Here is a 56,511-nt window from a genome sequence, read left to right as displayed (position 1 = left end):
GTGAAGCCGGGGGTGAAGAAGGACATGGGGGGTGCAGACGCATGGCCCGCCATCCGCGACAAATTAATGGCCGCCCAAATCTTGGTGTTGGCCACCCCAATTTGGGTGGGACATCCATCCAGTCTGGCCCAGCGGGTGTTGGAACGGCTGGATGCGGAACTTTCTGAAACTGACAGCCAAGGGCGGCCCATTCTGTTTGACAAGGTCGCAATGGTGGCCGTGGTCGGCAACGAGGACGGTGCCCACCATGTCATCGCCGATCTATCCCAAGGGCTCGTCGAAGTGGGATACTCCATCCCGGCCCAGGGGTCCACCTATTGGGTGGGTGAAGCCATGCATAGCATCGATTATCAAGACCTCGAAGCGGTCCCTGAAGTGACAGCCAACGCCACGCGGATCTCCACCCGAAATTCTGTGCATCTGGCTGCGTTGCTTCGAGAACGGCCCTATCCGGCTGGATAATTCGCCACAGTAGGCGGACATCCTGTACCGGCTTGGCCATCAGTTTGGCCCAGCCTGATTGGCCCACTGTCGGCAGCATCCATTGACAAGTTTCGCTGCCGGGATCAGTGCACCATCGGCTGCCTATGAGGTGCGTCGAATCCCCGTCGCCGACTGCAACGAACTCGTCAGGATACTCAGGCACGGAGATATCGCCCGGAACTATCAAGCCGAAACGATCGGGGCTTAATAGGTATATCTGCTACGAATGATTCCTGTACATAAGGGTGAGGCGGGGAGAATCCCACCTGAACCTGTTGTTCGTTCATTGCGCTCCCCAAACGGTCACCACCGCAGATTCAAACGACGTGGAACCTGATCCTGCGCTCAACGACGGATGTGGCTAGGACTGGGCCGACGAGGGAGGAGCCGCTCCCCAAGGACCCGCCACGTGGTCACAGTGAGCTAGTGGCTTTGCCGGCGGACATCGTTCCCTGATTTCTGATGCCCTCGAATCGTCGGCGCAACCAAACCCCCAAGTGTGCCACTGCGTGCTACCCGACGGGCGAGCTCGCCGAACCGGGCCAAGGCACATTGGCGACATCGCCATAGCCATCGTCCTCTCCAAAGCCGATGCTGGGGGCCGCGCTGCTGGAAAAAAGTACCGCCAAAGCGTCCCGTCCACCGATCGCGTAATGGGCCCGTTGCTGTTGAGCCCCGGATCCTCGGACCTGCAACTGCAGCAGCAGGGAGGAGACCGCGGCGAGGTCTTCACTGGCGGCCAGAGCGGGCGTGATTGTCTCCAAGAGGCACGCGACTGCCTCGGACGCGGGAACCAACCTCTGATGAAGGGGATGAACCAGTTGGCCACTCATTCCGTATCGGGCGCCGTGCCAGAGGGCAGCATCCATAAATTCGCTGGTCGGTTCCGGTTGCGAACAGGGGGCAAAGTCTAAGCATGTTGCGACTAGGCCCCTGCACAACAGCGCTAGGAGGATTGAGGACCAGGGCTGTAGCTGCGCGTCAGCTACCCGGATCTCAAGGGTTGGCTGGTGTTCGGACAATCTGGCATACCAAGCAATGGAGCCGCTGTCCGGAGTGCCACCAATGCCTATGAGGGCGTTGACGCGGTTGCGGTAGTCCTGGGCGTCGGTGAAATGCGGCGGGCATCCCGCCGTGGTCCAGCGGCGGGATTGAATGGCCCGCCAACTGGCAAAGCCGGTGTCCACGCCACACCAGAACGGTGAATTTGCTGAGATGGCCATCAGGGTGGGCAGCCAGCGGCGAATGCTGTTGAGGCAGCGCAGTCCGCTTTCCGGGTCCGGGATGCCCACGTGGACGTGCAGGCCGTTGATTTCATGTTCCTGGCTTAGAGCAGCCACCACCGTAGCAATTTCTTCATAACGGCTGTCCTCGGTCATTATCGGTGCCGAGGATTTCTGGTAAGGCGTCCCTGTGCCGGCCACCACCACCCCATGTTCGGCTGCAACGCTCAGCAGCGCAGTGCGGAATGTTGACAGTGAATCCACTGCCACTTCCCGGGAGTCAAAAATAGGTGATGCGAACTCAATTTGTGATTGAAAGAATTCGTGCTGAACCTCAGTGATTTTATACCCCGTGGCCAATAGTTCTCTCTGGATGGCGGGGGCCACATGGGCTGGCGAAAGAGTGTCGGGATCTAGGAAGACAAACTCCTCTTCGATGCCAAAGGTCAACATGTCGGTCTCCATTTCAGCCAGGGATGCGGGATGGACATTTACAATCGAGAGCGCAATCGTGGTTGCCGGCATCATGCTACCGGCAACATTGTCCCGCGCATAGGAATTCTTAAGTGCAGTGCCCGCGTACTGGCGCGGATTTAGCACCATCAGCTGCTTGCGGGGGTCTTGACCATGCTTCGCTACGAGGTCAGAGTTGGTGTTGTTGCATCAATCACCCAAATCAGTGGGAGGAATCATGACTGAATCCAGTTTGCCCGTACCGCCGCCAGTTCCCGGAACGCCGTCGGTTGAGCCGTCCTCATATGATGAGCCAACACAGCCACGCAAACCGTTGCCACCCAAACCCGATCAGCACGGGCCCGAACTTGTCTCTCCCACGGGCACCCCCACGGGGGAGACGGAAAACTCGCGTAGCCAGAGCGGTGACTACCTCACCACGGCACAAGGCACCAGACTGCAGGACACGGATCATTCCCTCAAAGCCGGGCGTCGAGGCCCGACCCTGCTCCAAGATCATCATTTACGCGAAAAGATCACCCACTTCGACCATGAACGCATCCCGGAGCGGGTGGTACATGCCCGGGGTGCTGGGGCTCATGGTGTTTTCCAGTCCTACGGCACAGGTGCCGGACTCACACGTGCTGGGTTCTTGGCTCCGGAAGTGGAAACCCCTGTCTTTGTGCGTTTTTCGACCGTTGTGGGGTCCCGGGGATCGGCAGATGCTGTACGGGATACTCGTGGTTTCGCGGTGAAGTTCTATACCGATGAGGGCACCTTCGACCTCGTGGGAAACAACATTCCGGTCTTCTTCATCCAAGATGCCATCAAATTCCCTGACGTGGTCCATGCTGCCAAGCCGCATCCTGACCGGGAGATCCCGCAGGCGCAAAGTGCCCACGACACTTTCTGGGACTTCGTTTCTTTACACACCGAAGCACAGGCTCACACCCTGTGGTTTATGGCCGACCGTGGCATTCCTCGGTCGTTCCGAATGATGGAAGGCTTCGGTGTTCACACGTTCCGCATGGTCAACGCTGAAGGCACGACGGCGCTGGTCAAGTTCCATTGGAAGCCCGCCTTGGGTGTGCATTCACTGGTGTGGGAGGAAGCACAGATTCTCAATGGCATTGATCCCGATTTCCACCGCCGCGATCTCGCCGACGCCATCGAATCCGGCCACTACCCTTCGTGGAAACTGGGCGTGCAAGTCTTCCCTGACACAGAGGATGAGATGTTTGCAGGGATTGATTTGCTGGACCCCACAAAATTTGTTCCTGAGGAACTCGCGCCAGTGCAAATGCTGGGCCGTATGACCTTGAATGCGAACCCGAAAAACTATTTCGCGGAAGTCGAACAAGTGGCGTTCCACCCTGGGCATCTAGTGCCGGGCATTGACGTTAGCAACGACCCCCTGCTGCAAGGGCGACTGTTTTCGTACCTAGACACCCAGATCAGTCGACTCGGAGGACCTAACTTCGGCCAGCTACCTATCAACCGCCCCCATGCACCTGTCAATGACATGCTCCGGGACGGCATGCACCAAAGCGCCGATCATGCTGGGGTGGCCCCTTACAAACCCAACTCTCTGGATGGTGGCTGTCCCTTCCATGCAGGCGCGGACGCCGGTGCCTTCATCGACATTCCGCAGGCGGTGCAGCAGGGCCTAAAGGAACGCGCCGACCCGGCAACCTTCCATGACCATTTTTCCCAAGCAACGCTGTTCTACCGCAGCCTTACCGCAGTGGAACAGGACCACGTGGCGCAGGCTTACGCCTTCGAGCTGGGCAAGTGCTACGAACAAACCATCCGGGAACGGCAACTTGCTGCTCTGGCAAACATTGACGCTGATTTGTGCCGTCAGGTTGCCGTGGAACTGGGGCTGCCCGCCCCTGAAGCATCAAAGCCGGCTACGGAGCAAACCCCAAGCCCGGCCGTGTCGCAGCTGGGTCAGAAGTGGCCGATTGCATCGCGAGTCATTGGCATTGTGACCGACGCCGGAAGTGATGCCGACCAGGTACTCCAAGCACGAGATGCCCTCACTGAAGCTGGGATGCTGGCGTTGATCATAGCCCCAGTAGCCGGCAAGCTCCTTGACACGGGGGAGCCCGTGCAGCGTAGCTACGCCACTGCCCGCTCCGTGGAATACGACGCCGTCGTTCTCGCCACCGGAGAAATGACTGGATTAGACCCCCGGGTCGTGATGTTGGCAGCAGAAGCATACCGGCACGGCAAAGCGATCGGCGGATGGGGCAGTGCGGGGGAAGTATTGGCCGCCGCCGCTGTGGATGCGCAGGCAGCAGGGATAGTTCATGGATACCCGGGGGAAGTGGTGGAGGGCCTAGCTCAGCTACTTACAGAGCATCGCGTATGGGCAAGGTTCAGCCCGCAGCAACGGGGAGAGGACTGAAGCGACAGAGATACTGCAGACCGTTGGCCGACACACAACGAGAAAGAGAGCAATGAAGGAACAGCTACACAGAGTCGAGCCAGGAACGGGCGGGATAACCCGCAAAGGGGCCGGTCGGGGTTTCTCGTATGTGTCGGCCAACGGTCGCAGAATCACTTCCGATAAACTACTCAAACGCATAGCAGACCTAGCCGTTCCACCGGCATGGCAGCATGTCTGGATTGCCTCGGATCCGCGAGCACATATTCAAGCCACCGGGGTGGACGCCGCCGGGCGCACCCAATACATTTACCACCCCCGGTGGCGCGAACTGCGAGATGACGAGAAATTCATCCGGTCTCTGGCTTTCGCCCAACGGCTCCCCAGCATGCGCAGGATAGTGACACGAGACCTCCAACAACTCAGCGATGCCAAGCGACGCACGCTCGCAGCATCCGTGCGCCTCATGGACCGTGCCGGATTGAGGGTGGGTGGAGCCGCCTATGCTGAGGAGAACGGTTCCTTCGGCGCCACCACCTTGCAACGACGCCACGTTCACATCCAAGATGGTGAGATCCGTTTAGTGTTCCGGGGCAAATCAGCGGGCGCGTGGGACGTGCATCTATCCGATACGTTGTTGGAGGACTACTTTTCCTCAGTGCCAGCGAACCCCCGCAAAGGACCAGCGTTGTGCTATATCGTCAAAAATGGGCGTCGTAAAATCTGTCAGTCCGTCTCCGATTCGGACGTCAACTCCTACCTCGGCACAGTAGTAGGCAGTGGCTTTACCGCCAAAGATTTTCGCACCTGGCAAGGAACCACGGTAGCCGCAATTTCTCTGGCTCGCTCCTATCGGCTGGGAGCCTCATCGCCCGATGCCGTCACCGCGGCCATCCAAGATGCCTCCGTGTGGCTGCACAACACCCCCACCATAGCCAAGGACTCATACGTGAATCCTCGGGTGGTGGCCCTTTTCGAACAGGGCAAAGTCGCTGCCCTGAACCGCCAGCGTGACAGCGCTGTACTTGAGTTGCTGACCTCCGGAACCAGAGCCCATAGGAAGTCCGCATCTCAGGGCAGCGTCACCACATGAAAGGGGAGCAGACAAGGCACCGACTCAGTCACGGCAGATAAGGTGGCCCGTTAAAGCAGCCAAACAGGGTCTCACACTGCGGATAGGCAGGGGATGCGAACATCCCGAATCTTTTTTGTTCGACAAGGGGCGCGTTCCTCCACTGCTGGCTGAACGCACCTCTTGGCCCGACAGTTTTTAGCCGGCGTCGAAGGACTTGCCGCCATCTTCCTGACCTGGCTCAGAGTCTGTTTTTTTGGCGTCGGTTCCCGTGCCATCGGGCAACTCCTCAGTGTTCCTACGCCCCGTAGGCTTTAGCGCTGAGGGCTCTTGGTCCGATGGCGTCGGCGCCTTCGGTTCGTTTGTTTCGTCATGTGTCTGCATAGCGTTCCTCCTCATTGTTGAATGTATTGCTTGGATCAATTGATGGCCCTGAAGTGGCGGGTCAGTCTCCGGGAAAGGCTCCCTGCGCAGCTTGTAACAGCGTTCCGAGCCTGCTCTGGTCTACCTTATCCAGTAACTCCCGGACGTCGTCAAAGACTTCCACTGCTCCCGCCTCGTACAATTCCGCTGCGCTGGTGCCGCCGCTGCACACCCCGATCATGGGTATACCCAGGGCTGCCGCGGCTTTGGCATCCCAGACTGCATCACCCACAAAAAGAGCATGGGTGGTGTCCACGCCTACTGATTTCAAAGCGGCGGCAAGGATGTCAGGAGATGGTTTGCCCCGCTCGGCGTCAGAAGAACTAGTGCTTGCAGCAATGGCGTGATCAGCGTCTAGGACCTTGCGCAGCACGTCCAGTTCAGTCTGCGCGGCGGATGATGCTAGGACCACCGCCGCTCCTGTCCGGGCACAATGCTCCAACAATGCTGCGGCAGACTCGAAAGGAAGCAAGGCCGGCCAATAGGTGGAGAAAATAGCGTCATGCGCGTCGATGAGCTTGTGGGTCTGTTTGGGGCTGATGTCATTGCCCAGAATGTGCCGGATTAGTTCTTCGCCACCCATTCCTATTGCCCTGTGCAGCGCGGCAGCAGGGGCAGTGAAGCTCTGTTGGCGCAAAGCCTGCCACCAAGACAGTGTGTGCAGGTAGTTGGAATCGATCAGGGTGCCGTCCACGTCGAATAGTATGGCATGGGAATATTCACTGGACATAGGGCTCTCCTTTCATTATTAGGTCTATTGTCGGCAGTGACGTGGCCTGCTCTGGTTCCGGCGCATTAGCTCGGCCAAGTTTGTCCAGAAAATCAACGAAGCCCCCACCGGTTCGGCTGTTGATCCGTCCGGAATTTTTGACGCGGGAAGTGTCGGTGGCGGCCACTATTTATCCCGAGGATCGGGACGCAGCCGCGAAGACCCGGTCTCATGTCCTTGGTCATTTCAGCCGCCCAGAGCGGCAAAAGTATCCGCTCTAAAGCCCCTAAGAGCCCCCTGGATGTGGGGATTATCCTCGTTTCTCTGATGGAGGTTGAGCCGGCGCAGCATCCGCACTGTACCAATAGGGGAGCTGCGCAGTTCAGCAGTGTCCACGACAACGTCAGCACCGCCTGCGGTAAGTTCAAATTGTCTCTTGAGCCAATGCTCCGGAACCTCCGTATCAGTGTCTGTGTTGGCAATCCAGAATTCTTTAGTCGGCCCTTGCCGTATCAACTCTGCTGGAATGACCGCGTTTCTAGAAGCTCCCACCCGTCCAACGGCCACACGGATCGTATTCATACCTGACCAGCGGTGCACCAGTTCCCGGGAGTTGTCCGTTGTGCTGTCCGAGGCAATGGCGATTAACACCGGAATATGCGGACCCAAATTCGCGAAGTACTGTGAGGCTGCTGTCAGGGCATCCAACATCATAGTGAGCAGCCTAGCTTCAACCCGAGCCGGGACGAGAACAGCAATTCGCCCTCTGGGTCCTCTCATCTCGGTGCCGTACTTCGGAAGAAATCAAGCATAGAGTCATCCTCAACGCAGGCACCTGCCCACACCGGCCGCTTCTCAGCACGCAGAATAAGAGGCATATCCGCACCGTTTAGTGGGCCGACCATTTCAGGCAGTGTCGCTGAGCTCACGTAATAGCCGGTCTCGGACAAAACGAACAGGTCGAATTTTCTTTCCGACCAATTCGCGGGAAGAACAGCGAAAATGCGTTGGCGGTTTGCCCATTTTTTGTGTGAACCGGCAGCGTACTTTTCTCAGCGGCCTGCGCCGTCGGCGTCCGCATCCGGTTCAGAAGAAAATGACTCCCTATCCTCGCGGGCGGGTTCCGTATTGCTGTCGTTGAGAGGGGCATCCGCTGATGGTAGGTCCAAGGACGACTCATCCCCAGGAGCAATGTGCGCTGCGCTGCCCTCTGCTCGGTCCAACTCCTCCCGGTACTGATCGTCAGTGCCCCCGAGTCGCCCAGCACCTGGTTCGCCATCACTTCCAGCCTCTTCATCCTCAAAGAAACTTTTATCGGGAGCACCCAAGCTCACATCATCGCTCAGTGCTTCCTCATCAGTTTCCTGGCCTTGAAGTGTGGGGTCAGGTGATCCAGGATTGGTGGCAGCGTCATCGGGCATTTCGTCTTCGGGGGTTGGAGAGCCGTACCCTCCTTGAGCCTGATCTGCGGGCTGCTGCCCTCTGAGGGTTTCTTCGCGTTTTTCGTTCTCTTCGATACTCACGATGTTCTCCTTCGTTGACGGATTCACTCATCAGGTCTCGCTGTTCTTACTGTAATCACAAGCCGCCGCTTGCGAAAGCCTGCCACGTTGGCAAGAGTGGGTAAGGAACGGGTTACGCCATTGCAAGACAGAGGAGACAACGGAATGAAAATTGTTATAAAAATTCTGAGCCTTGGGGCGAGTCTGGCGGCTGGGGCCGCCGCGCGTAAAGCATTGGCTGCAGGCTGGCGAAAAGGTACCGGCCATGAGCCACCCAAGGAGGCCGACGACCTTGGGAATCCATTGCCGGGTGTACTGGTTTTTGCGTTGGCCACAGCAGCTACGGGCGCTGTCATTCACGTCATCACTCAACGACTTGCACGCAAGGCAACACTGAAGCTGGAAACCAATCCAGCAGAGGTCTAATTCTCCCACTCATCAAAGCCCCTGGCATGGCAGGTAGGGAGTTCCTGCGGGCACTTCTACTCGCCCTGGGACCACATCACAAGTGTTGCTCCGAACGAAACACGCCCCTTTCAAAATGAAGGCCACAGACAACGTGAACCCCGTCTGAGCGACGTGCCCTGCAGATCAGTGTGCAGCATTGCGGCGGATGGCGAATGCAGTTGAAACGACGGTGCCAGGCGCATGGAAGCCACTTCAAGGCAGCCCTCAGCCGTTATCTGGCTCTCGTTTCACCTGCGCGGCTCGCAAACCACGGCCGCTGTAGCCCCTCACTAGGCAATGCCCCAAGCAATACGCAGCGGGTTCGAAGATAAAGATCCCGCACCGAGATTTTCCATCCAAGGATGCGGACGAAGTTTGGCCTTAGGCAACGGGATTGGTTCGTTACGGTGTGCTCTCAGAGTTTGAGGCTTATATTTCCAAATAATTGGCGGGCTAACTGCCCAACACCTTGCGTGGTGCGGATATGTTGGTGCTGTATTCGCGCTAGACGTCCATGAACGCGGTCAAAAGTACTCCCAATGATTTTATCCGTTCAGTGCATAGCCACGATGAGGGCCTTCAACCGGGGAAGTCCCGTTTACGTGAAGTTAGTACCGCGGAATGGCACGTGCGTTTCCGGCTTCCAAAAACCAGAAGCTCACAGGCGGTCCAGCCAAAACTGTCCACCGTTGAGTCGTGCTGGTGCGTACTCCGTGGCTGGCTGACATCCAAGTGGCTCCGGCTCTGCAGGGAGCTGCTAACAAAGTTGGTGGCTCTGGGACAGGCTTCCTCTGCAGCATAAAACAGCGCCGACTAAATCACCGGGGGTGCTGTAGGGAAAAACGGATCCGGATGACCGGGCGCGCTCGGCTCGGGAACGGGGAGCGGAGGCCCGTTGGGATCATCCGGCTGGGCTGGCTCTGTCGGATCAACAGGCGGTCCGGGGTTTGGGGAAGGATTGACAGGAAACGGTTCCGGAGCCTGCGGCTGCGGTTCACGGGGCTGGTGATCGTTCATGTGTGGCACCTCTTCTCAGTGGCTGCTGTTCGTGAGGAGACGGGCTGTCCCGACGCGAGTGCCGCACTTGTTGCCACAAGTGCAAACGTCATCTCATGCTACCGACGTTGCCGCGGCCCGTCCACGTCCTCGAGAGCCGCAATGGCCCCGAGCACATCCTGCGGACCTGCTGGAAGCAGCGCGGGATCTGGGAAGTCGAAGAAGAGTTCCCCCTTCGCAGCCACTCTTTGGTGAGGATCCTACAATGCCTAGCTGGCGGGCTTTAGGACTTATAGGCCCGGCCAGGAAGGCTTGAAAAGCACAACGCTATCTACTCCAATTGGTGTGCGGCAACTTAAAAGGACGTAGATATTTCCCGCTTGTCTGGTTAGAGTCGAAGTGGCGGATGAAACAGCCATCAGCCAACGAAGCGGCGAGGCGCTCAGTGCTGAGGAAGAGTCACTTGACCGGATTTTTCTGCAATATTTGCTAATGCGAAAGGGGAAGACCATTCAAGACTCACTTCACCACTCCCGGAGAGATCTTCAGCGGCATGAACGGTTTCCCTATGCTTGCGACAGGGCACCTGGGGACGCTAAGGAAAAGTCCGGCATGCGCAACGGGCTCCGTGATCCCTTCCATGGTCCCCCGAAACGTACCTGAGGATTTATAGTCCGAAATACCGTTTGGGCCTTGGCCCCGAAGCGGCTGAATGCGTGTCTGGAAGCAGCGCTACCGAATCACGAAAGGACAGAGATCATGCCTGAGAAGCAGAATCCCAGCCTGAAGGATCCAGAGATGTACGAGGCTTTGCGCGATGATGGAGCCTCCGAGCAAAAAGCAGCCAGAATCTCCAATGCTGCGGCCAAGAAGGGGCGATCTGCCGTGGGTCGCAAGGGCGGCAAGTCCAAAGACTATGAGGACTGGACTGTGCCCGAGCTCAAAGATAAGGCCAAAGAAATTGGACTGGGCGGATATTCAAAAAAACGTAAGTCGGAACTCATTGAAGCATTGCGTAATTCGTAGTTTCCGACAGGGGCCTGATACCCACCGGTGTCGGTGTAAGTGGAGTCCAGATCTTGACATCCGGGAGGCTGTCAATCGCCAATTCATTACTTAGGAGAAGAACGTGACTGAGAGCACCAACGAACCCGTGGAGATTTCCACCCGCATGCGTCCCGGGGAGTGGACGCCGGAATCCTTAGAGCAATTGGTGGGGTCGTACCAGCAGAAAATCAGAGACATGGGTGCCCCCACGGAGGAAATTGAGACTAAGGTCAAAACTCCCGAAGACGGATCAGCCCACGTGCATGTGAGTTGGCGCCATGCGGGCCTGCATACATTTGCAGATCTGGGTCAGAGCACCGTCGAGGAGTCGGAGTTATCGCGTGGCCATGGTGAATCTATTCCTGCTGGCGAGCCTACTGAAGACTCCCAGGGTCTCGGTGCTGTGTTCGGTGACGCTGAACGGTCGGCCATTGACGAGCCATCGACCGCACGGTCCCTGAAGGCCAAGGAAAATCAGCCCACAAATGACTACCGCGTCTTCACAGACGACGACGGGAAAACCATTGTCGAGGATGCCAGTCCCGCGAAGGAATAGATTCTCGGTATGAAAAAGAGAAAATCACAACAGGAGGAATGATGGGTATCGCAGATAAGTTCGACGCAGCCAAGGACAAAGCCACCGGAAAGATCAAGGAAACTGTAGGCAAGGCCACGGATGACAAGTCGCAAGTGGTCGAAGGCAAGTTGGAGCAGGCCAAGGGTACGGCCAAGGACAAGCTGGCCGACGCCAAGGCTCACCTCAAGGAGGACTCAAACGACGTTCACACTGATGACACCGAGGGCGGAGCATCCACCACTGGCGGGGCGTGACGGAAGCGCCACCACCAAGGAGGCAGCTGGTTGGCAGACTTGCTGTCCCCGCGGTGGGTTTTCGTAGCAGGCTTTCCCGCAACAGTGTTTGATTCGTGGTTATCGTCATCGTGGCAACACTGCCGATGCCTCCTGCGTAGGGGCACATAGCTTCCAATTTCATTTTTCAGTGCCGCCGCGGTGACCGGCCATGCTTTGGGCAGCTCCGAGGATCCCTCACGACAGGCCAGCGCCTTGCACATGGTCTAGCTCCCAATGCACGTCCTTGGCTGTTTTGTCGGGACGCCACCCACGCCAAGTTGCGTGACGCAGTTTGCCGTCAGCGGTGAGTTCGGCGTATTTGACCTCTCCGACCAGTTTGGGTGTTGTCCACACGACGTCGCGCCTGTCCGTGGCGGCGATGTTCTTAACAGGTGGAGTCTTGCGTTCACTGGTCTTCAGCAGGGTTGCAGCCTCCTGAAGTTCATGTTCGGAGAAACCGGTGCCCACCCTTCCCACATAGCGCAGCCCGCTCTCGTCATGCACGGCAAGTAGTAGTGAGCCGAGGGTTTTGCTGCGGGAGCCGGTACCCTTACGCCAGCCAATGACGATGACTTCCTGATGTTTTTCGTCCTTGATCTTCAGCCAGTCAGGGCTGCGCTTACCCGGTAGGTAGCGGCTGTCCATTTTCTTGGCGACCACACCCTCTAACTGGAATTCACGGCTTGTAATCAGCGCTTCTTCAAGAGTTCCCGGGAGGACAGGCGGCAGGTGGATGTGGCGGCCTTGGGCAACTGCTGCAAGGAGTGACTCGCGCCGTTGTGAATACGGCTTGTGCTGCAGTGGTTGCACGAGGCTCCCAGCACTTGTTTGCAGCGCATCAAAAAGCATCAGCTGGACGGGAACCGTTTTCATGGCCTTCGCAATATCCCGAGGCTTACTCAGCTTCATGCGTCTCTGTAGTAGGCCGAAATTGGGCCGACCGGACTTGTCCAAGGCGACAATTTCGCCGTCGAGCACGGACCCGTCAGCGGCCAAGGATGCAAGCTCCTGGAGTTCCGGGTATTGCTGAGTGACATCCCGGCCACTTCTGCTGGTGATATGCACTGTCCCACCAGCCACACCGGCCATGGCACGCATGCCATCCCACTTCATCTCGAATGACCATGATGTGGTGAAATCCACGCCGTCTGCTGTGGCCGCCGTCGCCAGCATGGGAGCGGGGAGGTCCAAGGCTTCCCCTGACCAAATTTTCGCCCTCCGCGTGTTCGTGACTAGCCTGTTACCCGCACTATCGGCACCGGGTGCGATGTCGGACTCACCCGCTTTTTTCTGTGTCTGACGACCGGTATCGGGCCGGACTTTCATGAGGTGGATCAGCCAATTCTTTGCCCCTCCCATGCCGGGGGTGTTGATGAGGGCGTAGCGGCGCGGGACTCCGCCCAAGCCGCCGTCGGGCCTGCCGTGGAGCAATGCAATGACTTCCGTTCCCTCTCGCCATTTCTCCAGCACGCATGTTCCGGCGTCCCAAATGGTGACAGTACCTGCTCCGTACTCGCCTTGAGGAATGGTGCCTTCGAAGGAACCATAGCCTAAGGGGTGGTCCTCCGTCATGACAGCCAGCCGGTTTTCAGTGTGTTTTAGGGGCGGGCCTTTGGGGACGGACCAGGACACCAGGACGCCGGAATGTTCCAGTCGGAAGTCCCAATGCAGTCGGGACGCGTGATGTTCCTGAATGACAAACGTGGGTTCGGAGGAAGCGGTGTCTTTCGCAGCTTCGAGGGGGACCGGCTCGGGGGTTTTGCCAGCGTCGCGCATGGACCGGTACTTCTGAAGCCGGTCGACTGCCTCTGGCCGTTCCTCGACTGGTTGCTGCAAGCCCAAATTACTGATGGGGTCGATTCCTTGTTTGACCCTCGCTACCACTTCATGGAGTTCGAGCTGGCGCAGTTCGGGGTCCGCAATCTCATCCCACGTTCGTGGGGCGGCAACGGTGGGCCTAGCCCTGCCGCGGAGTGAGTACGGGCAGATAGTGGTCTTGGATTCGCTATTTTGACTCCAGTCAATCAGTACCTTCCCGCTCCGCAATGACTTTTTCATGTCAGAGACGATCAGGTCCGGATGGTCCGATTCCAAAGATCTGGCAAGTTCGTGGGCGACTTCTGCAATGTCTGTGGAATCATGACTGCCGTCCAGAGGCGCATAAAGATGGATGCCTTTGGACCCGCTCGTGACTGGATAGGCCTCCAAGCCCATGGCAGTGAGCAGTTCACGGCACAGCTGCGCAGCCTCGGCACACTCCCTGAGGCCGGCACCATCCCCTGGATCCAAGTCCAGAACCAGCCGGTCGGGTCTTGCTGGCTTCCCGTCGGGACCAAACCTCCACTGCGGAACATGGATTTCCAGTGCGGCCACTTGGCCAAACCATGCCAAAACGGCGGCCTCGTTGACGAGCGGATAAGTATTGACATGGTCCTTGTGCATGAGGATTTGCCGCGGAACCCAGTCTGGCGCTGAGTTCTCAAGGTCTTTCCGAAAAAAGACTTTTCCAGGCTTCTCGGCCGTGCCCACTCCGTCCACCCAGCGTTTTCGTGTAGCGGGGCGCCTCGCCGCCTGTGGAATCAGGACATGGGCCACCTGGGCGTAGTAGTCCAGCACATCAGCCTTGGTGGTGCCGGAATCCGGGTAAAACACCTTGTCCAAGTTGCTGAGCTTTAAACGGCGGCCGGCAACATTCACGAGTTGATCTGCTGAACGGGACACGTTAGGCCTCCTTGGTGGACATAGTTCATTGTTGCCGTGTGGTGAATTCTTTGCCACCCCTGCCCGTGATCGAACCCCGGGCAACCGCCGTTCCGTACCACCGGCTATCCTCTGGAAATGACCCAACGATGGTGCTTAGCTGGATCCATGAGATCAATATGGGCTGGTTCGATTGCTTTTGGTTTAGTCAATGTGCCCGTCAAAGCGTATGGGGCCACCCAAGATCATGATGTGGATTTGCACCAAGTCCACGATGCCGACGGCGGCCGCATCCGCTACCAGCGACGTTGCGAGGTCTGTGGAAAGAAAATCAATTACGGGCATATCGAGAAGGCCTTTGACGACGGAGACCGGACAGTGGTGCTTAGTGAGGAAGACATTGAGTCTCTGCCAGCGGAAAAGAGCCGCGAAATTGACGTGGTGCAGTTCGTGCCCAACAACCAAATCGATCCCATCATGCTCGAACGCAGCTACTACCTGGAACCCGACTCAAAATCTCCCAAGGCCTACCGACTGCTGGTGAAGACCCTGGAAAATACGGAGCTGACGGCTGTGGTCAAATTCGCCCTTCGGCAGAAAACTCGGTTGGGAGTATTGCGGGTCAGCGGCAAGGTTCTGGTCCTACAGGGGATCCTCTGGGCTGACGAAGTGCGCGACACCAGTTTTCTTGACTCCTCGGGAACGGCCAAAATCAGTGCACAGGAACTGAAGATGTCTTCGGCTTTGGTTGATCAGTTCCGCGGAGACTTTAATCCAAGTGATTTTGCGGATGACTATCAACTAGAGTTGCGAAGCCTGATTGACGAGAAAATCAAGCACGGCGATTCCCTAGACACTGCAGCGACTTTTGGGGATGAAGAGGAAGCAGAAAAAGAAGGCAACTCCGGGGGCAACGTCATCGACCTGATGGAAGCGCTCAAACGCAGCGTGGACCAAAAAAGAGCCCGTGCAGCCACCCAGGGTGACAGCACAAAAAAGGGTGCGAGTGGAACATCCACTGCCAAGAAGTCCGCCACCAAAGCCAAGCCAACAGGAGCCGAAAAAATGACGGCCAAATCCTCCGCATCAAAGAAAACAGCTGCCAAGGGAAAATCAACGGCCAAGAAACCAGCAGCGAAGAAGACTGCCGTTACAGCTACACGCAAGGGAGCTTAACCCATGAGAAGATCGTCGGTCACACCAGCAGATGGGCCCGACGCCGCCCATCAACGCGGGCCCGGAGTCTCCGACGCCACGGTGGAGGCCCTCGGCAAACTCTCCGAAGCCCTCGAAGTGGTTGAGCACGCCAGAGGGCTTCTCTATGGGTTTCACCGGCTTACTGGAAAAGCCGATCTGGCACTGGGGGAGGCAGTGCAGATGTTGAGAGAGGCAGGCCATGTAGAACTGGGTGATGACATTGAGCGTCAAATAGTGGGCCGCAACATCTTCAGCGGCCGGTGGAGCTTCCAAGTGGTTGAGGACTACGACGACGGGTACTATGCCGAATTCAAGGCTGCCGAGAAGCGAGCCAGAGCTGAGCTGCTAGGAGGTAAGCGGCACGTGTATGAGGCGGAGATGAAAGAGGACCGCAGAACGCATGGTCAGGAACATCACGAGGCGAGGCCGGAACGTATGCAGAACTCTGAGACGGATCACCTCTCGGGACAAAGCTAGTCCGCGATGGAGTCGTCCTGACCGTCCAATCAGATAACTCTGGAAACTTAAAGACAGAGGCCGGTGAAGTCAATGAGGTGGTTGTGATTGGCACGGCACGGGCCTAGCCTTGAAACACAGGATGAAGCCGCAATTCACAGGCGTAACCGAGTAGTTGGCTGTGGGAGCTGTACCGAATGACAGGAGCGTGTCGCTATGGGAATCATTATTGGTCTGTTAGTCATCTGGCTTGTTGTGTCGGTGCTGGGGTTCGCCATCAAGGGCCTGTTCTGGTTAGCGATCATTGGCATTGTCCTATTTATTGCCACGGCCGCAATCGGCTGGGCCCGCAATAGAGGCTCCATCCGAAGCTGACCCAAGGACGGCAATGGAAGGAAATCTGCCGTGGCAAATGAAATTAACGGTAAGCGCATCGCGTTTTTGGTGGCCCCGAACGGGGTCGATCACCATGAGCTGGTCATTTTGTGGGAGGCGGTCAAGGACGCAGGAGGCAAACCAATGCTTCTATCCACTGCCGGAGGATCCATTATGACAGTTCGATCGGGTGAAAAAGCCGGGGAAATTTTCCTCGTGGATGGGCTGGTGGGCAGCCTGAAAGCGACTAATTTTTCCGCCTTGGTTTTGCCCGGAGGAGCAGATCATGTTCAGACTCTGCGTGGCAGCAGTGAAACGAACCGCATAATCACTGAATTTGTCTCGGCTGGCAAGCCTGTCGCCGCAATCTCCCAAGGCCCGGCGATCCTAATCAATGCTGGAGTTCTGGCAGGGAAGACGCTGACTGGATGGCCAGGAATGGCTGACGATGTCCTTGACGCCGGGGCTGAGTGGGCAGATAAAGACGTCCATTTTTGTGCCAACAACAACTGGATGCTCATTACCGGCCGATCGACGCAAGCGCTGCCGAAATTTACTGAAGCAATGGTGAGAGCCTTCATTTAGTCTGCAGCCGAGCACAGCAAGGCGACGCCGTGCCTTATCCGTGAGTACCTGCCCTAAGGCATCGGACTCACCACCCGCTAACCATTTCTAGACTCCACCGCAGACGAAATCAACGACCGTCCGCGACAATGTATCAGCAGCTGCCGTGGCCGATGACCAGCTGGTCCTTGCATCTTGCAAACATGACGTCGAACTCCCAAAGCTCATGAGCCAACTCGCTGAGGCGTGGGCCACCACGACCACCATGCAGCAAACCCAAAACGCGCTCATCGCCCAGGTAGAACCGCCGGTGGATGGCGCCGGGAAGAAGTAGCGCCGGCTTTGCGGGCGCATAGTGGAAAGTTTGCCAAAATGGCCGCACTCGAAAAGGGAGCTGAGGTGTCGGTACCACGGTTGCAACTACTACTGTCCTGCAGTGGTGGTTAGTTGGGCGGTCCTGTCCCCTTGTGCCAATCGAGTGCCAGGGTTAATCGTTTTCACTGGCCACGGCTGCATGCTCGCCGAAGGAGAGTGTTCCATAGGTCTAGGTTGCGATGGCCATGAGGGAACCAGCTTGGTCTAGCGCTTAGCAGATGGTGTGGTCCCTGCGGCTGCCACAGACGAGAATTCCTACGGTCGGGGCGTCGGCTTTTCTGCGGCGTTTGTCCTCGATTATCCGGAGGATTCCGTTATCCCGAGTCTCGGCAGGAATTCCCGTGAGGACGCGGATTTTGCTGGGTCTTACTCGGGATAACAATCCGGGACTACGCTGACTCACCCCTATCCGTTTTTCCTGGAGGTGAGGAAGAAGTGAAGATCCCCATTGATGAGTTGATCTCGAAAGCTGATACCGAGGTCCTCAAGCTCAATCACGCAGCGTCAACGCTGACGCAGTATCGGTGGGCATGGCACCGCTTTGCGGTGTTTTGCTCCGAACACGAAATCAGCGAATTCACTGACGAAACCTTGGCAGTCTACTTGCAGTTCTTGGCCACCGAACTGACCGAGGGCCGGTTCAAGGAGTGGAAATACAAGCTACTGCGCAAGACAGCCCTTGTGCTGTCAGAGGTCAACGAAACTGGCACGTACCAGTGGAGGCTATCCAGGCATGTCGGACCGAACGATGGGCTCAATGCCGTGTTTCGCCCGGTTCAAGAGCAGTTCGAGGCGTGGCTGGCCCTCCAAGGTCTGGCCCAAGCCACACAAGAGCTGCGTGCAAGCGTAGGACGCCGGACATTGGCGTCGTGGCAAGAGCAAGGAATCACGGATTTTCAGGCTTTCTCTGGTTCAGAGGTCGCTTCCGCCTTGCTTTCACTGGCAGAAAGCTATCAGCCATGCAGCATGGGGACTGTGCTCTCCGCCGTTCGGGTGATGTGCCGATTCCTCGAGGAATCCCAAGGATGCTCGGGTCTGGCCAGGGCGGTTCCGCGGATCTTTTCACGACACGTGAGGCATGTTTCCGTGCTGCCCGCTGAGAAGATCGAGCTGCTCATAAACTCGCCCTCCCCGGGTACGGTCACCGGAGTCCGGGACCGTGCAATGCTGCTCCTGGGAGCGCGTACCGGGTTGCGCCCCGTCGACATTATCGCCCTGCGCCTGCAGGATATCGACTGGCGACAAGGACAGATCACTTTGGCGCAGCATAAGACCGATGCAGTGCTGACCCTGCCGCTTTTAGCTGACGTCGGAGAGGCCATCGCCAACTACCTGCTTCACGACAGACCAGCCGGGGTGAACGATGAGCACGTTTTCCTTCGGACACAAGCCCCGTACGTTGGATTAGCGCCTTCAAATCGATTGCATCACATGGCGGCCGGTGCCTTTACCCGGACAGGAAATAATACCCAGCCCGGTACCGGACACGGTTTTCGGGTGCTCAGAGCATCCTTTGCGACCAGAATGCTCGAAGGCGATACCCCGTTGCCCATCATCTCCGGAGCGCTGGGCCACCGGAGTATTTCCTCAGCCAAGCACTATCTGGCTGCCGACGAGGAACGCATGCGGGCATGCTGTCTTGATTTCACAGGAATCGAGCCCAGAGGGACACGGTCATGAGCGGCTTTGTCAGTGGCTTGGCCCCGCATATCCGAGGCCTCCTGGAGCTTAAACATGCGATGGGGCTGCCGTATAAATCCTCGGAGCGTCATTTGTTGGCCTTCGACGCCATATGCGCTCAGCACTACCCCGGGCAGAGCAGTCTTTCACGGGAGATGGCCATGGAATGGGTCGTGAAACATCCAGCCGAGCATATCAACGGACAGCTCAAGAGGATCACCTCGATCAGGCAGCTCGCCAAGCACATGGCCTCGCTGGGAATCGAGGCCTATGTCATCCCGACGGGCATTCCCGGACGACGGATTCATTACAACCCGCATATTTTCTCCCACCGGGAGCTGCGTGCGCTCTTTGATGCTGCCGACACGATCAAAGAATCGCGGATTGGTGGGCAGCGGCACCTGAACATACCGGTGATGTTTCGGATGATCTATTGCCTAGGATTGCGCCCGGGCGAGGCGAGGAAACTGCACCGCAACGATGTCGACCTGGCCCGTGGCACGGTGCTAATCCGTGAGTCCAAGGGGCACAAGGATCGGATGGTGTTCATGTCAGCGGATCTGCAGGAGTACTGCCGCGCATACGATGCCGCCATCAATTCCTACTATCCGGATCGGATACCGTTCTTCCCCAACCGCCAGGGAAACATCTACACCAGCTCGGCACTGGACTATTGGTTCCATGAGCTGCTGGATGCCGCCGACTCGCTCATCGTGGCGAGTCCCGGTTCGCCGCCACGGCCCTATGACCTGCGGCATGCCCATGTGATCGAAGTGATCAATCGGTGGGTGCGCGCCGGGCGGAGCCCGGAAGTTCTGGTCGCTTATTTGAGCTTGCATCTGGGGCACAGCAACACGGAAGACACCTGGTATTACTTCCATTTGGCCGCCGATTTCCATCCCGAGCTGCGCGGCCTTGCGAATACAACCATTGAATCCCTGTTCCCGGAGGCACGCCATGAAATCCGATGAATTCTTCTCCCTGGTCCGGAGCTGGTTGACGATCTTTCTTCCGCGAGCTCGCAGACTCAGCCCCCACACGATTCGTTCCTACAAAACGGCCTTGAACACCTTCTTGGTGTTTCTGGGTGAAACCCGGTCGTTGAAGCTGGATCAGGTCGGCTTCGACGCGATCACCTACAGCAGCATGAACGCATTCCTCACGTGGCTCATGGATTCTCGGCATCTAGCCCCCTCCACAGCGAACCAGCGGCTGGCCGCCATCAAGTCCTTCCTCTCTTACTGCGCCGGAGAAGAGGCCGCACTCGTCGCGGTCTGGTTGGACGTCAAAAGAGTCCGCCCGGCACGGGCACCGGAGCATGCTCCGGATGCGTTGGGCATGGCCGCCGTTGAGGCGCTGATTCGCGCACCAGGACAACAAACCCGCCGAGGCCTGCGCGACACCACCATGATCCTGCTGCTCTTTGATGCCGCGGCACGCATCCAGGAGGTCCTGGACCTGACAGTTGCCGACGTGATCACTGCGGCCGGAGGAGGGCAAGTGACACTCACAGGAAAAGGGCGAAAGACACGCACACTGCCCATCATGGACAAGACCGGACGGCATCTGGAGCAGTACCGGGAACTGTTCCACCCCGGCGCCAGCGTTCCCGGGGCCCTGTTCTTCTACACGATCCGGGCTGGCCAGCACCAGCCGATGAGCCAAGACAACGTTTCCTACCTGCTCAACAAGCACGCGGATACCGCCCGGGAGAACTGTCCGGAAATTCCAGATCACATCCATGCCCATCAACTCCGGCACGCCCGTGCGATGCAAATGCTGCGGGCTGGCGTGCCACTGCCCCACATCAAGGAATTCCTGGGCCACGCGAACATCTCCACAACCGAAATCTACGCCTCGGCGGACAACAAGATGGTCCGCGAGGCCATCCAGAAAGCAGCCAGCACCACGCCCGACCTCGCCCCGATCTGGAAAGGAGACGATGACCTGATCCTCCGCCTCGCCGGACTCAAATAATTATCCCGAGGAATAACCACCCGGACCCTCGCCGGACAACGCCCGACCGGCAATACTCGGGATAACCGAATCCTCCGGATAATCGTGGCCGCAGCTTAGCTTTTGACATTGTTGGCGAAATCTCGGGTATTTTGAAGGGATTAAGCGGTGTCAGTTGATAGAGACGATGAGGCAAAGTGTCACAAATTACCAAGATTGTGGACGACGCCGTAGATGGTGACGTCCCGCTCTCAACCTTGCTGAGACGAATAAAAGTTGTGGCGTCCAGGATAGAAGCGCCGGAAGTAGTGAAGTGGGTAGACCTTGAAATTCTCGGCTACCCGCTTGATGCGGATCTTCCCTTGTACAGAAGCGGGAAAATGATGCCTGTCAAAAGCAATTGGAGCGGCGTAATGGGGCGTTCAATCAGTGACGCCCCGCTTTCGGCTATCGGTCTGCCTGAGGATTTTACCCGGGTCCATTTTTATGGGCTATTGCGTCAACCTGTGAGCGAACTTGAGATGTTCGCCAACTCCGACCGCGATCCTGTGTGGAATTGGGATCCGTGGGCCGTTGCCGCCTATCAGAACTATCTTGACACCGGTGTCGGTGGCACTGGCTTCGAGATGATGAACCTGATGTCAGCCCAGACGGTTTATCCACGCACTTTCATAGCCGGGGTGCTTGATGCGATCAGGAACGCGGTACTCGACCTAGCTCTAGGTCTTGAGTCAGTGGGTGATAATGTTGGTGAACCCAACGGCCCCACCATAGACGATAAGGCGGTTTCAAACGTGGTGAACAACTTCCACATTACAGTGAACGGCGATGGCGCTAACGTGGCTGCTGGCTCTGAGATCAGCCAGAAGAACAGTGTGGTCAAGAATGATCTCGAGTCACTACTGGCGGCGGGCCGTGGGCTGGGTATCAGTGAAGCAGAACTTGAAGCACTAAGGGAGGCGGTGGCCGCTGAGCCTGAACAGTCTGGCCCTAAAACTTTAGGGTTTATTGATCGGCTTAAAGGCAACGCTGTAACAATGGCCAACGGAGTTGCGTCGTCGATGATTGCAACGCAGTTCATGGCTATCCTTCTCGCATATTACGGCGTGTAGCTCTATAACGGTGCCCATGAAGCGGGCGGGCTTGGTCGTGGTGCCCCTCCGATAACTCGTTCTGATGTTTCGGCGATGTTGCCAATGACGGTCACTGTTGCGAACGTCGCCCACAAGGCTTCGACGGCTGCGGGCGTGACGGTGTAGGCAGTCGCTCCGTACTCGTAGCTACGGCCTCCGAAAACCTGCCGCTCGAAATTGCGGGCGGCAGGCATGTAGGTCGCTTCTGCAACACCGAACAATCGAACTTGATGGATGACCGGGATTGCATCTAGCTGTGATGTTGCCAGCCAATGAAGCATCCCTAGCCCGTCGATACGTTCGTGACCGTCGTGCTGAACAAAGAAGCAACGGAGGTGCCGAACGCCGCCACGCTCCACGGCGTAGAAACCGCATCCGCATGCTGCATGTGGTGCCGCATGCGGATGGGTCTCTCCTGCATTCCTGCATTTGGCTGGTGTTCCTGGCGAAAGAGGCTCGCCGCGTTCCGGTGACACAAGACGTCCCTTATGCAAGATTGAGAGGCGCCATCCGTCAAGTTGCGGGCCGCTTATCCGATGCCCCCATTGAATCGATGGTGGGTAATGGGCTGCCATTCCTTGGCGAGTTTTCAAGAGCCCTCCTGGCCTTGCGTAATGGTGTTCTACTTTCAGCTTCTCTGGTCCTCCCGGTCCGGTACTTCCTCGCTTCCACCGCGCGGAAAATCGTCCCCGCTAACTCGTTGTTCTCAGGTCGAATGCCGGCGCCTGCCCGCATCTATCGAGATACGACCGGCATACGCTCACAGAGGGACAAGCCATCCACCCTTTACCCACCGGTATTGCTGAGGTTTACGGTTCTTTTTTGATGCTCCTTTGCGCACGATTTTTCCCGGATGAATCTGGGGTGGCCTGCCGTTTCAAAGGTGCCTGTTTCATTTTCCGCTTGGCCGAGAGCCATGTCAGTGGGTGCGTATAGGATCATGCCAATGGCTCGCAAGGAGCGGGTCACTTGTATGGGGGAATCATGAAAAATTTGCTCAAGTCGCTGGCCGTGGTGGCTTCTCTGCTGCTGCTGGTGGGGTGCAGAGCCTCGAACGCTCCCGCCCCGGTCCAGGAACCAACTCCAACACCTGTTGCCGCGACAGCATCACCCGAGCAACTGGCCAGTGTCATCACGGAACATGAAACTTCCTGGCGTGAGTATGAGGAGGACATCGTTGACTGCGCGTTGGCCTCAATCGTTGGCAAGAGCGTGATGGATGAGATCATGGCATTGACCTGCAAGACAACATCATCAACGGTTGCGATGACCGCTAACGCTGCCGCACGCGATCTCCGGAAGCTTGATGCGCCCCCGGCCGAGATGAGCGACTTGGTGGCGAGGACCCTTTTAGCTCTTGACAACTTGGGCGCAACGGGTGCCGACACGGAATGCATAGAGGACCGGGAATCGGAGGCCTGTGAGAACGCCGCGACTCTGGCAAATGGTGCCATCCGCCCCCTAGTTTCTGTCCTTGATGCGTGGAAACCCTACACGGGGTAGCGCAGGCTGCTGCTCATTCAGGAGGGCCATGCGATAGTTTCAGTTTTATTGATCCCATCGCGTCGAGTACCTCAGTAAAGCAGAGGTGCTCGACGCCCAGCGCGGCCATTCCAGCGAGGCCGTGACCAGCCAGCACTATGTTCAGAAGACATACCAAGCACCAGACATGACGGCAGCGCTCCAGGCGTTCGGCAACGAGAGGGTATGACATGACGAGTTGCAACTCGGTCAGTTTTCCTGGCGTGACAGTTTCAACCGGCGCACCTGCGGCCATCCAAAATATCATCGATGTGGACGCCATTATGATGCCGCAGATGATCGGCATCCAGAATCTTCTGCGGACTTTTGCAGAGGCAAACTCCTTCGTTCATTTAGACGCTATCGCTAGCATTAATAGGTCGATTGCTCCGATTATTGAGGGACTCAACTTTCAGAAAATGATTGGGATCCCTCCTATAGTTGATGCCGTGGAATCCATGCGGCTTCACGCCATTGACTTTGCCGGGTTCGATTCCCTAGCGAAAATTATGAGTCCTCTCTCTAACCATATTGCGGCGCTCAATCTACCGGTTCAACACCAGATGTCGGACGCAATCTCGCAGATGATCTCCGCTTCGATGAAGTTAGATTTCGGTGCGGCAACGGCTATGGCGCAATACGGAAGGCTAGCTGAATCGAGCCCGGAGTTCGCCGACGCGGCCGCCGACATGAGAGCGTCGCTAGTCGAGATTCAAGGCGTCCCAGCTGTGGTGGAAACGCTCACAGCCCGTGCTTTCAAGCGCATGCGGGGAAGCACCGTCACTTGGGCGCAACTTGAATGGGGTGCGTTCGTGGTTGTCTCCATGCTGATCATGACGATCACGATTTACGGTGCACAATCGCCTGAAGTGCACGCCATCTTTTCGATGACAGGCTACAACAATTTGGCAGGTGCTTTGACTGGCGGTTTCGGCGCGAAAGTTGCTGTCCGCAGACTTGCCATAAAAAAAGGTGATCCTCGCCATCGGTAAACCCGGGCGATTTCAAAGCGGTGGGTAAGCGGTGGATGCGCATACTTAACAGTTAGAAATCAACAGCCACTGAACGGCGTTTGTATAGGTCAGAGGACCCTTTTGGTGCCCCGGGCCGGACTCGAACCGGCGGCCAAGAGATTCTGAGGCTCAAGCGATGGAGCAATTTGATCCACACTAACAAGAACCGCTAGGCCCGAAAGTGGAGTTGCCGAGCAACACACCCAGCACGACGCGCGGGCCCGCACCTTGACAGAAAAGGTGCGGGCCCGCCGTCGTACGCGGGAAGGACTACGCGGGAGGACTAGGAAGCTGGGTGGAACAGCTTCCCGTTGACTCGTTCCGAGGCGCCCACGCGATCCAGGTACGGGGTGATACCGCCCAAGTGCATGGGCCAGCCGGCACCAAGGATCATGCACAGGTCGATGTCCTCGGGCCCTGCCACCACACCCTCGGCCAGCATCAGGCCAATCTCCTCGGCCAGTGCGTCCTGAGTCTTGCGCAACAGCTCCTCACCCGTGGACGGCGTGCTGCCAAAGCGAAGCAGCGCCAAGGTGTCGGCCGGGATGGAGACGGAACCGTCCTCAGCAGTCTCCCACAACCCCTTCTTGCCGGCGTCGATCAGTGCCTGCTGGTTCGCCGAGACGTGGAAGCGATCGCCAAACGCCGTATGCAGCGACTCCGTGACATGCTGCGCCACCGGGATACCCACCATCGCCAGCAGCGTGAACGGCGTCATCGGCATGCCCATGGGGCGCAACGCGGTATCGGCGGTGTGCGCGTCGGTGCCCTCATCGAAGGCCTTGGAGACCTCGGCCATGAGGCGCAACAGCACACGGTTCACCACAAACGCTGCCGCATCCTTGACCAGCACAGCGGTCTTGCGCAACGCCTTTGCGGTGGCAAACGCGGTGGCCAGGACGGCGTCGTCGGTCTTGGGCGCGCGCACAATCTCCAGCAACGGCATGACGGCCACAGGGTTGAAGAAGTGGAAGCCCACCAGGCGCTCCGGATGTTTCAAGTCCTCGGCCATGGCCGTGACCGACAGCGATGAGGTGTTCGTGGCCAAGATGCACTCGGGGGAGACGATCGCCTCCACCTCAGCAAACACGGCCTTCTTCACTGACAGTTCCTCGAACACTGCCTCGATCACGAAGTCGGCATCGGCAAACACGTCCTTGGACACCGAACCGGTCACCAGCGCCTTGGTCCGGTTCGCCGCATCCTGGCTGATCCGGCCCTTGGCCAGCAGCTTCTCCACCTCACCGTGCACGTACGCCACGCCCTTGTCCACGCGGGCGGCGTCGATGTCGGTCATCACCACCGGCACCTTGAGTTGACGGGCAAACAGCAGCGCAAACTGCCCGGCCATCAGCCCGGCGCCCACCACGCCCACCTTCGTCACAGGCCGGGCCAGTTTCGGATCCGGAGCGCCAGCCGGTCGCTTGGCCCGCTTCTGCACCAAATCCAAGAACGCGTACACCGTATCGCGGAACTGCGGCGTGCCCATGAGCTCCGCCAGCGCGGCATCCTCAGCCGCGAAGGATTCGGCCTTCGTGAAGTGCTTGCCCTTTTCCAGCAGCTCAATCACCTTCGCCGGGGCGGGCGCCGCATTGGAGGTCTTTGCCTCCACAAACTTCTTGGCACGCACGACGGCGGCATCCCACGCCGCGCTGTTGTCCTCGCTCAGGGGTTCGCTCACCGCGTTGGGGCGGCTGGGGCTTTCGGCGCCAGCAAGGACGCGGGCTGCCCAATTCAGTGACTGTTCCACAAAATCAGCGGGCTCAAACAGGGCGTCGGCAATGCCAAGTTTGTACGCGGCCGGGCCGCTGAGGGTGCGGTTGTTGCTGAGGGCGTTTTCAATCATGACCTGTACGGCGTTGCCCGGGCCGATCAAGCGGGGGAGCAGGTACACGCCACCCCAGCCGGGGACCAAGCCGAGGAATGCCTCGGGCAGTGCCAAGGCACCAGCACCTGTGGAGACCGTGCGGTAGTTGGCGTTGAGAGCGATCTCCAGGCCACCACCCAAGGCGAGTCCGTTGATGAACACAAAGCTGGGAACGCCCAGATCATTCAGCGTGGAGTAAACGTCGTGGCCCAACTGTGCCATCCAGAGCGCAGCGTCGGGGTCCTTCAGGCTCTTGACGGCTGAGAGGTCTGCCCCAGCTACTAGGAAGAACGGCTTACCGGTGACGCCTACGCCGAGAATCTCACCCCGAGCGGCGCGCTCACGCTGTGCCTCCAGCGTGGTGCCCAATTCAACCAAGGTGTTGGGGCCCAGCGTGGAGGGACGGCGATGATCCAGACCGTTGTCCAAGGTGATCAAGGCAAAGGTGCCAGCGCTCGGTGCGCCGTCCACGCCGGGGAGGGCGATGTCCTGCACGTAGGAGTGCGTCACCACTTCATCGGGGAACATGTCTGCGAGTTTGGTGAAGTCCTGGGCGCTCATGCTGCGCTCCCTTCGGTGGTTGCGGAGGTGATGCCTGCGGTGGCGGAGCCGTCAGTGCTTGCGCCGGTGAAGTGCGGGTTTTCCCAGATCACGGTGGCACCCATGCCCAGGCCGATGCACATGGTAGTGATGCCGTACTGCACGGAGTGGTCCTCTTCGAACTGGCGGGCCAACTGGTTCATGAGGCGCACGCCTGAGGAGGCCAGTGGGTGGCCCACGGCGATGGCGCCACCATAGCGGTTGACGCGAGGATCGTCGTCGGCAATGCCAAAGTGGTCAAGGAAGGACAGCACCTGAACGGCGAAGGCTTCATTGATCTCAAACAGGCCAATGTCTTCGATGGTGAGCCCGGCCAGGCGCAGCGCCTTTTCGGTGGCCGGAACGGGGCCAATGCCCATCACCTCGGGGGCCACGCCAGCAAAGGCGTAGCTGACAAGGCGCATCTTGACGGGTAGACCCAGCTCCGCGGCAGCCTCGGCAGAAGCCAAAAGTGCCGCCGTCGCGCCGTCGTTCAATCCAGCGGCGTTACCGGCGCTGACGCGGCCATGGGCGCGGAATGGAGTGCGCAGCACGGCAAGATCTTCAAGGGTGGTGCCGGGGCGGGGCGGTTCATCCACGGTGTTGACGGTCCAGCCGGCGCCGGGCTTCATGGTTGCCACGGGAACCAGATCGGGCTGGATCTGATCCTTGGCGTAGGCGGCGGCGAGCTTGTTCTGGCTGGCCACGGCGTAGGCGTCGGTGCGGTCTTTGGTGATGGCCGGGAAGCGATCGTGCAGGTTCTCAGCCGTGTTGCCCATGTTCAGGGCGGCCGGATCCACAATGCGTTCGGACATGAAGCGCGGGTTCGGATCGGCTCCGGCGCCCATGGGGTGGTGGCCCATGTGCTCCACGCCGCCGGCAATGACAACGTCATAAGCGCCAAAGCCAATGCCCGACGCCGTCGTCGTCACCGCGGTCATGGCGCCAGCGCACATCCTGTCGATGGCAAATCCGGGCACCGACTGCGGCAGTCCGGCCAGCAGTGCCGCGGTGCGCCCAATGGTCAGACCCTGATCGCCGGTCTGTGTGGTGGCGGCAATGGCAACGTCGTCAATGCGCTCGGCGGGCAGGGAAGGGTTGCGGCGCATGAGCTCGCGAATGCACTTCACCACCAGGTCATCGGCGCGGGTGTTGGCATAGATGCCCTTCTCCCCGGCGCGGCCAAAGGGGGTGCGGACGCCGTCAACAAAGACCACGTCCCTGATCTGCCGATTTTGGCTCACGTCTAACTCCTTGGTTGCAAACATTGGATGTTCTCTCCAGCCCAGCTTAGCCGGGGGAAGGTGTGTCGCAACTCATGTTACTAGCGGGTAACTTAGAGGTCAAAACGAGGTGGATCGGGCCGGAGTGCAGCCCTTAACCAGCTCGAGCGGTGAGTAGTGAGCAATGTTTAGATAAAAAACATTGCTCCCTACTCACCGCTCGGGTGTAAGGAAGAGTGCGTGAGCTAACTGACGCTAGGCGTGATCGTTCTTAGCTTCTTTGGCTTCCCTCGGCGCTAGTGGCTCGGGGTTGAGCATGGCATCCACTAAGAGGGGTGCGGTCTTCTCGATCTGCCAAGCGCGGGCGCCCAACTCTGCAAGCGCTGCCGAAATGGCCTCCACCGTGATTTTCGACGGCGGACGCCAGCACACGCGGCGCAGATGATCCGGGGTCAGAATGTTCTCGGACGGGATGTTTAATTCCTCGGAGAGTTCGGCCATCTTGGTGCGGGCCGTGGCCAAACGTGCGGCTGCCACTGGATCGCGCTCGGCCCAGACGCGCGGCGGCGGGGGAGTGTTGGTGGAGACCTGCAGGGGCGGCAGATCGCTGCTGTTCTTGGCGGTCTGGATTGCGTGCAACCATTTGGGGGCGTCGCGTTTGGCTGAGCGGCCGTGGAAACCGGGCAGTGCCAACAGGGCAGGCACCGTGGAGGGCATACCTTTCGCGGCGGCGATGATGGCCGAATCCGGGATCAAGCGGCTCGGTGCAATGTCGCGGTGCTCGGCGAGCTTCTCACGGGTCTGCCACAACTCGCGAACGGCACCCAGCTGGACGCGGTTACGGATGGTGTGTGATCCAGAAGTTCTGCGCCACGGGTCTACGCGAGGTGCAGGAATGCCAGCGTCAATGAGGTGCTGGAATTCCTGGGCTGCATAGTCAAGCTTGCCGTCCTGCTCCAACAAAGCAAGGAGTTCCTCTTCAAGATCCACGAGGACTTCAACGTCCAGTGCGGCGTAGCGCAGCCAGGGCTCAGGCAAGGGGCGGGTGGACCAGTCTGCGGCGGAGTGTTCCTTGGCCAAATGGAAGCCCAACAGCGTTTCCACCACGGCACCCAGTCCCACACGTGGCAGCCCGGCAAGACGGGCAGCGAGCTCTGTGTCAAAAAGTTTTTCCGGCCACATGCCCACGCCTGCGAGGCAGGGCAGGTCTTGGCTGGCAGCATGGAGAATCCATTCGACGCCGCGCAGCGCCTCATCAATGATCTTCAGATTGTCAAAAGCTTCGGGGTCAATCAACCAGGTACCGGCACCGTCGCGGCGGATCTGTACCAGCATGGCACGTTGGCCGTAGCGGAAACCCGAGGCGCGTTCGGTGTCAACGGCCGCCGGGCCATGCCCAGCGGCGAGTGCAGCGGCGCATCGCCTCAGCGCCGGATCAGAATCTACGACGGCGGGAATGCCGTCACGGGGCATGTCCAGATCGACTAGCTCCGGCAGTTCGCCCAGTTCCATCTGGACGCCGTCGATCAGCACTGAAGTCAGCGGTGCGGGGGCCAGATCGGTGCTGGCACGGCCCGCCGAACCGGAGGCAGAAGTACCCTCGCGCCCTACGGTTGTAGTACTGCGGCCTTGATGTGTTGTCGACATTTTGGCCCTGGCACGGCTGTGTGTGCTTGTTTCTGCTTTGGTCATGATGCTCTTAGTCTACCGAATGGCGAAGGAAAGGCCCTTAAATTGCCTTCTGGGGTCCGGGCTGGCGAACAGTGAACAGCTCAGCCGTTGGGTCGAGGCCGCCGCTGTGGGAGTAAGGTCACGCCGTCGGGCACGGGCGGCAAACCTGCAAAGGTACAGACAATGTCCACCCAAGCATCCAGATGAGACCTCATATCGCGGCCCTCGGGAGTCCACGAGGCACGCAACTCAATATCGATGGCGTCGGGCCGAGATGCCAGCGAGCCATACGATTCCGAGAGGATCCGTGTGGCGGTGCCACCAGCGTTGCTGTGCCGTGCACCGTGCTCGTCCAGAGACTCAACCAGCCACGCCCAAGCAACATTGCCCAGGAGGGAGTCGTTGCCAATATCGGCTTCAAGTTGCGCCCGAATGTAAGTGACGATCCTGAACGTCCCGCCCCAAAGATCGGAGCCGTTGGGGTCATGCAGGAGGATGAAGCGGCCGGTGGCGAGTTCTTCGCCTTCCAGCAAAACCTCTGCTCCCAGAGCAACTCCATAGGGGGCCAGCCGGGAGGGAGCAGGTACTTCAGCTAGCGTGAGCTCGCTGCGATGCGGGGCAGCACGCAAACCAACCAAGGCTTCTTGGAAGTCGGCAGGCAGTTGGAGATCGTGGCTCACATGTGCAGATTATGACGGGAGCGGGACAAAGCGCGACAGGCGCGCCGAATCAGGTACGGAGCCGCCCCGGATGGGATGCAGCGCAGGCGCCGGATCAGACATCGCTAGCCCGGTCCGGCGCCCCAAAAAACACGCACCCCAAATTGCCTCAAGGCGCCCCAAAAACCGGAGCGCCGTCAAGCAGTACGCAGGAGTGCAGCTAGGCCTGAAGCTCCCTGCGCACCGCCGCTGCGAAGGCATCGATATCTGCTTCGGTGGTGTCGAAGGAGCACATCCAGCGAACTTCCCGTGCCGCGGCATCCCAGTCGTAGAACTTGAAGTCCTGGCGCAGCCGGTCAGCCACACCCTCGGGCAGAATTGCGAAGATGCCGTTCGATTGGGTGGCCTGGGTGCACTGTACACCGGGCAGATCCTCCACGGCGGCGCGCAACTTAGCTGCCATGGCGTTGGCATGAGCAGCCGAACGCAGCCAGAGATCATCGCGCAGCAGCGCCAGCACCTGAGCCGAGATGAAGCGCATCTTGGACGCCAACTGCATGTTCATCTTGCGCAAGTAAATGAGGCCGTCAGCCGCGCTCGGGTTCAGCGCCACAACAACCTCGCCAAACATGATGCCGTTCTTGGTGCCGCCAAACGAGAGGACATCCACGCCAACGTCGGAGGTGAACTCACGCACCGGAACACCCAAGTAAGCGGCCGCATTGGCCAACCGGGCGCCATCCATGTGCACTTTCATCCCCAAGGAATGGGCGTGATCGCAGATGGCGCGCACTTCCTCCGGGGTGTAGCAGGTACCCAATTCGGTGGTCTGCGTGATGGAAACGGCCAGCGGCTGCGCACGGTGCTCGTCGCCGAAACCCCACGCTTCCTTGTCGATCAATTCCGGGGTGAGCTTGCCATCAGGAGTAGCAACGGGCAGCAGCTTCATGCCGCCCACACGCTCCGGCGCCCCATTTTCATCGTTGTGGATGTGGGCCGTGGCCGCGCACACCACAGCACCCCAACGCGGCAGTAACGATTGCAGCCCCACCACATTGGCGCCCGTGCCGTTGAACACGGGGAAAACGTCCACCTCTTTGCCGAAAAGCGTGCTCATCTCCTCGCGCAGCCGGGCCGTGTACACGTCCTCGCCGTACGCCGTCTGGTGTCCGCCATTGGCTGCGGCCAGGGCGGCGAGTACCTCCGGGTGGATGCCGGAGTAGTTATCTGAGGCGAAACTGCTCACAGAGGGGTCATGGAGTTGTGCGTCGATGTTCACGATGCCTTTCAGGTTATGAGTTGCTGTCAAGAATAATGCGTGCGCCGTTGAGTTCGGCCGCGGGCGTGCTGAACAGCTCCGCCACAGCCTGCCCCAAAACGGCCACGTCAGTGAATCCGGGGAAACGGCGTTCGGGGGAGCGGGCGCGCATGCCATCATCGAGTAGCGCCTTCACCACAAGTACGACGCCGGCCGCCCCACCTTCGGAAGCTCCGTCGCCGTCCGCTGTCCCTGCTTCGCTATCTGCGGGGGAAACGGCCGCGAAGCCAGCCGCCACGGACCGCACCCACGTTTCCGCGGCCGCCTTGATCGAGGCATAGTTGGCGTCCCCAGCGCCCGGAGCCGTGACAGTGGTGGAGGAAACGATGGCCAGCCGGCCCACGGGCGAAGCCGCGAGGTCGTCGTAAAACGCACGGCTCGTGGTGCGCAGCGTGGTCAGCACTGTTGTGTGGAGGAAATCCCAATCGGCATCGCTCTGAGACGTGATCCCCGCACCTCCGCGCCAGCCGCCCACCAAATGGATCAGGCCATCCACGGGCCCGAACCCTTCGTGGATATCCTCGGCCAGATCGGCCACGTCCTCGGGATCACCAAGATTACACGCCAGGGGGACGGCACCGGCGGTGAGGCTAGCCGCCGCCTGGATCCGTCCGGCGTCGGACCCTACTGTCAACACACGCATACCAGCGCCAAGCAGGGCTTGGGCCACGGCAACGCCGGCGGCACTGCTGCCGCCGGCGATTACTACCAAAGGACTAGTCATGTCTACAACACTACCCACCTACGCGGCGCTGGTGCCGGTGATGCCCGCGGTGGATTCGATGACGGTGCGCATCTTCTTGTTAAGCGCTTCGTAGAACATGGAGAGCGGGAATTCGTCATCCATGACCTGATCTGTGATCTCGCGCAGCGGGGCGCTCAGCGGCAGGGCGTCAGGGCCCTTCGCCCAGGTGGACGCAGGGTTCGGGGTCACCGTGGCCGAGACCAGCTCATAGGCGGCCAGCCAATGCGCCAACTTGGGACGGTCGATCGAGCGCCAATACAGCTCCTCAATCTCGTGTCCCAGCGCAATGACCACTGCCGGTACTTCGGCCCAATCAATGGTCAGCTTGGTGTCGGTCCAGTGCAGCACGTGGTGCTGGTGCAGCCACGCAAACAGCAACTGCCCGCCGAGTCCGTCGTAGTTGCGAACGCGCGTGCCGGTGATGGCAAAGCGGAAAATACGGTCAAAAATCACAGCGTACTGGACCAGTTTCGCGTGCTTGCGCGCCTCGGGAGAGGCGCTCGTATCAGCCTCCACGGCCACCGATTCGCGGTACGCCGTGAGATCGCAACGCAGTTCCTCCAGCGAATACAGGAAGTACGGCATGCGCTGTTTGATCATGAACGGATCAAACGGCAGGTCCCCGCGCATGTGGGTCCGGTCATGGATGAGGTCCCACATGATGAACGTTTCCTGTGTCAGGGACTGGTTTTCCAGAAGTTCAAGCGCGTCTGCCGGCAATTCCAGCCTGGTCACCGCAGCTGCCTCCCGGACCACGCGGCGGAAGCGGGCGGCTTCGCGGTCCTGGAAAATGGCGCCCCACGTGAAGGTGGGAGTTTCCCGCACGGAGACGCTTTCCGGGAACAGTACGGCGGAGTTGCTGTTGTAGCCGGGGGTGAAGTCGAGGAAACGCAGCGGCACAAAGAGCTTGTTGGAGTAGTTCCCGGCTTCCAGCTCGCCAATGAATTCAGGCCAGAGCGTTTCCACCAGAACGGCCTCAACGAAGCGTGACGTTGAACCGTTTTGGGTGTACATGGGGAACACCACCAAGTGCCCCAGTCCGTCAACACGGTGTTCTTGAGGGTTGAAAGCCAGCAGCGAATCCAGGAAGTCCGGTACGCCCAGGCCAGCTGTCACCCACTTGTTGAAGTCAGCCACGGCCAGCTCAAGGTAGCGGGCGTCGTGGGGGAAATGCGGGGCCAAGGTCTCCATCGAAGCTGTGATGGTCGCGATCAGTTTCGTGGCGGCGGCATGATCTCCAGCCTCGGGGACGGAGCCGTCCTTGGCCTGCAAGTCCTGCAATGCGGTGGCGGCCTGTTTCAAGGCAAGCCATGCAGGGCCCTGGGCCAAGGCGGCGTAGTCGAAAGTGCTGATGCCGCCGCTGGTTTCGATCGTGATGCTCATGGCAGTTTCCCCTGGCTACTCGGATGCCGGAGGAGTCCCGGCTAGATTAATTCCGAGCCTAGCAATGGAATAGCAAAGCTAATGTGAAAAGTGCCTAAGCATAAGTGACTCTTGGCCTCGGTGGCTTTAAGGGGCCTTGTGGCGACAGTTCCCGTGAGCCTTCGCGTCAGCCTGCTTCGCGGCCTCCCCGCGGGCCTGCTTCTCAGCCTTCGCGCAGGGTCATCGAGATGGAGTTAATGCAGAAGCGCTCATCGGTGGGGGTGTCGTAGCCTTCCCCCTTAAAGAGGTGACCCAGATGCGAATCGCAGGCGGTGCAGCGCACTTCAATGCGTTCCATCCCCAAGGTGTTGTCATGCAGGTACCTCACGGAGCCTTCTGCCAGCGGGGCGAAGAAGGACGGCCAGCCGCAATGTGAAGAGAACTTCTCCTTCGAGGTGAAGAGTTCGGCCCCACAAGCACGACACTCGTACACCCCCTCCTGCATGGAGTCCCAGTATTCACCAGTGAAAGGACGTTCGGTGCCTGCTTGGCGCAGCACCTGATACTCGGCGGGGGAGAGTTCTTCACGCCACTGGGCATCGCTCTTCACAACGGCAGGGGCAGCGGGCGCAGGGGTGGCGGGGTTGGTGGAATTCTCAAAGCTGTTCATACCGATGACAACGTTCAGGAGTCGCCAATAAATCCCGAATCGGAATACAAATGCAAAACCGGCAGCCCCAACTTGCGTTGCGCCTGGTGCGCCCAGTCCTGGCGGAAGGTGTCTGCAACGGCGTGGGGGCGGGTGACCACCACCGCCTGCCGGGCACCGGACTCGGTGACCTTGGCGACCAAGGAGGCAACGGCGTCGCCCTCGGCAACCGTGCCGGAAGCCTTGGCGCCCCCTGCTGACAGCACCGCCAGGGAGGCGGCGAGAATTTCCGTAGCCTCGGCCTTCACTGTGGCGGCATCCGGTTTTTCACGGAATTCGCGCAGGGCGCCGGGCACATCAAGCATGGTCAACTGGTCAACGACGTCCACGAAGAGATTACGATGCGTGTCCGCCGGCACCAGCAGCACCAACTCCACGTCATCCCCTGGCCCGTAGAGGTTAGTGATGTTAGCCACGTCAGTGGACGTCAGGGCTTCTTCGGTCAAAATGATGATCTGCTCGCTCATGGCACCAGCTTAGGCGCCCATGCACCATAAACAATGACCACGGCCCAAGTTGTGCGAAGAAAGTTACGAACCTCCCGGTGTGCCGCTCGACGGGCCGCCGGGCAGTAGGCACAATGGTGGCATGGCTTCCTCTTCGCAGCAGTCCAGTCCATGGCTCAAGTGGGGTGCCCTCGGGGCCGCCGCGGCAGGCACCGGAGCGGTAGCGGTGGTGACGGCAACCTCCGCTCTGGCCGTCTACTTCGCCCGGCGCATCGTCACGCCGGAGAAACAACGGATGGACGACGTCGCCGTACTGGCCGTGATCTCCGACGGTCCAGAGCTGCAAATCGTGCTCGAAGCCACCCCGGACACCATCATCGAGGGCAGTTACGGGCTGTACTTCAACAACAGCCGCGCCCACGCCGTCATTGGCCGCATCCTCTCCTATGTGCCGCGCGAAGGCAGCGTCACCCGCGAGGTTCTATCCGTCCACGGCGGTGATTTGCGCACGGCAACGGCAGGCTGGTGGTCCGGTAATTTGCATGCTCACCCGGATGAGATGGGCTTGGCGTTCGAGGATGTGACGCTGAATCTGCCCGACGGCCCGGCCCCAGCGTGGCTGCTGCCCGCGCCCTCCGCCGGAGCTACCTGGGCCATCATGGTGCACGGGCGTGGCGCCACCCGCAACGAAGGTCTGCGTGCTGTTCCCACCGCGCACCGCCTCGGCATGAACGCCTTGCTGATTTCCTACAGGAACGACGGCGATGCCCCCGCCGCGCCCGACGGCCGCTATGGGCTGGGGGTCACCGAATGGGCCGATGTAGAAGTGGCCATCGACTATGCCATCGCCCACGGCGCCAAGGACGTAGTGCTTTTTGGCTATTCCATGGGCGGGGCCATCAGTTTGCAAACAGCTGATCTGGCCCGGAACCGGAAACACGTCCTAGCCATGGTGCTGGACGCCCCGGTCATCAATTGGGTGAATGTGCTGGCTCACCAAGCGCAGCTGAACCGCATCCCGAACTTCATCGGCCAGTACGCCGAGGTTATGCTGACTCATCCACTGGGGCGGCGTATCACTGGGTTGGCTGCACCGGTAAACCTCAAGAGCATGGACTGGGTGACGCGAGCAGTGGAGTTGCGGACGCCGTCGTTGATTCTGCACAGCATCGACGACGACTTTGTCCCCTATGAACCCACCGCAGAATTGGCCAGGCGGAACCCCGAAATGGTGACGTTCGAGCCGTTCTCCAAGGCCCGGCACACTAAAGAATGGAATGTGGACCGGGAGCGGTGGGAGAACGTGGTGGAAACCTGGTTATCGCCCCGATTGGGGCGACACAGCCTGCCACGGCACTAGGCTTGCCGAGTTGGGCTGCCGATTTTTGCTGTTGTGGCCTTGGTAATGGTGATCAGATCCCTCGGGGCCAGCTCGATATCGAAGCCGCGGCGGCCACCGGAGACCAGGATGGTCTCGTGGTTCAGCGCCGATTCGTCCAGTATGGTGGGGGAGTGTTGGCGCTGGCCAATGGGCGAGATGCCACCCAATACATAGCCGGTGCGGCGTTGGGCAGTGGCGGGATCCGCCATAGTGGCCTTCTTATGGCCCAAAGTCTGAGCCATGGCCTTCAGATCTAGGGTTCCATCCCCGGGCACAATAGCAACTGCCAGAGTTCCGGCCACATCCGTCATCAGGGTTTTGAACACCCGGGCTGGCTCGATCCCCAAAACCGTTGCCGCTTCCATGCCGTAGTTGGTGTTGGCAGGATCGTGGTCGTAGGGGTGTGCGGTAAAACTGATCCCGGATTGGGTGAGTGCGACGGTTGCCGGAGTGCCGGTACCTGCTGCACCATTTTTCGAGGCAGTGTTCTTCTTGGCCATGGCATCAATTATGGCAGCACAAAGCCCCGGCTCCCCGACGTAGTCGAGGTCAGAGAACCGGGGCTTTGCTACAGCGAGCGAATGCCGGCCAGCCTAGGCGGCCGGTCGCAGCCCACCGTTGATCTTGCGCTTGACGCGACCCAGCATGGCGGACATGCCGCGCATGCGCAGTGGCGAAATGGCGCGCGTCAGACCCAACTGTTCGGGCATGTCATCCGGTACGGCGAGGATTTCTGCGGCGGTCAAACCGTCGAGACCCTCAAACAATACGGAAGCAAAGCCGCGCGTGGTGGGTGCCTCGGGAGGTGCCTGGAAGAACAGACGCACCACCTCGCCGTCGTCCGTCTTTTCCGATTCCACTGTCAAAAACAGTGGTGACTGGCATTCCACCACCTGCTCGAGGAGTTCGGGGTGATCCTTGAGCCGGTCCGGCAAAGGCGGCAGCGACTTGGAGAAGTCCAGTAATAGCGTCAGCCGGTCCCGTTCTCCCAGTTCCTGAAAATCCTTGACGATCTCGGCCAATGCAGCTGGCAGTGCTTGTGAAGTAGTCATCGACTAAAGCGTACGTTTCTTTTCTGTTGGGTGTAAAACGTGGTGGTTAGTTTGCCGAGGTGGGGAGTTCGCCGCGCTCGGTGCCCACGGCGATGGGGACGCGAACGGCGTTGCCCCATTCGGTCCAGGAACCGTCGTAGTTGCGGACGGTCTCAAAGCCCAGCAGGTACTTCAGGGCGAACCAGGTGTGGCTGGAACGCTCGCCGATGCGGCAGTAGGCAACCACGTCATCGCCCGGAACCAAACCTGCTTCGCCGAGGTACAGTGCCTCGAGTTCTTCACGTGAGCGGTAAGTTCCGTCTTCGGCAGCTGCGCGGGCCCACGGGATGGATGCGGCGGTGGGGATGTGACCGCCACGTAGCGTTCCTTCCTGGGGGTAGGCGGGCATGTGGGTGCGTTCTCCGGTGTATTCCTCGGTGGAACGGACATCGATGAGCGGCTTGCCCAAGTGCGCCAAGACATCTTCCTTGTAAGCACGGATGGGGGCGTCGTTGCGCTCCACTACCGGGTACTCGGCGGAGGGAGTGACGTCGGTGGCGTCCGTGGTGAGCTCGCGGCCCTCGGCAATCCACTTGTCACGGCCGCCGTCGAGCAGGCGGACGTCCTCGTGGCCGAACAGGGTGAATACCCACAGTGCGTAGGCGGCCCACCAGTTGGACTTGTCGCCGTACACAATGACTGTGGAATCGCGGGAGATGCCCTTGGCCTGGGCGAGCAGCGCAAAGGCCGCGCCGTCAATGTAGTCACGAGTGACGTCGTCGTTCAGGTCTGTGTGCCAGTCAATCTTGACGGAACCGGGGATGTGGCCGGTCTCGTACAGGAGCACGTCCTCGTCGGATTCAACCACCACAAGGCGCCCGTCCGTTGCGGCGCCGTCGGCCAGCGCGGCGGCCAGCCACTCGGTGGAAACTAGGCGCTCCGGGTGGGCGTACGATGCGAACTTCTCATTTGTTTCTACTGCTACTGGCATGATGCCCCTTCTAAACTAGGTGGTTCATAGCTGGTGCCGCATGGTCGGGGCAGCAGCTGAACCTCTCATTGAGCGTAACCATGGGGGACCCCTAAAGCTTCCTTTCGTTAACGCTACGCAATATGGCGTGGGTATTCTTAGAAACGTGAGTTGTGGGCCCCATGCTGTGGTCTGCGCAAATTTCTTGATGATCGGAAATCTTTCTTGGTACAGGTTGAGCAACTTTCCACGCGCCGTCCGGCGGTTTCGGTGGATGAACTGCTAGCGGGTTTTGTCCCATCACCGCGCTTTGGTGAGGTTTCTTTCGATAGCTACCGTCCGGATCCCTCCCAACCCTCGCAAGCGGAGGCAGTGACTCTGCTGCAGGGTTTTGCCAACGGTGCGGCGAAGAAGCCGGCTGCGGGTGGTCTGCGGAAATTCTTCGGAGGCAAAGCTAAGGCCAAGTCCAATGGTGCCGGCGGACGTGCCGGGATTTATCTTGATGGCGGCTTCGGCGTGGGCAAGACCCACCTGTTGTCATCGCTGTGGCATGAGGTTGAGGGCCCCAAAGCCATCGGCACCTTTGTGGAGTACACCAACTTGGTGGGGGCGTTGTCATTCCGCAAGACGGTGGAGGCGTTGAGCACGTACAAGTTGGTGTGCATTGACGAGTTCGAACTCGACGATCCGGGCGATACGGTGCTGATGTCGCGCCTCATGCGCGAATTGGCCGACGCCGGAGTGCGGCTCGCGGCCACCTCCAACACACTGCCAGGGTCCTTGGGTGATGGGCGCTTTGCCGCCGTCGATTTCAAGCGCGAGATCCAGGTATTGGCCGACCAGTTTGAGATCCTGCATATTGATGGTGAGGACTTCCGCCACCGTGGCCTGCCCACACCTCCGGAGCCGGTAGCCAATAGCGATCTAGACTCGCGCATGCGCCAAGATTTTTCCGGGCGCACCGTTGCTGTTGACGACTTTAGTGTTCTGGTTGACCACCTGGCTGGCGTTCACCCGTCACGCTACCGGCAGATGCTCTCCGATATCGACGCCGTAGTGTGGCGCAATGTGCACACCATCACCGAACAATCGGTGGCTTTGCGCTTTGTGGTGCTGGCTGACCGACTGTACGACAAGGACGTGCCGATCCTGGCCAGCGGTGTCTCATTGGATCAGTTGTTCACCCCTGAAATGATGACCGGTGGATACCAGAAGAAGTACTTCCGTGCCGTCTCGCGCCTGACAGCCTTGGCCCGTGAGGCACAAGAAATTGGAGACCGTCAGCCCGTTGGCTGACGACGGTTTGCTTTAGCTTCTTGTACTAGTTCTTCTTGGGTTAGCTTCTTGTACTAGTTCAGGGGATGCGAAAGGCCCCGGTGCCGTCTCTCGACAGTACCGGGGCCTTCTTTGACGCCATTCAACAGGGCGAAGGGGTCAGGCTACTTGCCTGCGCCATCTACAAAGTCTGACGCTGCTTTCTGGACTCCGTCCACCTGATCCTTGAACTTGTCGCCGGTCTTCCCGTCAACAAAGTCACCAGCCTTTTCGATGCCACCCTTGATAGCATCTTCGTTGCCGTTGATCAGTCCTTCGGCCTTGCCCTTGATATCGTCAAAAATAGACAAAAGGCACCTCCCTTCGCTCCTGGGGCTATTGGCGCCCCAACTTTTTCTAGCCTAGTGGCTGTCCTCACGTTGTCAACGACATTTCTTTCAATTGTGCCGAAGGCTGAAGGGCTGATTTCACTCCTATGTGTCATCCCTGTGTATTCATCACTACGCGGCGATCGTAGCCATTGAGCGGACGCTCCACGTGGCCCGGTCTTGACCAAGCACTAGTTCAAAGGTGACCAGGGGAGTCTTTGGGTTGTGGCCGATCCTTGCCTGCACCTGCCACACTTCCACGTCCATGAGGCGAGGTAAGCGCCGGGCAGTGTGCCACCAATCCACCCGTTCGAACCAGCGCACGGGCTGCACGCCCACATGCCACATCCTGCCGCCCCTGACAAAAGAAATCGGGCCACCGCTGCTCATCGTCACTTCTACACTCACCATGTCTTCACTCACCATGCAGGGCACGCTACCGGCAGGCACTGACAAAGATTCGGAGCTCCAGGTTTGGAGTTAGTGCTCGGGGGTCTCGACGGGCTAGGCCACCGGTCAGGCAATGGTGGCTGCGCTGGACGGGACGGCCGCTATGTGGTTACGGGCTGGATTTGAAAACGCAGATGATGCGATGAAAATCGCGAATTTGTCGCGTCTTCTGCAGTTTCGACCAGGCTCAGCGCATCATCTGCTGTTTCGAAGCAGAACCCACTGACACGCCCGGGCTGTACACACATTTTGGCCGCTAACCCGCTAACCCGGGGATCCCCCATTTCTGGCACGAAAAAGCCCTTCTCCTCAGCGTGTGTGCTGAGCAGAAGGGCTTTCTTTTATGTGGGCGATACTGGGTTCGAACCAGCGACCTCTCCGGTGTGAACGGAACGCGCTACCACTGCGCCAATCGCCCAATTCACGTGCACATCCCTGAAGGGCTATGCGTGATCCTTGGTGCGTTGAAAACAATAGCCCAAACTTTCCCCTACTCATAATCGCTCCTGCAGGAACATGACAGGAACGTGAGCCGAGCCAGGCGGGGCCTCTCAGCGCTTGCCTGATGGAACAAGATGTGACGATGGCCTCACGATAAATTTTCTCCGCGGCGCCCCCAAATGGGCCCAAAGTGGGTCTAAATGACACCTTTGTAATTCGAATGGGAAACCTCAGATCCGCACCAACTCAACGAAGCGTGGCGGTTGGGTCTGCTCTCGAGGGTTCGCGAGGATGTTCGATTTGGTGTTTCGGATTCTGCTCATGTAATGTTTTCACCGCAGCAACACGGACTACCGAAGCGGAAACGCCGAGGGAAGAAAATGTCGCTTATGCGGTTGTAGCTCAGCTGGTAGAGCACCACCTTGCCAAGGTGGATGTCGCGAGTTCGAATCTCGTCAACCGCTCGCATGACACCATTTCAGTTCGCATGGTGGGGTGGCCGAGAGGCGAGGCAACGGACTGCAAATCCGTGCACACGGGTTCGAATCCCGTTCCCACCTCCATTTGGCTGATCCAAAAGTATTTTGCTGTATAGTTCAGCGAGATGCATTTGGGCGATTGGCGCAGCGGTAGCGCGCTTCCCTGACACGGAAGAGGTCACTGGTTCGATCCCAGTATCGCCCACGGATGAATGTAGTTCATTCCTTCAGAGCAATCTGAGAAGTAGTAATGCGGTTGTAGCTCAGCTGGTAGAGCACCACCTTGCCAAGGTGGATGTCGCGAGTTCGAATCTCGTCAACCGCTCGGAAAATGTTGTGAGACTGCCGGAATCCTTGGGTTCCGGCAGTTCCATGCAGGGCAACTCCATGCAAGACCACGGCTTTCATTCACATGAAATCATTGGGCGATTGGCGCAGCGGTAGCGCGCTTCCCTGACACGGAAGAGGTCACTGGTTCGATCCCAGTATCGCCCACGGATGAATGTAGTTCATTCCTTCAGAGCAATCTGAGAAGTAGTAATGCGGTTGTAGCTCAGCTGGTAGAGCACCACCTTGCCAAGGTGGATGTCGCGAGTTCGAATCTCGTCAACCGCTCCATCTAAAGACTGCCGAATCCCCAGGGGTTCGGCAGTTTTTTTATTGTCCAACGAAGCGCCGGCCATAGCTGCCGGTCCTGACTTGTCCACAGGCTGCGGATCACCTGCGGCACAGTGTCGGACGGAAGTGGAATAGTAGAAGCATGACAGCTCCAGCTTTGGCCCACAGCACAGAATTAGGGCGCATGTACGCCCGTTCCCTGCAAGACCCGCCCAAGGTCCCCTCCATCACCACAGTGATTGGGCAACAATCCACGTCTTTGGATGGATGGATCGGATACATGGCGGCCACGGCCGTGGTGAAACACCCCGATCTAAGTTCAGCCGTGGGTAATCCCGGTCAGTTGCGCACTGTAGTACGCGACAGCTCCAACGCCGCCGAACAGTTTCGCGATGCCGCTGCGGCCCGTGGAGACAGGGTTCATAACTACTGCGAACAGGTGGCTTTGCGCGCCTTGGATATGCCACACCAGCTGGCCGAAGCCAAGGAATCGCTGGCCGAACACGGCGAAGAGAACTTTGCGCTCCGCTTTGACAACTGGTGGAGCGAATATAACGTCCAGCCGCTGCGCCCGGAAATCACCGTGTGGAATGAGACTCTGGGCTATGCCGGAACCTTGGACCTAGTGGCGACTATTGGTGGACGTTTGTGCATCATCGATTACAAGACCAAGGGCACCGACCGCAACGGTCAGGTCAAGAGCCTGGATGCGAAGGTGGTCATGCAGCTCGTGGCCGGGATGAAGGCCGAAGAGTCGATCATTGACGAGGCAGCCGGCACCTGGGAGGCCTGGAAATACGGTCAAGATCCCATCCTGCTGGGCGTAGCCATTGGCGAAACGGAAGTTCGCACCTTGCAGGCCAACCCTCAGGTCCTGAAAGCGCACTGGTTCAAGTTCGCCTCATTGCGGCGAGTGTGGCAAACCTCATTGGAAGCGGCAGAAGCGGGTACTCCATTGCTCGATATTGCGCCTCCCGGGCAGTAACCGCCAACTAGACTTGTCCCAAAGCAGTTCCACAGGCCTGATTCGGCCTGCATCAATTCCAAAGTGAGGTGCCCTCCCATGGCCATCCTGAGCATTCGCATCATTGGCGACCCTATCCTGCGAACCGTTGCCGAGGAAGTGAGCGACTTTGGCCCCGAGCTGGCCAAGTTGATTTCCGACATGACCGAAACCATGCACGATGTCCGTGGAGCCGGGCTGGCCGCACCCCAGATCGGTGTCAACAAGCGCATCTTTACTTACTCCGTGGACGGTGCCGAAGGGCACATCATCAACCCGGTGTTGGTGGCCAGCGACGATATGGCCCCCGGCGAGCCAGAGGGATGCCTCTCCGTGCCCGGACTTGGCTACACCGTGTCTCGCCAGCGCTGGGTGCGTATCACCGGGGTTGATCAGCACGGCAAGCCGCTGGACATGGAAGCCACAGGCACCTTGGCCAAGTGCTTCCAGCACGAAACAGATCACCTCAACGGCAAGCTGTATGTTGATCGACTCGAAGGTGAGGACCGCAAGGACGCGCTCCGGGCCATTCGCACGGCGAACTATCACGATGTTACAAATGAAACCGTAGCCAAGCGCGCCAAGACTGTGGGCTCCGCCTTTGGTGGCTCATTCGGTGCAGGCGCGGGCGCTAGTGCTGGTGCTGGCACCGGCGCAGGAGCCGCCCAATGAGGGTCCTCTTTGCCGGAACCCCCGCCGTAGCGTTACCGTCCCTGGAAGTCCTGCGCGAGGCAGGCCATGAGATCGTCGCCGTGCTGACTCGTCCCGACGCGCCGCTGGGCCGCAAAAGGGTCATGACGCCGTCGCCCGTTGCTGCCCGCGCCCAAGAGCTGGGCCTGCCCGTCATCAAGGCAGACAAGATCGACGCCGAAGCTGCCGCGGCCATCGCCGCCGCGGCCCCCGAGGTGGCCGCCATTGTTGCCTACGGTGCCCTGATCCCAGCCTCCGCACTGACCCTGCCCACGCACGGCTGGATCAACCTGCACTTCTCACTGTTGCCAGCCTGGCGCGGTGCGGCACCCGTGCAGCACTCCGTCATTAACGGCGACGAGATCACCGGCGCCTCGACGTTTCTGCTCGAAAAGGGACTCGACACTGGCCCGGTCTACGGCACCATGACAGAGACGATTCGGCCCACCGACACCAGCGCCGCCCTACTTGAACGGCTCTCACACAGTGGAGCAATCCTGTTGGCACAGACCATTGACGGCATCGGCGCCGGAGCCCTGACCGGGATTCCCCAGCAAGGCGAGATCTCGCTGGCTCCCAAGCTCACACTTGAAGACGGCCACGTGGCCTGGGGCGAACCAGCACTGGCCATCAACCGCCGTATCCGGGGAGTCACCAGCGAACCCGGCGCGTGGACCATGTTGGCTGGACAGCGTTTCAAACTGGGACCTGTGCTGATGCGTCCGGACGTAACAGATTTGGTACCCGGGCAACTACTCATCAGTGGGAAAACCGTTGTGGTGGGCACCGGATCGCACGCCGTGGAGCTCGTGGACGTGCAACCTGCAGGTAAAAAACTTATGAAGGCAACAGACTGGGCCCGCGGCCTAGGCAACAAGGAAGATGTGGTGTTTGAATGACCAGCGAGCAAGGCGGGCGTTCCAGCCACCAGAGCAGCCACCAGGGCAACAGCCAAGGCGGCGGCGTCCGGCGTCGTGATGATTCCGGGCGCGAACGCAACCGTAGCACCGGCCGCAACCGGACCGAGACCGCGCCGGGCCAGCGCACCCGCGTGGCCGACCCCGCGCGGTTGGTGGCCTTCGAGGTGCTCCGCGCTGTCTCTGCCGATGACGCGTACGCCAACCTGGTGTTGCCGGCCCGTATCCGCAAGCACGGATTGGATCGCCGCGACGCCGGTTTCGCCACCGAGCTGACCTACGGCGCGCTACGTGCCCAAGGCACCTACGACGCCATTTTGGCCACCTGCGTTGACCGTCCTCTCAGCGAACTGGACCCCGCCATTCTGGACGCGCTGCGCATTGGCGCCCACCAGCTCATGGCCATGCGCGTGCCCACCCACGCCGCCCTGGATCAGACCGTTGGTCTGGCCCGTGCCGTGATTGGGGCCGGGCCGTCCGGTCTGGTCAATGCCGTGCTGCGTAAGGTTGCAGCCAAGGAACTCCCGGAATGGATTGAACAGCTCACCGAGGGCCTGAGCGACGACGTCAAGATCGCCTCCATTGAGCACGCTCACCCCGAGTGGATCGTCCGTGCGATGCGCCAGGCGCTGGTGGCTCACGGTCGCGACGTCTCCGAAATCACAGCCCTGCTGGAAGCCGACAACGCCGCCCCCGTGGTCAATCTTGTGGCCCTGCCCGGTTTGGGCGATCTCTCTGAAGCCTTCGAAGCTGGCTTCACCCCGGGCGAGCTCGTGGCCGATTCCGCGCTCTCATCCGGTGGCGATTTGGGTCGCCTTGACAGTGTCCGCGACGGCTCCGTCCGCGTTCAGGACGCCGGCTCGCAGCTGGTGGCCCGTGCCTTGGCTGGCGTAGAGATCTCCGCTGAGAAGAACGACGGCGAGGAGCGCTGGCTTGATCTGTGCGCCGGACCGGGTGGTAAAGCAGCCCTGCTGGCTGCCTTGGCCGCACAAAAGAATGCTTGGTTGCTGGCTAACGAGCCGGCTCCTCACCGCGCCAAACTTGTTTCGCAGGCATTGGCCCCTGTTCCGCAGGACGCCTGGACGGTACGGACCGGAGACGGCCGCGACATTGGTAAGGAGCACCCCGGCGCGTTCGATCGCATCCTGGTCGATGCGCCCTGCACAGGTCTGGGTGCCTTGCGCCGCCGTCCCGAATCACGCTGGCGCCGCAAGCTCTCCGACGTCACCGAGCTGGGCCCGCTGCAGCGTGAGCTGCTCACCTCGGCACTTGACGCCGTCAAACCCGGGGGAGTGGTGGCCTATGTGACCTGTTCGCCGCATATTGCCGAAACCATCGCCGTGGTTGAAGACGCCATGCGCAAGCGTCCTGAACTGGAGCTGATCGATGCCGGTGCCGCCCTTGATGCGGCCAGCATCAGCGGTTCCGTGGGCGCCGGCAACACCACAGCCTCCGTTCCCGGACACCGGATGATGGCCCAGCTGTGGCCGCATATCCACCAGAGCGATGCCATGTTCTTGGCTCTGATCCGCAAGAATTGATCCGCAAGGACTCGGCCTAAGAACTGAACCGCCAGCCCAACAATCCCCGCACAATAGATGAGGTAACTTTCGTGAGCGCACCCCTTGCCTGCTGCATCAACCCCAGCATCCTCTCCGCCGACTTTGTGAATCTGCAAGCCGAACTTGCCCGGATTTCCAACGCCGACGCCGTCCACGTGGACGTCATGGATAACCGTTTTGTGCCTAATCTGACCATCGGGTTGCCCGTTGTGGAACGCATTCAGCAGGTCAGCCCCATTCCCTTGGACGCGCACCTGATGATCGCCGACGTGGACCGCTGGGCGCCGCTTTATGCAGACGCGGGTCTAGCCTCGGTGACCTTCCACGTGGAAGCCTCCGACGCCCCCATCAAACTGGCTCGGGAACTGCGTGCCAGGGGCGCGAAGGCGGGCATGGCGCTGCGCCCGGCAACCGCCGTCGAACCTTATCTGGACATGCTCGAAGAGCTGGACATGTTGCTGATCATGACGGTGGAGCCGGGCTTTGGTGGACAGGCATTTTTGGACGTGACGCTGCCCAAGATTCGGCGCGCCCGTGCGGCCATTGAGGGCAGTGGCGTCAACGTCGCCATCCAGGTTGACGGCGGCATCACCGAGGAAACCATCACCCGTGCGGCCGAAGCCGGCGCCAACGTATTCGTGGCCGGCTCCGCCGTCTACGGCAAGGCATCACCTGCCGAAGCCATTGAATCCCTGCGCGCCAAGGGCCAACTGGCCTTCGGCTAACCCTCTGCTAAAACATGTTCGGGCGTGCCGGAATAAACCCGGATCGTCCCAACTTGTAACAACATGAAGCTTGGCACCATAAAAGGTGTCATAATAAGAAAAAAGTCGCCCGCAACCGCGGGTGCGCAAATGCAGTATCACGTGCTCCGGGGTCGGTGTAATTCCGAACCGGCGGTTATAGTCCGCGACCCGCGCGCAGCCAGCTGGAAACAGCCACGCAGCGCACGGTTGATCTGGTGAAATTCCGGAACCGACAGTTAAAGTCTGGATGGGAGAAGCACGATACAGTCTTGACCGTCAGGTCAGGGGTGTGGTGGAAGTAAGCCAAAAATCCGCCACTATTCCTGCACCCTGCGCCTTTTCTGTACGTTACCCCCGGAGCCATCGCGGTCTCGAAAGGGCAAGGTAACGATGGACTTTCTGCGATGGCTCTTTGACGCCAAACTAGAATTCGCCGACGGCGGATTCCTCCTCTGGCGCGAAGTCATAGGCAATCTTTTTGGGCTCGCCAGCGCCCTCGGCGGTATGCGCCGTAAAATCTGGGCCTGGCCGGTGGGCATCATCGGCAACCTGCTGCTCTTCACCGTCTTCATGGGCTCGGTCTTCGGATCGCCCGACCACGTGAACCTGCTGGGCCAGGCCGGACGCCAAATCATGTTCATCGCCGTCTCCATTTACGGCTGGCAGCGCTGGAATCAGACCCGCCACCAGAAGAACGACGCCGGCACTCACGTAGGCGAAGCCGTTGAGCCCCGCTGGGCTGGGGCCCGGGTACGGTGGCTCTTGGTGGCTGCCATGGTGGGCGGAACTGCCATTCTCACACCTATCTTCACTGCGCTGGGATCCTACGAACCGGTCTGGGCCGACGCCTGGATCTTCATGGGCTCCCTCCTCGCTACCTACGGCATGGCCAAAGGCTGGGTCGAGTTCTGGCTGATTTGGGTCGCGGTGGACTTGGTGGGTGTGCCGCTGCTGTTCAGCGCCGGATATTACGCCTCGGCCTTCATGTATGTCTTCTATGGTGCATTTACTTTGGCCGGTTTCTTCGTATGGTGGAGGGTGCGGCGCAACGCAGATGCCCAAGCCCGGCAGGTGTCAGTTGACGCAACGTTCCCTGACATAACCGTGAGCAACACAGCGAGCAACACTGTGAGCAACAGAGAGGCCAAAAAATGATCTTTGACACCATCGACGATGATTCCTTCAAGAACGAGCCCGAGTACTTCACCTCAGCCGAGACGTTGGGCATGGAAACTGCTCTCTCTGCAGCCCGTCAGGGTGTGCGCAGCTCAAACCCGTTGGTGGGTGCTGTCATCATTGACTCCGACGGAACATTCCTGGCCATTGGCTATCACAAGGGTGCCGGATCGCCCCACGCCGAAGCGGATGTCATTAACCGTTTGTTGGGCACCGGAGTCAAGCGCGACCTCTCTGCTGCCACACTCATTGTGACCCTTGAGCCGTGCAGCCATGTGGGCCGCACGGGCCCCTGCACTCAAGCCATTTTGGATGCCGGGATTGGCAACGTTGTTTACGCCGTTGCGGACCCACACATACCGGCCGCCGGAGGGGCGCAGATCCTCCGTAACGAAGGCATCAACGTGCGCATGGGCCTCATGGCCGCCGAAGCGGAAGACCTCAATCGCCGCTGGTTCGTGGCTGTCCGCGAAAACCGACCGTTCATTACGGCTCGGTTGGCCCAGACAGTTGACGGCCGGATCGCCGCCGTTGATGGCACCAGCCAGTGGATCACCTCGCAGGCATCACGCCAGGACTCGCACGAATTGCGGGCCCGGGTTGACGCCATTGTGGTGGGCACCGGAACCGTCATGGCAGATAACCCGCGCCTCACGGCACGCGCAGCTGATGGTTCGGACGCGGCACAACAGCCGCTGCGAGTGGTCATGGGTATGCGTGAAATCCCGGCCGACGCCGCGGTGAGGGGCGCCTCTGGCACCCCAAGCAGCCCGGACCGCCTGGGTGATGATGACTTTCTGGCCCTGCACACTCACGATCCGGCCGCCGTCGTGCGTGAACTCCACGGACGCGGGGTGGGCCACCTCATGATTGAGGGAGGCGCGCTCATCAACGCCGCGTTCCTTGCCCAAGGGCTGGTGGATGAACTGGTCGTTTATCTGGCACCAACCCTCCTGGGTTCAGGCATTCCTGCCCTCACCGATCTGGGTGTCGGCACGCTGGAGCAGGCGCAGCGCTGGGAATGGGATGCCACCACAACCGGCCCCGTGGAACTCCTGGGTCCGGACTTGAAATTGACGCTGATGCCGGCCAAGGTGCCCGCCAGCGAGCAAGGAAGCTGAGATGTTTACTGGAATTATTGCTGGCCGAGGCACAGTCCTCGCCTTGCAGGGCGCTCCTGAATCCGGCAGCGCCGTACTGGTTCTCGAAGCCGGCGCGCAGCTGGACGGTCTGGAACTGGGCGGCTCCCTCGCCGTCAATGGAGTGTGCCTGACCGCCACCCGGCTGGTGGGGGACACCATCGAGATGGATGTCATGGGCGAAACGCTCACACGCACCACAACCGGTTCCCTTGTTAGCGGGGATGTGGTCAACCTCGAACGCTGCGTGCCTGCTGGCGGACGGCTGGACGGCCATGTGGTCCAGGGCCATGTGGATGGCACCGGTGCATTGCTGGAGCGCGAAAACCTCGGCAACTGGGAGCGTCTGCGTTTCTCAATTCCGACCGAGCTTTCCCGTTATGTCGCCGAAAAGGGCTCCATTGCTATTGATGGAGTTTCTTTGACTGTGACGGCTGTGAGCCCGGCCGCCGAGTCCGAACAGTGGTTTGAAGTGGGGCTGATTCCGGTCACCTTGGCTAATACCGGTTTGGGCGAGAAAGTGCCTGGTGGCGCTGTCAACCTGGAAGTTGACGTGCTGGCCAAGTACACGGCTCGGTTACTGGAATTCCAGAGCGTTTCTCCGGCGCCGACGCCGACCCAGGCGCCAACCGTGACAGACGGCTCGTCATGAGCACCATCTTGGATCCGATCCCGCTAGCCATTGCTGCGATGGCCCGCGGTGAAGCAGTGGTGGTGGTTGATGACGAGGACCGCGAGAACGAAGGCGACATTATTTTCGCCGCCCAGCACAGCACCCCGGCCCTCATGGGCTGGACCATTCGCTACACCTCCGGAGTCATCTGCATTCCCATGGACGACAGCCATGCCGATCGCCTAGCGCTGCCGCCCATGGTGGCGGTCAATCAGGACGCCAAAGGCACTGCTTACACCGTCAGCTGCGATGCAGCGTTGGGCATGTCGACTGGTATCAGTGCCACCGACAGGTCACTGACTGCGCGCGTCTTGGCTGACCCGTCGTCAACGGCCGCATCCATCACACGTCCTGGGCATATTTTCCCGCTGCGCTCCGTAGCTGGGGGAGTGCGTCAACGTCCCGGGCATACCGAAGCTGCTGTGGAACTGTGCAAACTAGCAGGGTGCGAGCCCGTGGGCGTTATCGCCGAAGTGGTGGATGACCTTGGCGAAATGGTTCGTTTGGAAGGGTTGCGAGAATTTGCATATGACCAGTCTCTGGTGCTGATTTCCATTGCAGACCTCGTGGCCTATTTGGCCGAGCAGGACGCCGGGGCCCTCGGGGCGGGCGCGCTGAACACCGCAGCTCTCAACAGTGCCGCTCTCAACACATCCGAGGGCGATCATGTCTGAGGAATGCATCGTCACCGGTGGGCCAGTGGTGGCCCTGCCCACCCGCTTTGGCACGTTCTCCGTTCAGGCTTGGATTGATGCGGGCACGGGTGCCGAGCACCTGAGTCTCAGTGCCCCGTGCGAATTAAATTCAGGTGAGGCCTCGGTCGGTGGCCTGACGCCAGGTGAGCCAGGTTCAGGTGAGCCAGCGTCAGGTGAGGCAAACAACACGGGTCCGGCAGACGCCGTCGTACCTCTGGTGCGGCTGCACTCGGAATGCCTCACGGGCGACGTCTTTGGTTCCTATCGCTGCGATTGCGGAGAACAGCTGGACCACGCTTTAGAAGAAATTCATCGGCGCGGCGGCACCCTGGTGTACCTGCGCGGACATGAGGGGCGGGGGATCGGGCTCGCAAACAAGATCCGCGCGTACAGTCTGCAAGAATCCGGCGCCGATACGGTGGAAGCCAACGAACAGCTGGGTCTGCCCGTTGACGCACGCGACTACTCGGCTGCGGCGGGCATCTTGACGGCGCTAGGGCTCACCCGCATTGCGCTGCTGAGCAACAACCCGCTGAAGGAAGCTGATCTTGCCAGCCGGGGCATCGAGGTAGTGGCCATGGTGCCGGCAATAATCCCCGCCCGCAGCGAAAACCTCCGCTACTTGGTGACCAAGCGCGACCGCATGCACCACGCACTAACGCTCGATGACGCCTTCGAGCAGAATGGCACAGCAGCTACCCACAACGTCAGTGATACAACGGAAGGACACACAGTATGAGCGGCCATGGAGCACCTGTTATTGGATTTGACCCGGCAGAAAAATCACGGGCGGCGGGGCTGCAGCTAGCCATCGTTGCCGCCAGCTGGCACACGGAAATCATGGACGGCTTGTTGGCAGGTGCCCTGCGTGGTGCAGCCGACGCCGGCATTGACAACCCTGTGGTGGTGCGGGTTCCCTGTGCCTTCGAACTGCCCGTTGCGGCGGCGCGGCTGGCGCCGAAGTTTGACGCGGTGGTGGCCTTGGGCGTGGTGATCCGTGGTGGCACGCCGCACTTCGACTACGTGTGCCAGGCCGCGACCATGGGCCTCACCGACGTCAGTGTTCGCACGGGCGTGCCGGTGGGCTTCGGCGTATTGACCTGCGATACCGAGGAACAGGGTCTTGCCCGTGCAGGGTTGCCGGGTTCAGTGGAGGACAAGGGCCACGAAGCCGTCACGGCTGCCCTGGCCACCGCGCTGACGCTGGCCGGTTTGGGAGTTTAACTAGGTACTCGCGCGCACTTTGAAGCTGCGTCCGGTTACGTTCGAACGGTGCGCCACTCTTGGAGCTACGCACTGTTGTCACATAACGGTACGCAGCTTCAGTGCGGCAATCCGCAGAAACGTTTATGCGCCGAACCTGCCAAAAGTTCGGCGCATGAGTGAGAGTGGCTGCCATGGCTGGCCAGCTCCGTGCCATTATGCGCTGGACTGGGTCTGGGTTCTTCGCCGAAGCGTTTATGCGCTGGACCTAGCGGGAGTTTTGCGCATAAGCGATGAAAGAGGCGCCCGCAGCCGCTCGTTGACGGACGCAACCGCCTTCAGGTTGTCCGCATGCTGGACGCTGGGCGTCTCAGAATCCGCGATCATGAGCCAAACCCAGTAAGGTGGACTGCGTGAAGACCTTCGAATCTCTTTTTGATGAGCTCAGTGCGAAAGCCGCAGCCCGGCCCGCTGGCTCCCGTACCGTCGCCGAACTTGATTCCGGCGTCCACGGTATCGGCAAGAAAGTGGTTGAGGAAGCCGCCGAGGTGTGGATGGCTGCCGAGTATGAATCGGAAGAAGCCTGCGCCGAGGAGATTTCCCAGCTGTTCTACCACCTGCAGGTCATGATGATCGCTAAAGGGTTGACCCTTCAGGACGTTTACAAGCATCTCTAGCCACATCCCGTGGCTGCTTGAACTGACCCCTGAATGAAGCACTTGAAATCAGTGCCAACAACCTTTTCGCTTTTACCTACCTGAAAGAATTGATCTCCATGCTGCGTGTTGCCGTCCCCAACAAGGGTGCCCTGTCCGAAGCTGCTTCAGCGATGTTGGCGGAGGCTGGCTACCGTCAGCGCCGCGATTCCCGCGAACTGGTCATGGTTGACCCCGAGAACAATGTTGAATTCTTCTTCCTCCGTCCCCGCGATATTGCCGTTTACGTTGGCGCAGGCACCCTGGATGTTGGCATCACCGGCCGCGACCTGCTCATGGACGCACAGGTTGATGCCGAGGAACTGCTGCCCTTAGGGTTCGCCCGCTCCACCTTCCGCTTTGCCGGTCCCGTGGGCCACTTCTCCAGCGCCGCCGAACTTGAGGGCAAGCGCCTGGCCACCAGTTACGATGGCTTGCTGCGTGAATACCTGGCAGAACTAGGCATCAACGCCTCGGTGGTCCGCCTCGATGGCGCCGTGGAATCCTCGGTTCGCTTGGGCGTGGCTGATGCCATTGCTGATGTCGTAGAAACCGGCAGCACCCTCCGGGCCGCTGGCATGGAAATCTTTGGCGAGCCCATCCTGAACTCCGAGGCGCTGCTCATTGGCCGCCGCGGCGTAACCCCGCCTCCCGGCCTAGAAGTTTTGATCCGTCGCCTGCACAGCGTTCTGGTTGCGCGCCAGTATGTGCTCCTTGACTACGATGCCCCCAAGACGGTCCTAGACCGCGCCACGGCACTGACTCCCGGCCTGGAATCACCCACCGTATCGCCCTTGCGCGACACCGACTGGGTGGCCGTGCGCTCCATGGTTCTGGCCAAGGACACCAACCGCATCATGGACGAACTCTACGACCTTGGCGCCCGCGCCATCCTGGTCAGCAACATCCACGCCTGCCGGATCTAACCCAATCCCAGAGCCGTCCCACAACTTCATTCAAAGAAGGTACATGCCATGAGTGTTGCCATCCGAGTCATTCCTTGCCTGGACGTCGACGCCGGCCGCGTGGTCAAGGGCGTTAAGTTCCAGAACCTGCGCGACGCCGGAGATCCCGTTGAGCTCGCACAGCGGTACGACCGCGCTGGGGCAGATGAGCTGACGTTCCTTGACGTCACCGCATCCTCCGGCAACAGGGAGACCACCTTTGATGTGGTCTCCCGCGCCGCCGAGCAGATCTTCATCCCCCTGACGGTGGGTGGCGGTGTCCGCGAGGTGTCCGACGTCGATAAGCTCCTGCGCTACGGTGCGGACAAGGCCTCCATCAACACGGCAGCCATTGCCCGTCCGGCCGTTATTGATGAGATCACTCACCGCTTCGGTTCACAGGTTCTGGTGCTGAGCGTTGACGCGCGCCGCACACAGGGTGGGATTACGCCGTCGGGCTTTGAAGTGACCACCCATGGTGGGCGCAAGGGCACCGGCATGGATGCGATTGAGTGGGCCAAGGAGGCTGCCGATCGGGGTGTGGGGGAGATCCTGCTGAACTCGATCGACGCCGATGGCACCAAGGACGGCTTCGATTTGGAGCTGATCCGTTTGGTCCGCGCCGCCGTGCACATCCCCATCATCGCTTCCGGTGGTGCAGGCAAGCCCGAGCACTTCCCGCCGGCCGTTGCGGCCGGTGCCAACGCCGTGCTGGCTGCCTCAGTGTTCCACTTCGGACCCGACAGCGCTATCGCCGACGTCAAGAAGGCCATCCGCGACGCCGGGTACGAGGTCCGCTAGTACGCAGTTCTCTATCACCGCCAGCTACTAAGGGGCTCATATCTTAAACGATGTGAGCCCCTTAGTGCTTTAGTGAGTTTTCTGCGGATGGGTGTCGGCTATGTCTCCATAGTTTCGTGCCTAAAGCGCGTGCACAGCGGCAACGTGGCAGGCTCTTGCTACAGTTATCCCTATGCCAATGAAAGCGCTTTCCCAGCCGATGTCTGTCGTTGACGGAGCCCGTCCGATTCGCTCTGTCCTCCGGCTCCTGTTGCGTCGACCAAAGCGGATGGGCGTTGCTGTGTTTGCCTTTGCGCTGAAGGAAATCCCGTTGTGGTTTCTGCCGGTCATCACGGCAGCGATTATTGACATTGTCACAGTTGGCGGACCGGTTGAATCGGTGCTGTGGTGGAGTCTTCTCGCCGCGGTACTGCTGATCCAGAATTACCCCAACCACATTATTTACACTCGGAATTTCATGACGGTGGTGCGCGACACCGGTTCCATGCTTCGAAACGACTTGGCTGCCCGGCTGCAGAGTTTGTCGATCGGCTATCACACCCGGGTGAACTCATCGATTGTGCAGACCAAGGTGGTGCGCGATGTCGAAAATGTTGAGTTGATGCTCCAGCAGGTGACCCACCCGCTACTGTCGGCAGTCATGGTCATGGGCGGTGCCATCACGATGACGGCCATTGCCGTGCCCCAATTCCTACCTGTCTACGCACTCACGGTACCTATCGCCATCGGTATCCGCTTTGGCATGCGCAATCGATCACGTTCACGCAATGAGAATTTCCGCATGGAGATCGAGGGCTTCGCGGCGCGAGTTGGCGAGATGGCTTCACTGATCCCCGTGACAAGGGCCCACGGTCTCGAAAAGACGGCGGTGACCCGTGTTTCCAGCAGTGCCGCCGGTGTGCGACGTGCCGGCCTGCACCTTGACATGCTCAACGGGCACGTAGCCTCGATCTCCTGGGTAACCATGCAATTGCTCGGGGTGGGTTGCCTGATGCTGGCCGCGGTATTCTCGCTCACCGGATTTCTTCCGATCACTGCGGGTGAGGTGGTGATGCTCTCGAGCTACTTCGCCTTGCTGACACAGGGATTGACTCAACTCCTCATGCTGATTCCGGTCGGTGCGCGCGGGCTGGAGTCAGTGCGCTCCATCGCCGAGGTCCTTCAAGACCCGGATATTGAGCAGAACGAGGGCAAACAGGCCGTTGAAAAGGTCGTTGGGAACATGCGATTAGATGGGGTGAGTCAGCGCTATACGGACTCCGAGGTCGACGCGATTCACAAACTTGATCTGGATATTCGCGCGGGGGAAACAGTCGCGTTCGTAGGCTCATCCGGTTCCGGCAAGTCGACACTGCTGAATTTGGTGTTGGGATTTGTGCGCCCCACCAGCGGGCGGATCTTGCTAGATGGTGTTGATATGCAGCTTCTGGACCTGCGAACAGTGCGTCGCTTCGTTTCGGTGGTCCCGCAGGATTCTGTGTTGTTTGAGGGCACCATCCGCGAGAATATTGCTTACGGCCTCCCGCATCTCGACGACGAACGTATCCGTTTGGCACTGCAAGATGCCAATGTGCTGGATTTCGTCCAGTCGCAGCCAGAAGGCTGGCACACGATCGTCGGAGAACGTGGTGCTCGTTTGTCGGGTGGGCAACGCCAACGTCTGGCCATCGCGCGGGCGCTCGTGCGTGACCCGCGCATCTTGCTCCTAGATGAGGCCACCAGCGCGCTAGACCCGGAATCGGAACAACTCGTCAAGGTAGCACTGGGCCGGTTGATGAAGGGACGGACCACGCTGGTCGTGGCCCATCGCTTGTCCACCATCAGGCAAGCCGATCGCATCGTCGTCCTAGAACATGGCCAGATTGTTGAGATCGGCACCCATGAGGAACTCATCGCACGCAGCGGACGCTACTCTCATCTCCACGAGGTCCAAGCCGGAAGTACCGATGAATGAGCGACAGTAAACGGCGAACATTAGTCAGTGCGATAGCGATCGCGAAAAAGTCACCTTTGCCCCTTCGTGTCAGCCTTGGGTGAGAGAGTTTTTCTCATTCAGGGTTGGTTGGGCAGGAGGAGTTAATTGTTCATGGATATTCCGCAGCGGCCATC

At 59.6% G+C, this 56,511-nt stretch carries 54 protein-coding genes, 7 tRNA genes and 1 riboswitch (1 of these 62 only partly in view); of the genes, 40 read left to right on the top strand and 21 right to left on the bottom strand.

What is annotated here, in order from left to right; genetic code table 11:
- On the top strand, nt 1-462 hold the 3' portion of the coding sequence (locus tag AB0O97_RS13555) for an NAD(P)H-dependent oxidoreductase (protein ID WP_253596373.1). Its footprint begins 153 nt before the window's first position; 462 of the gene's 615 nt are visible here — the last part of the coding sequence; the start codon falls outside the window, past its left edge; its stop codon occupies nt 460-462.
- Nucleotides 463-995: 533 nt separating this feature from the next.
- Here AB0O97_RS13555 and AB0O97_RS13550 read toward each other — a convergent pair.
- Nucleotides 996-2,309 (bottom strand): YbdK family carboxylate-amine ligase, encoded by a 1,314-nt coding sequence (locus AB0O97_RS13550; protein WP_363883345.1) that lies wholly within the window; start codon nt 2,307-2,309, stop codon nt 996-998.
- 88 nt (nt 2,310-2,397) lie between these two features.
- On the opposite strand from AB0O97_RS13550, the gene AB0O97_RS13545 reads away from it, so the two are divergent.
- Both AB0O97_RS13545 and AB0O97_RS13540 read left to right on the top strand, forming a co-directional pair.
- A complete protein-coding gene (locus AB0O97_RS13545) occupies nt 2,398-4,569 on the top strand; it encodes a catalase (RefSeq protein WP_363883343.1) in 2,172 nt (723 codons plus the stop codon).
- Nucleotides 4,570-4,621: 52 nt separating this feature from the next.
- Complete coding sequence (locus tag AB0O97_RS13540; RefSeq protein WP_363883341.1) at nt 4,622-5,641, top strand: DNA topoisomerase IB; 1,020 nt, start codon at nt 4,622-4,624, stop codon at nt 5,639-5,641.
- A 424-nt stretch (nt 5,642-6,065) separates the two neighbouring features.
- Here the strand turns inward: AB0O97_RS13540 and AB0O97_RS13535 are convergent, their stop codons facing one another.
- From AB0O97_RS13535 to AB0O97_RS13525, 3 genes are all read right to left on the bottom strand, one after another.
- Nucleotides 6,066-6,773 carry an HAD family hydrolase gene (locus tag AB0O97_RS13535; RefSeq protein ID WP_363883339.1) on the bottom strand — a complete coding sequence of 236 codons (708 nt, stop codon included), beginning with the start codon at nt 6,771-6,773 and terminating at the stop codon, nt 6,066-6,068.
- Nucleotides 6,774-6,998: 225 nt separating this feature from the next.
- Nucleotides 6,999-7,532 carry a glycosyltransferase family A protein gene (locus AB0O97_RS13530; RefSeq protein WP_363883337.1) on the bottom strand — a complete coding sequence of 178 codons (534 nt, stop codon included), beginning with the start codon at nt 7,530-7,532 and terminating at the stop codon, nt 6,999-7,001.
- A 272-nt stretch (nt 7,533-7,804) separates the two neighbouring features.
- The gene (locus AB0O97_RS13525) at nt 7,805-8,275 is read right to left on the bottom strand and encodes a hypothetical protein (RefSeq protein ID WP_253596356.1); all 471 of its coding nucleotides are present in this window, start codon (nt 8,273-8,275) and stop codon (nt 7,805-7,807) included.
- 144 nt (nt 8,276-8,419) lie between these two features.
- Between AB0O97_RS13525 and AB0O97_RS13520 the strand changes: the two genes are divergently transcribed.
- Complete coding sequence (locus tag AB0O97_RS13520; RefSeq protein ID WP_253596354.1) at nt 8,420-8,680, top strand: DUF4235 domain-containing protein; 261 nt, start codon at nt 8,420-8,422, stop codon at nt 8,678-8,680.
- Between the two features lie 1,136 nt (nt 8,681-9,816).
- Here the strand turns inward: AB0O97_RS13520 and AB0O97_RS13515 are convergent.
- On the bottom strand, nt 9,817-9,942 hold the full coding sequence (locus AB0O97_RS13515; RefSeq protein WP_363883335.1) for a hypothetical protein: 126 nt from the start codon (nt 9,940-9,942) through the stop codon (nt 9,817-9,819).
- 514 nt (nt 9,943-10,456) lie between these two features.
- Between AB0O97_RS13515 and AB0O97_RS13510 the strand changes: the two genes are divergently transcribed.
- The 3 genes from AB0O97_RS13510 to AB0O97_RS13500 all read left to right on the top strand — a co-directional run bounded on the left by AB0O97_RS13510 (nt 10,457) and on the right by AB0O97_RS13500 (nt 11,575).
- Nucleotides 10,457-10,723, top strand: coding sequence for a Rho termination factor N-terminal domain-containing protein (locus AB0O97_RS13510; protein WP_218712507.1), 267 nt, complete (start codon nt 10,457-10,459; stop codon nt 10,721-10,723).
- Between the two features lie 103 nt (nt 10,724-10,826).
- Complete coding sequence (locus AB0O97_RS13505; protein ID WP_363883333.1) at nt 10,827-11,300, top strand: hypothetical protein; 474 nt, start codon at nt 10,827-10,829, stop codon at nt 11,298-11,300.
- Nucleotides 11,301-11,338: 38 nt separating this feature from the next.
- A complete protein-coding gene (locus AB0O97_RS13500; protein ID WP_256939590.1) occupies nt 11,339-11,575 on the top strand; it encodes a CsbD family protein in 237 nt (78 codons plus the stop codon).
- 216 nt (nt 11,576-11,791) lie between these two features.
- Here AB0O97_RS13500 and AB0O97_RS13495 read toward each other — a convergent pair whose 3' ends face one another.
- Complete coding sequence (locus AB0O97_RS13495; RefSeq protein WP_363883331.1) at nt 11,792-14,317, bottom strand: ATP-dependent DNA ligase; 2,526 nt, start codon at nt 14,315-14,317, stop codon at nt 11,792-11,794.
- A gap of 147 nt (nt 14,318-14,464) precedes the next feature.
- Between AB0O97_RS13495 and AB0O97_RS13490 the strand changes: the two genes are divergently transcribed.
- From AB0O97_RS13490 to AB0O97_RS13445, 10 genes are all read left to right on the top strand, one after another.
- Nucleotides 14,465-15,472, top strand: a complete 1,008-nt coding sequence (locus AB0O97_RS13490) for a Ku protein (RefSeq protein ID WP_363883329.1) — start codon at nt 14,465-14,467, stop codon at nt 15,470-15,472.
- Between the two features lie 3 nt (nt 15,473-15,475).
- Nucleotides 15,476-15,970, top strand: coding sequence for a hypothetical protein (locus AB0O97_RS13485; protein ID WP_363883327.1), 495 nt, complete (start codon nt 15,476-15,478; stop codon nt 15,968-15,970).
- A gap of 195 nt (nt 15,971-16,165) precedes the next feature.
- A complete protein-coding gene (locus AB0O97_RS13480) occupies nt 16,166-16,324 on the top strand; it encodes a hypothetical protein (RefSeq protein WP_363883325.1) in 159 nt (52 codons plus the stop codon).
- Between the two features lie 30 nt (nt 16,325-16,354).
- A complete protein-coding gene (locus AB0O97_RS13475; protein ID WP_363883323.1) occupies nt 16,355-16,909 on the top strand; it encodes a DJ-1/PfpI family protein in 555 nt (184 codons plus the stop codon).
- Nucleotides 16,910-17,698: 789 nt separating this feature from the next.
- Nucleotides 17,699-18,943 (top strand): tyrosine-type recombinase/integrase, encoded by a 1,245-nt coding sequence (locus tag AB0O97_RS13470; protein WP_363883321.1) that lies wholly within the window; start codon nt 17,699-17,701, stop codon nt 18,941-18,943.
- Nucleotides 18,940-19,914: a tyrosine-type recombinase/integrase gene (locus AB0O97_RS13465; protein WP_363883319.1), complete on the top strand. Its 975-nt coding sequence runs from the start codon at nt 18,940-18,942 to the stop codon at nt 19,912-19,914. The genes AB0O97_RS13470 and AB0O97_RS13465 overlap by 4 nt, the downstream gene beginning before the upstream one ends.
- Nucleotides 19,901-20,920, top strand: coding sequence for a tyrosine-type recombinase/integrase (locus AB0O97_RS13460; RefSeq protein ID WP_363883317.1), 1,020 nt, complete (start codon nt 19,901-19,903; stop codon nt 20,918-20,920). The genes AB0O97_RS13465 and AB0O97_RS13460 overlap by 14 nt, the downstream gene beginning before the upstream one ends.
- Nucleotides 20,921-21,096: 176 nt before the next feature.
- Nucleotides 21,097-22,011: a hypothetical protein gene (locus AB0O97_RS13455; RefSeq protein WP_363883316.1), complete on the top strand. Its 915-nt coding sequence runs from the start codon at nt 21,097-21,099 to the stop codon at nt 22,009-22,011.
- 1,005 nt (nt 22,012-23,016) lie between these two features.
- Nucleotides 23,017-23,535, top strand: a complete 519-nt coding sequence (locus AB0O97_RS13450; RefSeq protein WP_363883314.1) for a hypothetical protein — start codon at nt 23,017-23,019, stop codon at nt 23,533-23,535.
- A gap of 242 nt (nt 23,536-23,777) precedes the next feature.
- On the top strand, nt 23,778-24,545 hold the full coding sequence (locus AB0O97_RS13445) for a hypothetical protein (RefSeq protein ID WP_363883312.1): 768 nt from the start codon (nt 23,778-23,780) through the stop codon (nt 24,543-24,545).
- A gap of 304 nt (nt 24,546-24,849) precedes the next feature.
- Here AB0O97_RS13445 and AB0O97_RS13440 read toward each other — a convergent pair whose 3' ends face one another.
- From AB0O97_RS13440 to AB0O97_RS13400, 9 genes are all read right to left on the bottom strand, one after another.
- Entirely contained in the window at nt 24,850-26,994 is a 2,145-nt protein-coding gene (locus AB0O97_RS13440) for a 3-hydroxyacyl-CoA dehydrogenase NAD-binding domain-containing protein (protein ID WP_363883311.1), read from the bottom strand.
- Complete coding sequence (locus tag AB0O97_RS13435; RefSeq protein WP_363883309.1) at nt 26,991-28,256, bottom strand: acetyl-CoA C-acyltransferase; 1,266 nt, start codon at nt 28,254-28,256, stop codon at nt 26,991-26,993. The genes AB0O97_RS13440 and AB0O97_RS13435 overlap by 4 nt, the downstream gene beginning before the upstream one ends.
- 234 nt (nt 28,257-28,490) lie before the next feature.
- Complete coding sequence (locus AB0O97_RS13430; protein ID WP_363883307.1) at nt 28,491-29,927, bottom strand: HRDC domain-containing protein; 1,437 nt, start codon at nt 29,925-29,927, stop codon at nt 28,491-28,493.
- An 80-nt stretch (nt 29,928-30,007) separates the two neighbouring features.
- Nucleotides 30,008-30,586, bottom strand: coding sequence for a DUF3000 domain-containing protein (locus AB0O97_RS13425; RefSeq protein ID WP_363841257.1), 579 nt, complete (start codon nt 30,584-30,586; stop codon nt 30,008-30,010).
- A gap of 199 nt (nt 30,587-30,785) precedes the next feature.
- Nucleotides 30,786-31,874, bottom strand: a complete 1,089-nt coding sequence (locus tag AB0O97_RS13420) for a low specificity L-threonine aldolase (protein WP_363883306.1) — start codon at nt 31,872-31,874, stop codon at nt 30,786-30,788.
- A complete protein-coding gene (locus AB0O97_RS13415) occupies nt 31,858-32,607 on the bottom strand; it encodes an SDR family oxidoreductase (RefSeq protein ID WP_363841252.1) in 750 nt (249 codons plus the stop codon). The genes AB0O97_RS13420 and AB0O97_RS13415 overlap by 17 nt, the downstream gene beginning before the upstream one ends.
- Nucleotides 32,608-32,625: 18 nt before the next feature.
- Nucleotides 32,626-34,011 carry a DUF6421 family protein gene (locus AB0O97_RS13410; protein WP_363883304.1) on the bottom strand — a complete coding sequence of 462 codons (1,386 nt, stop codon included), beginning with the start codon at nt 34,009-34,011 and terminating at the stop codon, nt 32,626-32,628.
- Between the two features lie 202 nt (nt 34,012-34,213).
- A complete protein-coding gene (gene msrB / locus AB0O97_RS13405; protein ID WP_363883302.1) occupies nt 34,214-34,660 on the bottom strand; it encodes a peptide-methionine (R)-S-oxide reductase MsrB in 447 nt (148 codons plus the stop codon).
- Nucleotides 34,661-34,674: 14 nt separating this feature from the next.
- Complete coding sequence (locus tag AB0O97_RS13400; RefSeq protein WP_363883300.1) at nt 34,675-35,166, bottom strand: hypothetical protein; 492 nt, start codon at nt 35,164-35,166, stop codon at nt 34,675-34,677.
- A 121-nt stretch (nt 35,167-35,287) separates the two neighbouring features.
- Between AB0O97_RS13400 and AB0O97_RS13395 the strand changes: the two genes are divergently transcribed.
- The gene (locus AB0O97_RS13395) at nt 35,288-36,505 is read left to right on the top strand and encodes an alpha/beta fold hydrolase (protein WP_363841243.1); all 1,218 of its coding nucleotides are present in this window, start codon (nt 35,288-35,290) and stop codon (nt 36,503-36,505) included.
- On the opposite strand, the gene ybaK is transcribed toward AB0O97_RS13395, so the two are convergent.
- The 3 genes from ybaK to AB0O97_RS13380 form a co-directional block, all read right to left on the bottom strand.
- A complete protein-coding gene (gene ybaK, locus AB0O97_RS13390; protein ID WP_363883299.1) occupies nt 36,502-37,026 on the bottom strand; it encodes a Cys-tRNA(Pro) deacylase in 525 nt (174 codons plus the stop codon). The genes AB0O97_RS13395 and ybaK overlap by 4 nt on opposite strands.
- 93 nt (nt 37,027-37,119) lie before the next feature.
- Nucleotides 37,120-37,578, bottom strand: a complete 459-nt coding sequence (locus tag AB0O97_RS13385) for a SufE family protein (protein WP_363841237.1) — start codon at nt 37,576-37,578, stop codon at nt 37,120-37,122.
- A 46-nt stretch (nt 37,579-37,624) separates the two neighbouring features.
- Complete coding sequence (locus AB0O97_RS13380; protein ID WP_363883297.1) at nt 37,625-38,548, bottom strand: sulfurtransferase; 924 nt, start codon at nt 38,546-38,548, stop codon at nt 37,625-37,627.
- Between the two features lie 204 nt (nt 38,549-38,752).
- Here AB0O97_RS13380 and zapE point away from each other — a divergent pair, with 204 nt between their 5' ends.
- Nucleotides 38,753-39,823 (top strand): cell division protein ZapE, encoded by a 1,071-nt coding sequence (gene zapE, locus AB0O97_RS13375; RefSeq protein ID WP_363883295.1) that lies wholly within the window; start codon nt 38,753-38,755, stop codon nt 39,821-39,823.
- Nucleotides 39,824-39,966: 143 nt separating this feature from the next.
- Here the strand turns inward: zapE and AB0O97_RS13370 are convergent, their stop codons facing one another.
- The 3 genes from AB0O97_RS13370 to AB0O97_RS13360 all read right to left on the bottom strand — a co-directional run bounded on the left by AB0O97_RS13370 (nt 39,967) and on the right by AB0O97_RS13360 (nt 41,038).
- Entirely contained in the window at nt 39,967-40,152 is a 186-nt protein-coding gene (locus tag AB0O97_RS13370; RefSeq protein WP_363841228.1) for an antitoxin, read from the bottom strand.
- A 150-nt stretch (nt 40,153-40,302) separates the two neighbouring features.
- Entirely contained in the window at nt 40,303-40,596 is a 294-nt protein-coding gene (locus tag AB0O97_RS13365; protein ID WP_363841225.1) for a hypothetical protein, read from the bottom strand.
- 370 nt (nt 40,597-40,966) lie between these two features.
- Nucleotides 40,967-41,038: transfer RNA gene (locus AB0O97_RS13360), tRNA-Val, on the bottom strand.
- Nucleotides 41,039-41,452: 414 nt separating this feature from the next.
- Between AB0O97_RS13360 and AB0O97_RS13355 the strand changes: the two genes are divergently transcribed.
- The 21 genes from AB0O97_RS13355 (at nt 41,453) to AB0O97_RS13255 (ending at nt 56,356) form a co-directional block, all read left to right on the top strand.
- Nucleotides 41,453-41,525 (top strand) — tRNA-Gly (locus AB0O97_RS13355).
- A gap of 25 nt (nt 41,526-41,550) precedes the next feature.
- A tRNA-Cys gene (locus tag AB0O97_RS13350) sits at nt 41,551-41,624 on the top strand.
- A gap of 49 nt (nt 41,625-41,673) precedes the next feature.
- Nucleotides 41,674-41,745 (top strand) — tRNA-Val (locus tag AB0O97_RS13345).
- 47 nt (nt 41,746-41,792) lie between these two features.
- Nucleotides 41,793-41,865, top strand: a tRNA-Gly gene (locus AB0O97_RS13340).
- 98 nt (nt 41,866-41,963) lie between these two features.
- Nucleotides 41,964-42,035, top strand: a tRNA-Val gene (locus AB0O97_RS13335).
- A gap of 47 nt (nt 42,036-42,082) precedes the next feature.
- Nucleotides 42,083-42,158, top strand: a tRNA-Gly gene (locus AB0O97_RS13330).
- A 142-nt stretch (nt 42,159-42,300) separates the two neighbouring features.
- Nucleotides 42,301-43,143 carry a cytochrome gene (locus AB0O97_RS13325; RefSeq protein WP_363841222.1) on the top strand — a complete coding sequence of 281 codons (843 nt, stop codon included), beginning with the start codon at nt 42,301-42,303 and terminating at the stop codon, nt 43,141-43,143.
- A 78-nt stretch (nt 43,144-43,221) separates the two neighbouring features.
- Nucleotides 43,222-43,833: a peptide deformylase gene (gene def, locus AB0O97_RS13320; RefSeq protein WP_363883293.1), complete on the top strand. Its 612-nt coding sequence runs from the start codon at nt 43,222-43,224 to the stop codon at nt 43,831-43,833.
- On the top strand, nt 43,830-44,750 hold the full coding sequence (locus AB0O97_RS13315; RefSeq protein WP_363883291.1) for a methionyl-tRNA formyltransferase: 921 nt from the start codon (nt 43,830-43,832) through the stop codon (nt 44,748-44,750). The genes def and AB0O97_RS13315 overlap by 4 nt, the downstream gene beginning before the upstream one ends.
- Nucleotides 44,747-46,309, top strand: a complete 1,563-nt coding sequence (locus AB0O97_RS13310; protein WP_363841214.1) for a transcription antitermination factor NusB — start codon at nt 44,747-44,749, stop codon at nt 46,307-46,309. Before AB0O97_RS13315 ends, AB0O97_RS13310 begins: the two co-directional genes overlap by 4 nt.
- 71 nt (nt 46,310-46,380) lie before the next feature.
- A complete protein-coding gene (gene rpe, locus AB0O97_RS13305) occupies nt 46,381-47,055 on the top strand; it encodes a ribulose-phosphate 3-epimerase (protein ID WP_363841211.1) in 675 nt (224 codons plus the stop codon).
- A 138-nt stretch (nt 47,056-47,193) separates the two neighbouring features.
- A riboswitch (FMN riboswitch) is annotated at nt 47,194-47,339 on the top strand.
- A 127-nt stretch (nt 47,340-47,466) separates the two neighbouring features.
- Nucleotides 47,467-48,231 carry a nicotinamide riboside transporter PnuC gene (gene pnuC / locus AB0O97_RS13300; RefSeq protein WP_363883289.1) on the top strand — a complete coding sequence of 255 codons (765 nt, stop codon included), beginning with the start codon at nt 47,467-47,469 and terminating at the stop codon, nt 48,229-48,231.
- Complete coding sequence (gene ribD / locus AB0O97_RS13295; RefSeq protein WP_363841205.1) at nt 48,228-49,373, top strand: bifunctional diaminohydroxyphosphoribosylaminopyrimidine deaminase/5-amino-6-(5-phosphoribosylamino)uracil reductase RibD; 1,146 nt, start codon at nt 48,228-48,230, stop codon at nt 49,371-49,373. Before pnuC ends, ribD begins: the two co-directional genes overlap by 4 nt.
- Before the next feature lies 1 nt (nt 49,374).
- A complete protein-coding gene (locus tag AB0O97_RS13290; protein ID WP_363841202.1) occupies nt 49,375-50,043 on the top strand; it encodes a riboflavin synthase in 669 nt (222 codons plus the stop codon).
- Entirely contained in the window at nt 50,040-50,738 is a 699-nt protein-coding gene (ribB, locus tag AB0O97_RS13285; RefSeq protein ID WP_363883287.1) for a 3,4-dihydroxy-2-butanone-4-phosphate synthase, read from the top strand. The genes AB0O97_RS13290 and ribB overlap by 4 nt, the downstream gene beginning before the upstream one ends.
- Nucleotides 50,731-51,498, top strand: a complete 768-nt coding sequence (locus AB0O97_RS13280) for a GTP cyclohydrolase II (RefSeq protein ID WP_363883285.1) — start codon at nt 50,731-50,733, stop codon at nt 51,496-51,498. The genes ribB and AB0O97_RS13280 overlap by 8 nt, the downstream gene beginning before the upstream one ends.
- On the top strand, nt 51,495-51,983 hold the full coding sequence (gene ribH, locus AB0O97_RS13275; RefSeq protein ID WP_363883283.1) for a 6,7-dimethyl-8-ribityllumazine synthase: 489 nt from the start codon (nt 51,495-51,497) through the stop codon (nt 51,981-51,983). The genes AB0O97_RS13280 and ribH overlap by 4 nt, the downstream gene beginning before the upstream one ends.
- A gap of 392 nt (nt 51,984-52,375) precedes the next feature.
- A complete protein-coding gene (locus tag AB0O97_RS13270; RefSeq protein WP_315915692.1) occupies nt 52,376-52,639 on the top strand; it encodes a phosphoribosyl-ATP diphosphatase in 264 nt (87 codons plus the stop codon).
- A gap of 98 nt (nt 52,640-52,737) precedes the next feature.
- Entirely contained in the window at nt 52,738-53,583 is an 846-nt protein-coding gene (hisG, locus tag AB0O97_RS13265; protein WP_363841191.1) for an ATP phosphoribosyltransferase, read from the top strand.
- A gap of 48 nt (nt 53,584-53,631) precedes the next feature.
- A complete protein-coding gene (gene hisF / locus AB0O97_RS13260) occupies nt 53,632-54,402 on the top strand; it encodes an imidazole glycerol phosphate synthase subunit HisF (RefSeq protein WP_363841188.1) in 771 nt (256 codons plus the stop codon).
- 172 nt (nt 54,403-54,574) lie between these two features.
- Nucleotides 54,575-56,356 (top strand): ABC transporter ATP-binding protein, encoded by a 1,782-nt coding sequence (locus AB0O97_RS13255; RefSeq protein WP_363883281.1) that lies wholly within the window; start codon nt 54,575-54,577, stop codon nt 56,354-56,356.
- Nucleotides 56,357-56,511: the final 155 nt, after the last annotated feature.

This window comes from Specibacter sp. NPDC078692, from assembly GCF_040686835.1.
Classification (GTDB): domain Bacteria; phylum Actinomycetota; class Actinomycetes; order Actinomycetales; family Micrococcaceae; genus Specibacter.
The sequence above is the reverse complement of the archived record's forward strand: the minus strand, read 5'-3'. Positions and strand labels throughout refer to the sequence as shown.

Excerpts from the sequence above, each read along its gene's own strand:
- AB0O97_RS13510 (WP_218712507.1), top strand. The coding sequence starts at position 10,457 with ATGCCTGAGAAGCAGAATCCCAGCCTGAAGGATCCAGAGATGTACGAG.
- AB0O97_RS13500 (WP_256939590.1), top strand. The coding sequence starts at position 11,339 with ATGATGGGTATCGCAGATAAGTTCGACGCAGCCAAGGACAAAGCCACC.
- AB0O97_RS13280 (WP_363883285.1), top strand. The coding sequence starts at position 50,731 with ATGTCTGAGGAATGCATCGTCACCGGTGGGCCAGTGGTGGCCCTGCCC.
- msrB (WP_363883302.1), bottom strand. The coding sequence starts at position 34,660 with ATGAACAGCTTTGAGAATTCCACCAACCCCGCCACCCCTGCGCCCGCT.
- AB0O97_RS13485 (WP_363883327.1), top strand. The coding sequence starts at position 15,476 with ATGAGAAGATCGTCGGTCACACCAGCAGATGGGCCCGACGCCGCCCAT.
- hisF (WP_363841188.1), top strand. The coding sequence starts at position 53,632 with ATGAGTGTTGCCATCCGAGTCATTCCTTGCCTGGACGTCGACGCCGGC.
- AB0O97_RS13310 (WP_363841214.1), top strand. The coding sequence starts at position 44,747 with ATGACCAGCGAGCAAGGCGGGCGTTCCAGCCACCAGAGCAGCCACCAG.
- AB0O97_RS13480 (WP_363883325.1), top strand. The coding sequence starts at position 16,166 with ATGGGAATCATTATTGGTCTGTTAGTCATCTGGCTTGTTGTGTCGGTG.
- AB0O97_RS13540 (WP_363883341.1), top strand. The coding sequence starts at position 4,622 with ATGAAGGAACAGCTACACAGAGTCGAGCCAGGAACGGGCGGGATAACC.
- ribD (WP_363841205.1), top strand. The coding sequence starts at position 48,228 with ATGATCTTTGACACCATCGACGATGATTCCTTCAAGAACGAGCCCGAG.
- AB0O97_RS13490 (WP_363883329.1), top strand. The coding sequence starts at position 14,465 with ATGAGATCAATATGGGCTGGTTCGATTGCTTTTGGTTTAGTCAATGTG.
- AB0O97_RS13365 (WP_363841225.1), bottom strand. The coding sequence starts at position 40,596 with ATGGTGAGTGAAGACATGGTGAGTGTAGAAGTGACGATGAGCAGCGGT.
- def (WP_363883293.1), top strand. The coding sequence starts at position 43,222 with ATGGCCATCCTGAGCATTCGCATCATTGGCGACCCTATCCTGCGAACC.
- hisG (WP_363841191.1), top strand. The coding sequence starts at position 52,738 with ATGCTGCGTGTTGCCGTCCCCAACAAGGGTGCCCTGTCCGAAGCTGCT.
- AB0O97_RS13385 (WP_363841237.1), bottom strand. The coding sequence starts at position 37,578 with ATGACTACTTCACAAGCACTGCCAGCTGCATTGGCCGAGATCGTCAAG.
- AB0O97_RS13380 (WP_363883297.1), bottom strand. The coding sequence starts at position 38,548 with ATGCCAGTAGCAGTAGAAACAAATGAGAAGTTCGCATCGTACGCCCAC.
- AB0O97_RS13415 (WP_363841252.1), bottom strand. The coding sequence starts at position 32,607 with ATGACTAGTCCTTTGGTAGTAATCGCCGGCGGCAGCAGTGCCGCCGGC.
- AB0O97_RS13255 (WP_363883281.1), top strand. The coding sequence starts at position 54,575 with ATGCCAATGAAAGCGCTTTCCCAGCCGATGTCTGTCGTTGACGGAGCC.
- ribB (WP_363883287.1), top strand. The coding sequence starts at position 50,040 with ATGAGCACCATCTTGGATCCGATCCCGCTAGCCATTGCTGCGATGGCC.
- AB0O97_RS13465 (WP_363883319.1), top strand. The coding sequence starts at position 18,940 with ATGAGCGGCTTTGTCAGTGGCTTGGCCCCGCATATCCGAGGCCTCCTG.
- AB0O97_RS13290 (WP_363841202.1), top strand. The coding sequence starts at position 49,375 with ATGTTTACTGGAATTATTGCTGGCCGAGGCACAGTCCTCGCCTTGCAG.
- AB0O97_RS13400 (WP_363883300.1), bottom strand. The coding sequence starts at position 35,166 with ATGAGCGAGCAGATCATCATTTTGACCGAAGAAGCCCTGACGTCCACT.
- AB0O97_RS13520 (WP_253596354.1), top strand. The coding sequence starts at position 8,420 with ATGAAAATTGTTATAAAAATTCTGAGCCTTGGGGCGAGTCTGGCGGCT.
- AB0O97_RS13535 (WP_363883339.1), bottom strand. The coding sequence starts at position 6,773 with ATGTCCAGTGAATATTCCCATGCCATACTATTCGACGTGGACGGCACC.
- AB0O97_RS13395 (WP_363841243.1), top strand. The coding sequence starts at position 35,288 with ATGGCTTCCTCTTCGCAGCAGTCCAGTCCATGGCTCAAGTGGGGTGCC.
- AB0O97_RS13440 (WP_363883311.1), bottom strand. The coding sequence starts at position 26,994 with ATGAGCGCCCAGGACTTCACCAAACTCGCAGACATGTTCCCCGATGAA.
- AB0O97_RS13430 (WP_363883307.1), bottom strand. The coding sequence starts at position 29,927 with ATGACCAAAGCAGAAACAAGCACACACAGCCGTGCCAGGGCCAAAATG.
- pnuC (WP_363883289.1), top strand. The coding sequence starts at position 47,467 with ATGGACTTTCTGCGATGGCTCTTTGACGCCAAACTAGAATTCGCCGAC.
- AB0O97_RS13550 (WP_363883345.1), bottom strand. The coding sequence starts at position 2,309 with ATGGTGCTAAATCCGCGCCAGTACGCGGGCACTGCACTTAAGAATTCC.
- AB0O97_RS13460 (WP_363883317.1), top strand. The coding sequence starts at position 19,901 with ATGAAATCCGATGAATTCTTCTCCCTGGTCCGGAGCTGGTTGACGATC.
- AB0O97_RS13545 (WP_363883343.1), top strand. The coding sequence starts at position 2,398 with ATGACTGAATCCAGTTTGCCCGTACCGCCGCCAGTTCCCGGAACGCCG.
- AB0O97_RS13315 (WP_363883291.1), top strand. The coding sequence starts at position 43,830 with ATGAGGGTCCTCTTTGCCGGAACCCCCGCCGTAGCGTTACCGTCCCTG.
- AB0O97_RS13325 (WP_363841222.1), top strand. The coding sequence starts at position 42,301 with ATGACAGCTCCAGCTTTGGCCCACAGCACAGAATTAGGGCGCATGTAC.
- AB0O97_RS13530 (WP_363883337.1), bottom strand. The coding sequence starts at position 7,532 with ATGAGAGGACCCAGAGGGCGAATTGCTGTTCTCGTCCCGGCTCGGGTT.
- ybaK (WP_363883299.1), bottom strand. The coding sequence starts at position 37,026 with ATGGCCAAGAAGAACACTGCCTCGAAAAATGGTGCAGCAGGTACCGGC.
- AB0O97_RS13410 (WP_363883304.1), bottom strand. The coding sequence starts at position 34,011 with ATGAGCATCACGATCGAAACCAGCGGCGGCATCAGCACTTTCGACTAC.
- AB0O97_RS13450 (WP_363883314.1), top strand. The coding sequence starts at position 23,017 with ATGAAAAATTTGCTCAAGTCGCTGGCCGTGGTGGCTTCTCTGCTGCTG.
- ribH (WP_363883283.1), top strand. The coding sequence starts at position 51,495 with ATGAGCGGCCATGGAGCACCTGTTATTGGATTTGACCCGGCAGAAAAA.